52 protein-coding genes and 1 rRNA gene (2 of these 53 running past the window's edge) are annotated in these 57,671 nt (G+C 57.4%); 30 read left to right on the top strand and 23 right to left on the bottom strand.

What is annotated here, in order from left to right; all coding sequences use genetic code 11:
• From lpdA to ACZ500_RS14940, 9 genes are all read right to left on the bottom strand, one after another.
• Positions 1-382, bottom strand: the 5' portion of a protein-coding gene (gene lpdA / locus ACZ500_RS14980) for a dihydrolipoyl dehydrogenase (protein WP_464228155.1). It extends 1,022 nt beyond the left edge of the window; 382 of the gene's 1,404 nt are visible here — the first part of the coding sequence; it begins with the start codon at positions 380-382; the stop codon falls past the left edge of the window.
• Between the two features lie 1,096 nt (positions 383-1,478).
• The gene (locus ACZ500_RS14975; RefSeq protein WP_464228154.1) at positions 1,479-2,594 is read right to left on the bottom strand and encodes a response regulator transcription factor; all 1,116 of its coding nucleotides are present in this window, start codon (positions 2,592-2,594) and stop codon (positions 1,479-1,481) included.
• A gap of 332 nt (positions 2,595-2,926) precedes the next feature.
• Positions 2,927-3,844 (bottom strand): beta-keto acid cleavage family enzyme, encoded by a 918-nt coding sequence (locus ACZ500_RS14970; RefSeq protein WP_464228153.1) that lies wholly within the window; start codon positions 3,842-3,844, stop codon positions 2,927-2,929.
• A gap of 257 nt (positions 3,845-4,101) precedes the next feature.
• Positions 4,102-6,093, bottom strand: a complete 1,992-nt coding sequence (locus ACZ500_RS14965; RefSeq protein ID WP_464228152.1) for an acetoacetate--CoA ligase — start codon at positions 6,091-6,093, stop codon at positions 4,102-4,104.
• Between the two features lie 190 nt (positions 6,094-6,283).
• Positions 6,284-7,528, bottom strand: coding sequence for a dihydrolipoamide acetyltransferase family protein (locus ACZ500_RS14960; protein ID WP_464228151.1), 1,245 nt, complete (start codon positions 7,526-7,528; stop codon positions 6,284-6,286).
• Between the two features lie 91 nt (positions 7,529-7,619).
• Positions 7,620-8,672 carry an alpha-ketoacid dehydrogenase subunit beta gene (locus tag ACZ500_RS14955; protein ID WP_464228150.1) on the bottom strand — a complete coding sequence of 351 codons (1,053 nt, stop codon included), beginning with the start codon at positions 8,670-8,672 and terminating at the stop codon, positions 7,620-7,622.
• A gap of 18 nt (positions 8,673-8,690) precedes the next feature.
• A complete protein-coding gene (locus ACZ500_RS14950; protein ID WP_464228149.1) occupies positions 8,691-9,674 on the bottom strand; it encodes a thiamine pyrophosphate-dependent dehydrogenase E1 component subunit alpha in 984 nt (327 codons plus the stop codon).
• A 155-nt stretch (positions 9,675-9,829) separates the two neighbouring features.
• Positions 9,830-10,597 (bottom strand): glucose 1-dehydrogenase, encoded by a 768-nt coding sequence (locus ACZ500_RS14945; protein WP_464228148.1) that lies wholly within the window; start codon positions 10,595-10,597, stop codon positions 9,830-9,832.
• A 338-nt stretch (positions 10,598-10,935) separates the two neighbouring features.
• Positions 10,936-11,913: a phosphotriesterase family protein gene (locus ACZ500_RS14940; protein WP_464228147.1), complete on the bottom strand. Its 978-nt coding sequence runs from the start codon at positions 11,911-11,913 to the stop codon at positions 10,936-10,938.
• Between the two features lie 98 nt (positions 11,914-12,011).
• Here ACZ500_RS14940 and ACZ500_RS14935 point away from each other — a divergent pair, with 98 nt between their 5' ends.
• Positions 12,012-12,188 carry a hypothetical protein gene (locus tag ACZ500_RS14935; RefSeq protein ID WP_464228146.1) on the top strand — a complete coding sequence of 59 codons (177 nt, stop codon included), beginning with the start codon at positions 12,012-12,014 and terminating at the stop codon, positions 12,186-12,188.
• A gap of 53 nt (positions 12,189-12,241) precedes the next feature.
• Here the strand turns inward: ACZ500_RS14935 and ACZ500_RS14930 are convergent, their stop codons facing one another.
• Both ACZ500_RS14930 and ACZ500_RS14925 read right to left on the bottom strand, forming a co-directional pair.
• Entirely contained in the window at positions 12,242-12,445 is a 204-nt protein-coding gene (locus tag ACZ500_RS14930) for a hypothetical protein (protein ID WP_464228145.1), read from the bottom strand.
• A gap of 331 nt (positions 12,446-12,776) precedes the next feature.
• The gene (locus tag ACZ500_RS14925) at positions 12,777-14,624 is read right to left on the bottom strand and encodes a SpoIIE family protein phosphatase (RefSeq protein WP_464228144.1); all 1,848 of its coding nucleotides are present in this window, start codon (positions 14,622-14,624) and stop codon (positions 12,777-12,779) included.
• A 156-nt stretch (positions 14,625-14,780) separates the two neighbouring features.
• Here ACZ500_RS14925 and ACZ500_RS14920 point away from each other — a divergent pair, with 156 nt between their 5' ends.
• The 5 genes from ACZ500_RS14920 to ACZ500_RS14900 all read left to right on the top strand — a co-directional run bounded on the left by ACZ500_RS14920 (position 14,781) and on the right by ACZ500_RS14900 (position 23,135).
• A complete protein-coding gene (locus ACZ500_RS14920; RefSeq protein ID WP_464228143.1) occupies positions 14,781-15,143 on the top strand; it encodes a hypothetical protein in 363 nt (120 codons plus the stop codon).
• Positions 15,144-15,494: 351 nt separating this feature from the next.
• Positions 15,495-17,261, top strand: coding sequence for a UvrD-helicase domain-containing protein (locus ACZ500_RS14915; protein WP_464228142.1), 1,767 nt, complete (start codon positions 15,495-15,497; stop codon positions 17,259-17,261).
• Between the two features lie 787 nt (positions 17,262-18,048).
• Positions 18,049-18,813: an enoyl-CoA hydratase/isomerase family protein gene (locus ACZ500_RS14910; RefSeq protein WP_464228141.1), complete on the top strand. Its 765-nt coding sequence runs from the start codon at positions 18,049-18,051 to the stop codon at positions 18,811-18,813.
• Between the two features lie 134 nt (positions 18,814-18,947).
• Complete coding sequence (locus ACZ500_RS14905) at positions 18,948-21,101, top strand: acetate--CoA ligase family protein (protein ID WP_464228139.1); 2,154 nt, start codon at positions 18,948-18,950, stop codon at positions 21,099-21,101.
• A gap of 234 nt (positions 21,102-21,335) precedes the next feature.
• The gene (locus ACZ500_RS14900) at positions 21,336-23,135 is read left to right on the top strand and encodes a KamA family radical SAM protein (RefSeq protein ID WP_464228138.1); all 1,800 of its coding nucleotides are present in this window, start codon (positions 21,336-21,338) and stop codon (positions 23,133-23,135) included.
• Between the two features lie 4 nt (positions 23,136-23,139).
• Here ACZ500_RS14900 and ACZ500_RS14895 read toward each other — a convergent pair whose 3' ends face one another.
• From ACZ500_RS14895 to ACZ500_RS14865, 7 genes are all read right to left on the bottom strand, one after another.
• Complete coding sequence (locus tag ACZ500_RS14895; RefSeq protein ID WP_464228136.1) at positions 23,140-23,334, bottom strand: hypothetical protein; 195 nt, start codon at positions 23,332-23,334, stop codon at positions 23,140-23,142.
• Positions 23,335-23,363: 29 nt separating this feature from the next.
• Positions 23,364-24,077, bottom strand: a complete 714-nt coding sequence (locus ACZ500_RS14890; RefSeq protein WP_464228135.1) for a GNA1162 family protein — start codon at positions 24,075-24,077, stop codon at positions 23,364-23,366.
• The gene (locus ACZ500_RS14885; RefSeq protein WP_464228134.1) at positions 24,064-24,513 is read right to left on the bottom strand and encodes a DUF4810 domain-containing protein; all 450 of its coding nucleotides are present in this window, start codon (positions 24,511-24,513) and stop codon (positions 24,064-24,066) included. The genes ACZ500_RS14890 and ACZ500_RS14885 overlap by 14 nt, the downstream gene beginning before the upstream one ends.
• A complete protein-coding gene (locus ACZ500_RS14880) occupies positions 24,510-24,854 on the bottom strand; it encodes a hypothetical protein (RefSeq protein ID WP_464228133.1) in 345 nt (114 codons plus the stop codon). The genes ACZ500_RS14885 and ACZ500_RS14880 overlap by 4 nt, the downstream gene beginning before the upstream one ends.
• A gap of 6 nt (positions 24,855-24,860) precedes the next feature.
• Positions 24,861-25,838 (bottom strand): CsgG/HfaB family protein, encoded by a 978-nt coding sequence (locus tag ACZ500_RS14875; RefSeq protein WP_464228132.1) that lies wholly within the window; start codon positions 25,836-25,838, stop codon positions 24,861-24,863.
• A 43-nt stretch (positions 25,839-25,881) separates the two neighbouring features.
• Positions 25,882-27,357, bottom strand: coding sequence for a nicotinate phosphoribosyltransferase (locus ACZ500_RS14870; RefSeq protein ID WP_464233060.1), 1,476 nt, complete (start codon positions 27,355-27,357; stop codon positions 25,882-25,884).
• 119 nt (positions 27,358-27,476) lie between these two features.
• Positions 27,477-27,710 (bottom strand): hypothetical protein, encoded by a 234-nt coding sequence (locus tag ACZ500_RS14865; protein ID WP_464228130.1) that lies wholly within the window; start codon positions 27,708-27,710, stop codon positions 27,477-27,479.
• A gap of 26 nt (positions 27,711-27,736) precedes the next feature.
• Here ACZ500_RS14865 and lexA point away from each other — a divergent pair, with 26 nt between their 5' ends.
• Positions 27,737-28,342 carry a transcriptional repressor LexA gene (gene lexA, locus ACZ500_RS14860; RefSeq protein WP_464228129.1) on the top strand — a complete coding sequence of 202 codons (606 nt, stop codon included), beginning with the start codon at positions 27,737-27,739 and terminating at the stop codon, positions 28,340-28,342.
• A 365-nt stretch (positions 28,343-28,707) separates the two neighbouring features.
• On the opposite strand, the gene ACZ500_RS14855 is transcribed toward lexA, so the two are convergent.
• Positions 28,708-28,857 (bottom strand): hypothetical protein, encoded by a 150-nt coding sequence (locus ACZ500_RS14855; protein ID WP_464228128.1) that lies wholly within the window; start codon positions 28,855-28,857, stop codon positions 28,708-28,710.
• A gap of 6 nt (positions 28,858-28,863) precedes the next feature.
• Here ACZ500_RS14855 and ACZ500_RS14850 point away from each other — a divergent pair, with 6 nt between their 5' ends.
• From ACZ500_RS14850 to ACZ500_RS14840, 3 genes are all read left to right on the top strand, one after another.
• Positions 28,864-30,123, top strand: a complete 1,260-nt coding sequence (locus ACZ500_RS14850) for a DNA polymerase Y family protein (protein ID WP_464228127.1) — start codon at positions 28,864-28,866, stop codon at positions 30,121-30,123.
• Between the two features lie 3 nt (positions 30,124-30,126).
• Positions 30,127-33,219 (top strand): DNA polymerase III subunit alpha, encoded by a 3,093-nt coding sequence (locus tag ACZ500_RS14845; protein WP_464228126.1) that lies wholly within the window; start codon positions 30,127-30,129, stop codon positions 33,217-33,219.
• Positions 33,220-33,361: 142 nt separating this feature from the next.
• Complete coding sequence (locus ACZ500_RS14840; RefSeq protein ID WP_464228125.1) at positions 33,362-33,799, top strand: DMT family transporter; 438 nt, start codon at positions 33,362-33,364, stop codon at positions 33,797-33,799.
• 280 nt (positions 33,800-34,079) lie between these two features.
• Here the strand turns inward: ACZ500_RS14840 and ACZ500_RS14835 are convergent, their stop codons facing one another.
• From ACZ500_RS14835 to ACZ500_RS14825, 3 genes are read right to left on the bottom strand one after another with little or no spacing between them, the layout of a single operon-like run.
• A complete protein-coding gene (locus tag ACZ500_RS14835) occupies positions 34,080-34,745 on the bottom strand; it encodes a GNAT family N-acetyltransferase (RefSeq protein WP_464228123.1) in 666 nt (221 codons plus the stop codon).
• A gap of 4 nt (positions 34,746-34,749) precedes the next feature.
• Positions 34,750-35,340 carry an N-acetyltransferase family protein gene (locus ACZ500_RS14830; protein WP_464228122.1) on the bottom strand — a complete coding sequence of 197 codons (591 nt, stop codon included), beginning with the start codon at positions 35,338-35,340 and terminating at the stop codon, positions 34,750-34,752.
• A gap of 15 nt (positions 35,341-35,355) precedes the next feature.
• Positions 35,356-36,111, bottom strand: a complete 756-nt coding sequence (locus ACZ500_RS14825) for a hypothetical protein (protein ID WP_464228121.1) — start codon at positions 36,109-36,111, stop codon at positions 35,356-35,358.
• 366 nt (positions 36,112-36,477) lie between these two features.
• Between ACZ500_RS14825 and ACZ500_RS14820 the strand changes: the two genes are divergently transcribed.
• The 18 genes from ACZ500_RS14820 to ACZ500_RS14735 all read left to right on the top strand — a co-directional run bounded on the left by ACZ500_RS14820 (position 36,478) and on the right by ACZ500_RS14735 (position 55,481).
• On the top strand, positions 36,478-37,713 hold the full coding sequence (locus ACZ500_RS14820; RefSeq protein ID WP_464228120.1) for a molybdopterin molybdotransferase MoeA: 1,236 nt from the start codon (positions 36,478-36,480) through the stop codon (positions 37,711-37,713).
• A gap of 17 nt (positions 37,714-37,730) precedes the next feature.
• On the top strand, positions 37,731-39,665 hold the full coding sequence (locus ACZ500_RS14815) for a molybdopterin biosynthesis protein (RefSeq protein ID WP_464228119.1): 1,935 nt from the start codon (positions 37,731-37,733) through the stop codon (positions 39,663-39,665).
• Between the two features lies 1 nt (position 39,666).
• A complete protein-coding gene (locus ACZ500_RS14810) occupies positions 39,667-40,047 on the top strand; it encodes a winged helix-turn-helix domain-containing protein (protein WP_464228117.1) in 381 nt (126 codons plus the stop codon).
• Between the two features lie 66 nt (positions 40,048-40,113).
• Positions 40,114-40,548, top strand: coding sequence for a VOC family protein (locus ACZ500_RS14805; protein WP_464228116.1), 435 nt, complete (start codon positions 40,114-40,116; stop codon positions 40,546-40,548).
• Between the two features lie 14 nt (positions 40,549-40,562).
• Positions 40,563-41,558, top strand: coding sequence for a GTP 3',8-cyclase MoaA (gene moaA, locus ACZ500_RS14800; protein ID WP_464228115.1), 996 nt, complete (start codon positions 40,563-40,565; stop codon positions 41,556-41,558).
• Positions 41,555-42,157, top strand: a complete 603-nt coding sequence (gene mobB / locus ACZ500_RS14795) for a molybdopterin-guanine dinucleotide biosynthesis protein B (RefSeq protein WP_464228113.1) — start codon at positions 41,555-41,557, stop codon at positions 42,155-42,157. Before moaA ends, mobB begins: the two co-directional genes overlap by 4 nt.
• Before the next feature lie 319 nt (positions 42,158-42,476).
• Entirely contained in the window at positions 42,477-43,271 is a 795-nt protein-coding gene (tolQ, locus tag ACZ500_RS14790) for a protein TolQ (RefSeq protein WP_464228112.1), read from the top strand.
• An 8-nt stretch (positions 43,272-43,279) separates the two neighbouring features.
• Complete coding sequence (gene tolR / locus ACZ500_RS14785) at positions 43,280-43,684, top strand: protein TolR (RefSeq protein ID WP_464228111.1); 405 nt, start codon at positions 43,280-43,282, stop codon at positions 43,682-43,684.
• 65 nt (positions 43,685-43,749) lie between these two features.
• Positions 43,750-44,676, top strand: coding sequence for a TonB family protein (locus ACZ500_RS14780; RefSeq protein ID WP_464228110.1), 927 nt, complete (start codon positions 43,750-43,752; stop codon positions 44,674-44,676).
• A gap of 28 nt (positions 44,677-44,704) precedes the next feature.
• Positions 44,705-46,039, top strand: a complete 1,335-nt coding sequence (gene tolB, locus ACZ500_RS14775; protein WP_464228109.1) for a Tol-Pal system beta propeller repeat protein TolB — start codon at positions 44,705-44,707, stop codon at positions 46,037-46,039.
• A gap of 563 nt (positions 46,040-46,602) precedes the next feature.
• Positions 46,603-47,154 carry a peptidoglycan-associated lipoprotein Pal gene (pal, locus tag ACZ500_RS14770; protein ID WP_464228108.1) on the top strand — a complete coding sequence of 184 codons (552 nt, stop codon included), beginning with the start codon at positions 46,603-46,605 and terminating at the stop codon, positions 47,152-47,154.
• Between the two features lie 403 nt (positions 47,155-47,557).
• Positions 47,558-48,391, top strand: a complete 834-nt coding sequence (gene ybgF / locus ACZ500_RS14765; protein WP_464228107.1) for a tol-pal system protein YbgF — start codon at positions 47,558-47,560, stop codon at positions 48,389-48,391.
• Positions 48,392-48,578: 187 nt separating this feature from the next.
• The gene (locus ACZ500_RS14760) at positions 48,579-49,904 is read left to right on the top strand and encodes a TolC family protein (protein ID WP_464228106.1); all 1,326 of its coding nucleotides are present in this window, start codon (positions 48,579-48,581) and stop codon (positions 49,902-49,904) included.
• 38 nt (positions 49,905-49,942) lie between these two features.
• On the top strand, positions 49,943-50,599 hold the full coding sequence (gene ftsE / locus ACZ500_RS14755; RefSeq protein ID WP_464228105.1) for a cell division ATP-binding protein FtsE: 657 nt from the start codon (positions 49,943-49,945) through the stop codon (positions 50,597-50,599).
• The gene (locus ACZ500_RS14750) at positions 50,596-51,492 is read left to right on the top strand and encodes a cell division protein FtsX (protein ID WP_464228104.1); all 897 of its coding nucleotides are present in this window, start codon (positions 50,596-50,598) and stop codon (positions 51,490-51,492) included. Before ftsE ends, ACZ500_RS14750 begins: the two co-directional genes overlap by 4 nt.
• Positions 51,489-52,634 (top strand): murein hydrolase activator EnvC family protein, encoded by a 1,146-nt coding sequence (locus tag ACZ500_RS14745; RefSeq protein WP_464228103.1) that lies wholly within the window; start codon positions 51,489-51,491, stop codon positions 52,632-52,634. The genes ACZ500_RS14750 and ACZ500_RS14745 overlap by 4 nt, the downstream gene beginning before the upstream one ends.
• 206 nt (positions 52,635-52,840) lie before the next feature.
• A complete protein-coding gene (locus ACZ500_RS14740) occupies positions 52,841-54,175 on the top strand; it encodes a S41 family peptidase (protein ID WP_464228102.1) in 1,335 nt (444 codons plus the stop codon).
• A 145-nt stretch (positions 54,176-54,320) separates the two neighbouring features.
• Positions 54,321-55,481: a divergent polysaccharide deacetylase family protein gene (locus tag ACZ500_RS14735; protein ID WP_464228101.1), complete on the top strand. Its 1,161-nt coding sequence runs from the start codon at positions 54,321-54,323 to the stop codon at positions 55,479-55,481.
• A gap of 65 nt (positions 55,482-55,546) precedes the next feature.
• On the opposite strand, the gene ACZ500_RS14730 is transcribed toward ACZ500_RS14735, so the two are convergent.
• The gene (locus tag ACZ500_RS14730) at positions 55,547-55,732 is read right to left on the bottom strand and encodes a hypothetical protein (protein ID WP_464228100.1); all 186 of its coding nucleotides are present in this window, start codon (positions 55,730-55,732) and stop codon (positions 55,547-55,549) included.
• A 96-nt stretch (positions 55,733-55,828) separates the two neighbouring features.
• On the opposite strand from ACZ500_RS14730, the gene ACZ500_RS14725 reads away from it, so the two are divergent.
• Positions 55,829-56,998, top strand: a complete 1,170-nt coding sequence (locus ACZ500_RS14725; protein WP_464228099.1) for a DegT/DnrJ/EryC1/StrS family aminotransferase — start codon at positions 55,829-55,831, stop codon at positions 56,996-56,998.
• 208 nt (positions 56,999-57,206) lie between these two features.
• Positions 57,207-57,671 (top strand): 16S ribosomal RNA (locus ACZ500_RS14720) (it continues 1,100 nt past the right edge of the window).

The raw sequence follows: 57,671 nt of genomic DNA, 5'->3' as shown, positions 1-57,671 counted from the left end.
TATTTTTTAGGGATACCTCTAGTTGCATGGGCGAAATGAATTGGCCCAGTCCCTCTATTAGCTCTACTTTGTTTGCATTGAGAAGGGAATTCACACCAGCTGTAAGATTTTTGACCACAGTCTCCTTTCGTGTCTGCATCTTTGCAAAATCGACCGATATGTCACTGTAGGTAATTCCATAGTCATTTGCATTCTTGGCCATATCAAACAGCTCTGCCCCGCGGGCCAGCGACCTGGTAGGGATACATCCACTGTTCAGGCAGGTACCACCCAGGGTATCGTTTTCAACAAGGGTAGCTTTGCCGCCAAGTTGAGATACTCGGATTGCTGCCGCATAACCAGCCGGGCCGCCCCCAATGATTACCACATCTCTTTCTTCCATGGAACTATCCTCTCTCTGATTCCAGAATGAATGCCAAACAAGACTCGGTGTCTTCAGGTGTCTTTGCAACTTGCACAGAAACTGTACGACTCCAAAAGTATGGTTCGCCCTGTGATCGAAGGTAAGACTCAAGGGATAGAAAACGGTGGCAATTTGCTCATTTTGCACAACCGGCCGGTGTGTAATCTATGCGATCGGTTATATTGGTAATTGCAGTCGATTAATGATGGTTTTTTATAAGTGAGACAGGAATTATCTCCTCGACTAGTAAATAAGATAATTTCCATCGAAACATCATCAGTCATGATATTTGCATATTTAGCGATATGCGATTGCAATTAGACAGGTCATCATATCGATATAAAAATTGTATTAAAAGCATATTTTGCTATGGAAAGGGAACCAGTTCGTTGGTTAAGTTAAAACAAAATTGTTTATTATGTTTGTACTATATCTGTAACTAATAGCGGATAGACTTGCGATATATGTCTTGTTTAAACCTAAGTGCATTTACCACCATACATGCCGATAAATCAATATGGTAGATTTTAAGTAGTTTTATAATTTGTTGGCACGGTAAGTATTTTCGTAAGAGACTGACATCTCAAGGACGAGCAGCCAAACTTTTTTCTTTTGGGATTGATGAAATTATGGGAGGCATTTAAATAAATAACAATAGCGGGAAGTCGTCAATTTTCATAATATCGATTCGGGATTTAAGCTGATTTCCATCCGGGAAAGCTCTATTTCTTGCCAAGCTGGGCGTGTTTGCTTGTGCGGAGGCGACCTACAGGTCGCCTCCGCACAAGCGCTTGATTTCCTTGATATTGGCAAAACATCCGCATTTCCGGATTGGAAATGGGGCCGCGCGGGATGACCATTTGCGGATGGAGTAGATATTGGCCGAAGCGGGACTCGGCCCGAAGGGGTAAAGCTGAGAGGCCAAAGGGTGAGGAGAAAAGGCTCATTTACCAATTGGAGACTGGGTCGTGCTGGATAAAACATTTTGGGATAGACACAAGGTAAGATGTGAGGTTTAGATTCACGATTTCAAATAAGTGCTGAGCGGTTTTTAAGTGAAATAATATAAATGCTTCTATTTGTGTCCGGATAAGCATAGTATTTTGTGCGCCATGCTTGTACGGTTTTTTACTCCTAGCTTTTCATAAATTGACCTTAAGTGATTTTCAACCGTATACTCACTGATAAACAACTTTTTGGCTATCTGTCGGTTTTTGAACCCTTCGCGGACAAGACCGGCAACCTCGAATTCCCTGCGACTAAGCCCGGATTTCTGCAGCTGTTCAAACAAAGGCGTTGTTGATTCGCTTTCCCCGAGATAAATCAAACATAGATTTGTGTTTTGTGAACAATTTATGACGCGGAAACTTGACGGAACTGACTGCCCGGTGCCATTGCTTTTCAGCTCGAGTTTAACAACAGGCGCAGCACCTGATTGCGCTGCGGCGCTTTCGAGAAGATTCTGGCTCGTAACATACAGCTGGCTTGGAAGAGGCGGTTTTCCCTCGCTCGCGCCCTGTTCGTCTTCCTGTAAACAAGAAATCGCTTTCAAGGCTTCCTCATTCATGTATAGCGGCTCCAACGATTCATCCAAGACCATCACTCCCTTATAGGGGAGGTCTGGACATATGGAATTTATGATTTCGCTCGATTTCGTGAGCTTACGCATGAAGATCGCTTTCTGGAGGGCTCCTGCGAGGTGTGATTCCAATAGCTGAGCCTTTTTTAAATCTTTCGAAGAAAAATTTTTCTCGCCTTTAGCTCGGCAAAGGCCCAATGTGCCTAACAATTGTCCACCTGATCGCAGATATATAACCAGCTGATAATGGATAGACTGGGGTCTTAGAAAATCGTTATAGTATTCAGTTCTGCATAAATCACAATCAGATATGACATGTCTCTCAGTGGCCACTTGGGCCGAACTGGAGAGAATTTTAAGAAATGGATCCATTTGATTGTAATGTTGCCGGTATAGATCCAGATATTCTTGGTCAATCCCCTGGACGATGATATGGTCTAGATCTAGTCTTGGGGATGGGTAGGAACGAATCAAAAAAAAGTTGGCACGTTCTACGGCAAATGAGCGGGCTGCGAGCTTGACCACTGTCTTACGAAGCTCATCGACTTGATCACAGCCTATAGCAGTTCTGCCAATCTCTATGATGTCTAACAGTTCTCCGGAATTCAACATTGTCTGACACCTGAATCCTCGAGGGCTGTTAAGTCACGCCTCTTGACTGATTTGCGGAAATTATTTTGGATTGGTCTATGATAAGCCGCTTCACATTTGGCTCTTCAACGAAAGGCTTTCTTAGTCAAAACGCTAGCATATTTAATGCATAAAGGCAAGCGATTATATTGATGCCGAGGTTAATGGTAGATATAAGCCGCACACGGAATTACATAATATAAATTCTAAATCATAGATCATAGAAAATGAATTGAAAAAAAGCATGAAACGGATGTTAAGTTGCTGTTGAAATATATTGTCAGGGAATTTTCTTGGGAAGTTCTGCGTCAATATTACGAATATTCATTGAGGTTAAGTATTCGACGAGCTTCGTTAGGACTCGCTACCTCCCTCCCTAGCTCGCGGGCCAATCGCACTACCTTTTCTACCAGTGCCGCATTAGATTTTGCCGCAACGCCCGGATAGAGATAAATGTTGTCCTCAAAGCCCACTCTGACGTGCCCTCCCATAATGAGGCCCATAGTCACCATGGGAAACTCGGATAAGCCCACAGCGCATACGGACCATGGGTATTGACTGGGGATTTGACGGACCATGTGGAGCAGATTATCGGGAGTTGCGGGAATGCAACCCATAACGCCCATGACGCACTGAAAGTACAGCGGCCCATCAATATATCCTAGGTTTTTGAGGGTAATAGCATTGTTGGTCATTCCTACGTCATAACACTCAAATTCGGGTTTTACGCCGTATTGCTGCATAACGCTGGCAACATAGGCCATGTCATTGAATGTATGAACCATCACGAATTTCAGAAGCCAGTCTTTCCGGGTATTACTGTAAAGATCGATGACCGGTGACCCAGGATTGAGTGATGCCATATCAGGTCTCGTGTCATTGCACCTGCACAGATCCGGTATAACCGAAATCCTGCCTTTTACGCTTTCTTTTGGATTCTCGTTGTATAGATGGTCACCATCGCACCGTTTTCCTGATCCGCCGGTAGTAACATTGATCACTATCCCGGGGCACTTTTCCTTGATTGGCGCAATAGCGTCGGCAAGATACCTTGCATCGTGTTCCGGCATGCCTGTTTTGGGATTTCTGCCATGTATGTGAATGACGGATGCTCCTGCGTCGAACGCCTCCACGGCAGATACAATCTGCTCTTTCGGTGTTTTTGGGAGGTTGGGATTTCCTTCAGGGGATGCACCTCCACTTATAGCACATGTGATAATAACCTTTTCCATGGGCGTGCCTCTCGAATGGTGTAAATCTGACGATCATCAAGCCATCCTTTCCCGCTTCCTATAGGTTACGCCATTACCTCACCGCCATCCGTCTTCTTATATAAGCAGACGTGTTGACATTTGTAGCCTGTACAGCGGCGAAGGGACAGGCAGGGCAATAACCCTTGCGTTCTTCCAGGATAGGATGATGTAGATTAGGGATGATTGTGAGAAAGCCACATAATTATGCCGGTGCGTAAAGGGGCGATGGCTGTTTGTTATTTGCCTGTGTAAGTAGGCGTGGGGTTTATCCTCTGCTCATCTCCCAGATGTGGCATTATCTGTTCAAAGTAGGCCAGGGACTGGGGGTTGATCAGCGCATCCCGGTTGGTAACCTGCCCGCCGTTGAGGATGTTGGTGATGGCGCTTTCCACCTTCTTCATGTTAAAGGTGTAAGGGATATCGGGTACCTCCACGATCATGGCCGGCACGTGCCGGGGGGACGCCTTGTCCCTCAAGGCTTTCTTGATCCGTTTCTTCAGGTCGTCATTGAGACTCACACCCGGTGCGAGCTTGACAAATAGAAGGAGCCGCTGATCGCTATCCCAGTTTTGGCCAATCGCCAAACTATCCGCCACCTCAGGAAAGCGGTCCACCACGTTGTAGATCTCGGCGGTCCCAATCCGCACTCCCGAGGGTTTGAGGATGGCGTCCGACCGGCCCAAAAAGGTGACGCCCTTCGTGTCACTGTAGAACTCCACGTAGTCACCGTGACGCCACACATTGGGGTAGGTAAAGAAGTAGGCCCTCCTATAGCGGGACATCCCCGGATCGTTCCAGAAATAGAGCGGCATCGAAGGAGCGGGCGCTTCACAGACCAACTCCCCTTGTGTATCGAAGACGGGGCTTCCCTTCTCGTTGTAGGCCTTGACCTTCATGCCCAGGGCTGGTGCCTGCAGTTCTCCCGCATAGACGGGCATGATGGGGCAACCCATGACGAAGCAGCCGTTGATGTCGGTGCCCCCGGAGAGGGAGTTGAAGTGGAGATCACCCTTAATCGAACGGTACACATACTCGAAGCCGTCCGCGGAGAGGGGGGAGCCAGTCTGCCCCATGGACTTGAGGGAAGAGAGATCGAAGTGGTTTTTGGGGACGTAGTTCTGACTCTTCAGCATGTTCAGGTAGGTAGCACTTGTGCCGAAGAAGGTAATCTTCTCCTCTTCCACCATTCTCCACATGGCACCCCAGTCGGGGTATCCGGGATTGCCGTCGAAGAGGACAACGGTGGCACCCACAGAGAGGGACGCCATGAGCCAGTTCCACATCATCCAGGAGGGAGCTGTCATGTAGATGATGGTATCTTCACGGGTGAGATCTGCGTGGAGGATAAGTTCCTTCATCTGGTTGATCAGAATCCCCCCCACACTCTGCACCATGCACTTCGGTTTGCCCGTCGTTCCCGAAGAGAACATGATGTAGACAGGGTGATCGAAGGGGACCTGCTCGAAGACCAGTTCCGCCTCCTCTCTCAGAAACTCCCCGTAGGGGACCGCCTTCGGTATACTCGTGATGTCGGGTGTGTCACTCACGGAAGGAACGATAACTACCTTCTCGAGGGATGGGACTGCCTCTGCCACGGCCTGCACGTCAGGGAGGATGTTAAAGGGCTTGTTCTTGTAAAGGTAGCCGTCCACGGCGAAGAGGACCTTAGGTTCGATCTGACTGAACCGGTCGATGACTACCTGGGTGCCCAGTTCCGTACCACAGGAGGCGAAGGTGGCGCCGATGGACGTGGTGGCGAGCATCGCGATGGCCGTCTCCGTCATGTTGGGCATATAGGCCACAACCCGATCCTTCCTGGTGACCCCCAGACGTTTCAGGGAATTGGCGAGGCGCCCTACAATCCGAAATAATTCTTTATAGGTTATCCGAACCGGGGGTTTTGCCTCACGCCTGAACACGAGAGCGTCCCGGTCATCGCGGTACCGCAGGAGGTTCTCAGCAAAGTTAAGCTGTGCTCCGGGGAACCATTTCGTACCGGGGAAGTGTTTCAGATTTTCCACCGTTTGGTCAGGGGCGCTTGACGCTTTTATGTCGACAAAGTTCCATAGGGTTGCCCAGAAATCCGGGATAGCCGAGACGGACCATTTGTAGAGATCGAAGTAGGTGGAGAAGGCTTTTCCGAACCTCCGATTGACCTCCTTCATGAACCGGGTAATGTTGGCCTTTTCTATTCTCGCTGCAGGTGGCGTCCAGAGCGGGTGCTTCATAGCTGTTGGTCCTCGTTATGGCTGTTGGTGCAGGTGAATGGCATTTTACCCCCGTCCGAGTCAGGAGAGGGTGGGCCCCCGCTCCCGTGAACGTAGCTCGGATGTGTGTGGTAAAGGGGATGGCCCTTAACCCATCCTTTGCTGCCTCCTATGCGTTACACCATTACCTGATTGCTGCCCATCATGTTTTCTAAACAAGAAGAAGTGCCGGCGTCTGGGATAATGCCTGTATCTTACTGATAAATTTTTCTGCACCGAATCCATTGATCGCCCTGTGGTCGAAAGTAAGACTATACGGCATCATCGGGACTATCATAATCTGATTGTTTCTAACCACCGGCTTATCGGTAATGGGCCCTGTCCCAAGTATCGCTGATTCCTGTTGATTCAGTATAGGTGTCTGAAAAACGCTTATCCCGCCCTTGCCAAGAGTCGTTAACGTAAATGTACCACCGGTTACATCATCGGGAGAAAGATCTCCAGTTTGTGCTTTATTGACGAGTGTTCTTATGCATTGCGATAACTCGCCAAGCCTTTTTTTGTCAGCATCTCTTACTACCGGCACAATCAACCCTTCACTACCCACAGCTACGGCTACACCGATGTTAATGTCTTCCCATATCTTGATCTCATTGCCAATCACACTGCAATTGACATCTCTATGATCAATGAGTGCACGCGATATCAGCATCACAAGCAGATCAATGTAGGTGACTCGCAGATCATCATTATTTTCACTTGATTGAAAGGATCGCTTCAACTTCACGATCTCCGTCATATCCATTTCGCCCATGATTGTCATTTGGGCTGAGGTTGAGAGGCTCCGATACATGTTATCTGAAATTCGCTTGCGCATTCCGGTGAGAGGGATAGCGGATCTTTCCTTCTTGCTATGGTAATCCGCATCAGCCGGCAACTTGCCTGCTTTCAGATCGTGTTTTTTCTCAATCGCCTTTTCGATATCCTCTTTGGTAATTCTTCCGCCTGGTCCGGTTCCAACCACCTGCCCCACATCGATCATGTGCTCTTCAGCCATCTTCCGGGCAACAGGGGATATCGGCGCACGTTCACGCGGAAAGACGGGTTGCGGATGCGCCTTTTCCGCCGTTGCGGTTTCTTTCTGATGGCCTTCTTCCGCGTCACCGCTGTCAATAAATATCTCATTCTCAGGGTCTTTTTGAATTTGCTGCAGTTCTTCGATGCTCTCGGCGAGGAGGCCTACTACTCTGCCTGGAGGTACTTCGGTTCCTTCTCCTACCAAAATATGAAGATAACCGGTCAAATCGGCCTTAACCTGCCAGGATGTCTTCTCGGTCTCGATAACCAGCACAACACTGTCTTTTTCAACGTGTTCCCCTTCTTCAGCTTTCCATTCAACTATCGTGGCTCTCGCCATGGCTATAGAAAGCTTGGGTATTGCTATATAACCTGCCACTCTACACCTCCAAGATACCGAAAGTAGGTTCTCAAATGCTTTAGAACATAACCCATGTTCAAGAACGTCATGTATTGTGTCATGGAAGGAATTACACCTTCTTCGATACCCCCACCGTGCCTGTGAGTGTCCTGAAGTCCAAGGCAGTTTCAGCCTGCATCGGTTCCCCAAGGTCCTTCCCAGTCGCTTCCCGGATAGCGTTAACGATATCGTTAGGCTGCGGCATTACGAAGCTTTCGAGGAATTTACTGGCGGGGATGGGGTAATTTGCTGCGGCAATTCTCTGGATTGGTGCATCGAGACTATCGAAGGCCTGTTCTATAATCTGCATCGCGATCTCACCGGTGACGCCGCACCGTTTGGTATCCTCATCCACGATTATCACCCGCCCGGTCTTTTTTACGGAGGCAACGATAGTGTCGATATCGAGAGGTTCGAGCGTTCTCGGATCGATGACTTCGACGCTGACCCCCCTCGCCTGCACGTGCTCTGCTGCCTTCAACGCCATCGAGACCATATAGCCGGTGGCAATCACAGTAACGTCTGTGCCTTCTCTCTTGATATCCGCCTTGCCGAAAGGAATCGTATACTCCTTTTCGGGTATGTTTCCTTTGGTCCCTAGCAACTGCTTGTGATACAGGAAAACAACCGGGTTGTTGTCCCTGATAGCTGTTTTCAGAAGTCCCTTAGCATCATAAGGGGTGGACGGGATGACGAGCTTCAGGCCTGGAGTATGCATAATAAGTGACTCATTGCACTGTGAATGTTCAGCATCACTTCCGATATATCCACCCGTTGACGCCATGTATACAATTGGAAGTTTTGTCTTCCCGGCGTGGCAAAAACGCCATTTCGCAGCTTTATTGCATATCTCATCGGCACTGATAAGAAAGAAATCGCTGAACATCAAATCGGCAATAGGGCGATAGCCAGCTATTGCCGCTCCAACTGGAGCGCCTGCAATAGCACACTCGCTTATCGGAGTATCGAGGACTCTTTCCGGTCCGAATTTATCTACCAATCCCTTCGATGTTCCAAAGAGTGAACCCCTCATACATTCGCCCATAAGGAATACCGTTTCATCCCTGTCCATCTCTTCCGTTAATGCCTCGTTTATGGCTTGCCAAAATGCAACATTTCTCATGCTTGCGCCCCTTTCTCTTTATTCGGCATAAAGAGCACGTTGCAGTATCTCCGGGTCTGGTGGAAGGCTTTCGCTTGCAAACATTTCTGCCTCATCCATTTCATTTTTCGTATCGCTCTCAATTCGTTCGATATCGGCCGCAGTCAATATCCCTTCCTTAAGAAGCCTCTTCTGAAACAACTTGATCGGATCCCTTTTCTTCCAGACATCAATTTCTTCCTTTGGCCGTGGTGTTGCTCCTCTAAGATCGGCCATCCCAAAGACGTGGGGCTCGATACGATAGGTCTTGCACTCAATCAGGCTCGGGCCTTCCCCTGCCCTTGCCCTTTCAAAGGCGGAGGCATATGCCTCGGCTACCGCCACAACATCCTGTCCGTCTACTACAATGCTGGGCATACCGTAACCAAATGCGAGGTCTGCGAGATTTTCCTTCGGGTAAAGCTCGCTGACGTGCGAATAGATCATGTACTGATTATTCTCAATCCCCCAGACAATAGGGAGTTTCCAGTTCGCAGCCATCAAGGCACTCTCGTGAAAGGTGCCCCGGCTATAAGTCCCATCGCCTTCAATGCAAACCACGATCTGACCTTTCCCTCTCTTCTTGGCGCCGATTCCCAATCCTGCAGCTACAACGAAGTTCCCTCCAAGCGTTCCACTCAGACCGACGATCCCCAGATGGGCCTCAAATTCGCGGAAAAATGCCATCCCTTGGCAGCTGCCCATCGCCCTGCCATAGTGCTCGGCGATGAAAGCCTTCGGTGGCAGACCTTTTGGTATGAGAGTGGTAATCCCGTGGCCTCTGTGACCGTATAGGATATAATCGTCATTTCGAAGAAAACTGGATGCTCCTACACCCATCGCTTCCTGTCCAACCTGGCTCGTCCAGTGACCACCGACTTTTCCTGCAAGCAGTCCTCCGACCATGACTTCATCAAGTGTCCGAGTACGCACAAGATTAATGTACAGCTTTATCATTTCATCTTTGCTAAACCTACATTCCATTGCCGTTTTGCCTCCCTGGCTACTTACCCTTTGAAAAATTGGACTATCGCCTGCTATTTTTAAACTCATCAAGTTCTTGATGATCACCGGGTTTCGACAAATTCATGAGCATTTTTTCTAGGGGCGAAGCGCTGACAATTTGGATAGGTACATACCTATTGTCTCAAGAAACCTGCCGTCTTACCACCATCCACAGGTACGATCGCGCCATTGACGAAAGATGCCGCGTCGGAACAGAGGAATAAGGCTGTTGCCGCAACTTCTTCTGGGGTTCCCGCTCTATGCATGGGCACGTTCTTTGTGATATGCTCCTTTATCCTTGGATCGTTTAGAAGCGGCTCGAGCATCGGGGTGCGGATCGGGCCTGGGGACACTGCGTTTACTCGTATGCCTTTTTCCCCACTCTCGAGCGCTGCTACCTTTGTCAACTGAATGAGTCCAGCTTTTGCGCCGCTATAGGGCGAATGCCCCTGCTGTGCCACGACGCCAGCGGCCGAGGCTGTGTTCACAATCGCGCCACCGCCCTGTTTTTCCATCTGCAAAATCTCATATTTCATACATAGCCAACCGCCCTTAAGGTTAACCCGGACGGCAAGATCAAAGGCTTCCTCTGTACAATCAGTCGTTGATGTGAGGACGCCTGCGCCTGCGTTGTTGAAGGCGCAGTCAAGGCGTCCATAGGTTTCAACCGTTCTCTTTACCATCGCTTCGACATCGTGGCGGCTGGAAACGTCACACCGCGCAAAAATCGCCTGTCCGCCCCCTTCTTCGATGAGCTTTACCGTTTCCATGCCCCCTACTTCCGCTATATCCACCACAACGACCCTTGCTCCCTCTCGGGCGAACGCGAGAGCTGCCGCTCTTCCGATACCTGAACCGGCACCGGTCACTAAGGCAACTTTGTTTTCAAACTGTCTTGTCATGGAAAATCCTCCTGTAGGATTGTATAGGCCCATCCCTATACTTCTTTCGTAAATTGAATTTGGACTTATTAATAGAAACTACCGCCACGCAAAGCTTATTGAGAACATATATCTGTTCTAGGCGCTCTTCAAAGATAGTATCCATCCGGAAATGATTTCCCTATAGAACCCAGTTTCCAATCCGGAAATGAGGATTTTTTGCCAATATGAAGGAAATCAAACGTTTACGCGGAAGCGACCTGTGGGTCGCCGCACAAGCAAACGTGCAGATTGGCGCCGAGATTTGCAAAAAAGACCATTCCCGGATGGAAACTAGATAGCTACCAGCCGACATATTGCTATTCACCTTCAAACAGTTTCCTGGGATTATCGACTGTCATTTCTTCAATCTGGCGATGACTCACGCCCCTTGTCTTCAAGGCCGGCAGGATGTTTTTGAATACATGCGTGGGATACCAATTTGGGAGATGGGCCAGTAGTTGTGGAACCTGCCTTCCCAGTAAATTGATTGTGTAGTCATGGGAAACTACGAGCTTCTGCACGTAACCACGTTGGATGAGCTTCAGGATACAAGAAATATTCTCTGAATCCGGTTTCTCCGGCGGCATGTCAGCTCCAAACCTGTCGAAACCGATATAAACACCCATGCCAAGAACAGCGATATGGTAATCGATATCGGAGACACCACCCATGTGACCTATTACTATTTGCGATGGATTTGCGCCTTGAGAGATAAGAAGATCGGCTTGTGCCAGAGCCAGTTTTCCACCGTGCGTATGCGTAATGATGGGAACACTGGTCTCCTTTGAGACCCTTGCTGCTGCTTTCAAGACCATTTCTTCATAAGAAGATATAGTGCCATCGCCTGTAGCTACCTTAATGAAACCAGCCTTGATGGAAGTATTCTCGATCCCTTCTGTGATCTCTTTTAAAAACAACTCCTGGATCTCCTCCACGGCATTGGCAAAGGGCAGTGCGTTGCGGAATTTGAAATAGGCTGAACCCCCTTGCGCTTCGTTGTAGAGCCCGGTTGCACAAATGATGTTTATTTTGGATGCGCCGGAAACCTGTTTCAGGAATCTGACATCCCTTCCCGAATCATTCGGCGTAGCGTCAAGGTATGTTCTTACGCCGGATTCCCTTACGGCAGTGAGTGTCTCCACGGCCCTATCAAAGGAAGCCTTTTTATCAAACGGGGCCACGGTGCGATCAGCGTACCAACCTGCAAAACCAAAATTGACATGCTCATGGATGAGCGTTGGTCCCATGGCGTCCGTGGGCATTCTGCCGAGGACGGTATTCACGTAGTTGGCCATCTCTAACTCCTCCATTATTCATCGCTTCGCTTTGTTCGTTACCCGCCTGCAGAGAGATAGAAAACCTTTAAACATTGCTTTCTGATCAGGGGGGGCGATTGCATCATCATGCCGAGCGGATGCTTCGGTTCGCCGTCCTGTTCCGGAGGTGCTGCGAAGACAGGGTCAGAGAGAAGGGCAACCGCCGGGTGGTGCGCATTCTCTTCCTCTGGCAGACTTGCCGGCTGCGGTGGAAACCGACTTGCCCCGTGTTGATCGATGCTCCGCGCGCATAACTTCCAGGGCTAGGAACCGGACCTGCCGTGGATCGCTCAGCTTGCCGTTTGATCTAGAGCCTCTGATCGGTTAGCATTCTGCTGGGTGTACTTGTTGATTGAATCGATAAGATTTGACCTTTGTGTAGTCTTGTTTCCATCCGGAAATGGTCTTTTTTGCCAATCTCGGCGTCAATCTGCATGTTTGCTTGTGCGGCGACCCACAGGTTACCTCCCCGCAAACGCTTGATTTCCTTGATATTGGCGAAAAACCTCATTTCCGGATTGGAAACTGGGTTGTACCGGGAAATCATTTCCGAATGGAGACTAGTCTTAGAGAAAACCGTAGGAATGTCTATGACGGGAATCTGTCATTTTGTATCCAACCACAGGCGGTGCATCCTTCTCTTAGGTCAAGGACTGAGCTTTGGTGGGGTGTTTTTCAGAAGAGAACAACGACTTGGCAGGAAGCTTGTACGATGTCCGCGGCCGTGAGATCAGAGAGAAAGACCTCGCATGTGTCCGGCCAACCATCTCGTATGGTTGTGAACGCGTCCGGACTCGATCCGCTGTGTTCTGGTGTCCGAATGGTGGGCGATAACCAGTTCATTACCCCTTGTCGATGGTCAGCGCCAGCATGGTCACATCATCCGATGCAGGCGCATCCTGGACGAACCGCCCGACCGCTTCCCGCATGCCTTTGACCAGCAATCGCACGTCGAGCCCCTTCAATCCGTTGACCGCCTCGATCATCCGGGCATCGGAGAAGAGTTCTCCCTTCTCGTTCATGGCCTCCGTGACGCCGTCGGTATAGAGGAACAGCAGATCGCCTGGCTCGAGGATCGTTCTCGAGGACCGGAACGTATAATCCTCCATGCCGCCGAGCACCAGGTTGACCGGCGCATCCAGGGTGGAAAAGTCTCCGCTCTGGCGGGAGACGACCGGCGGGTTGTGACCGGCGCTGACAAACTCCACCTCCCCGGTCCGGATGTCCAGCAGGCCGGTGAAGACCGTCACGAACATGTTCTCCACGTTTTCGGAGCAGAGCATGCTGTTGGTCTGGTGGAACACCTGTTCGAGGGAACCGCCTTGGACCATCTGGTTTCTGAGGATGGTCATGGTGATGACCATGAAGAGGGCCGCCGGGACTCCCTTGCCGGAAACATCCCCGATACTGAAGTACAGCCGCTGATCGTCCAGCAGAAAGAAGTCGTAGAAGTCGCCGCCGACCTCCCTGGCCGGCTCCATGACGGCGTACAGATCGAGCCGTTCGACATCCGGGAAAGGAGGGAAGACGCGCGGCAGCATGCTGGTCTGGATCTTGTTGGCCACCCGAAGCTCCCCTTCCACGCGCTCCTTGTCCGCCGTGACCTGCTGCAGGTTCCGGATATACTCCTTCAGGTCGCCGGTCATTTGATTGAAGGCGCCGGACAGGGCCTCGATTTCGTCTCCGGTGTGGATATCGAGGACATGGTCGAGGTTCCCCGAGGCCACGACCTCGACGCCTTTCTTCAGATCGAGCACGGGTTTTGCGATCCGGCCGGAGATGAAAACGACCATCAGCAGAACGGCCAGAAGAATTCCCACCATCAGCAGGATGATGTTCCGCATGAGGCGGTAGGCCTTGCCCATCAGCTCCGTCTCGTAGAGAGAGACCCCGATCGCCCAGCCCGGGGTGTTGGGGATCGGGTTGAAGATCGTCACCACCTGCGACCCGTCGGGCCGCTCGAAGGCGCGCAGACCTGACCGGCCCTCCGTCACCATCCGTCCGATCTCTTCCACCCCTTTGAACCCGCGTTCCGAGGCTCGGAGCAGATTCAAGTGCATGCGCATCTTCGGGTCCGGGTGTGCAATGACGAGCGCATTGTGGTCCGCCACCCATCCGAAGCCGTTCCCGCCGATGGTGATCGAGCCCGCGATATCCGAAAGCGTGTTGAGGAGGACCGTCGCGCCGATCAGGCCGATCGGCTTCCCGTCATCATTTTTCACGGCGGCGGCCACCACGAAGACGTACTCGCCCGAAGCGCGCGAGATGACCGGCTCGCTGATGAACTCGCGCCGGCCCTCCTCCATGATGGCCTTCACGTAACGCCGGTCCGACACGTCCCCCATGGCGCCCGTCGTGGTGATGAAACGCCCCTGGGCGTCGGCGAAAAAAAGCATTTCATAGTCGGGGTTGATGCCCTTGGCCCTCCTCTGCAGATCCATGCCGATCTCTACGAAATCTCCCCTCCGGATCAGGTTGCGGCTCGAGAACGTCTTGACATCGCTCAGGTAACCCTGCATCAGCCGGCCCAACTCGGCCGATCGGGCCGCGAGCACCTCCTGGCTCAGTTCCCGCGTCAGAGCAATCACGGTGTCTTTGGTTTGCCAATAGGTGGTGGCCGCGAGCAGCGACAGCAGCACGGTCAACGTCAGGCCGAACCACAGCAGCATCTTCGCTTTGATGGATTGCATCAATCGAACTCCATTGGAAAACCAGTAAGTCAGACGGATTTCCGTCGCCGTTTCGGCTGCTATTCATACAGGTCTTCGGCGTCATTCTCCAAATCAATAAGCATTTCAACCCGCCGCGATTTCTTTTCCAGATTTTTAGTTCGTTTCCATCCGGAAATGGTCTTTTTTGCCAATCTCGGCGTCAATCTGCGCATTTGCTTGTGCGGCGACCCACAGGTCGCCTCCGCGCAAACGATTGATTTCCTTGATATTGGCAAAAAATCCTTATTTCCGGATTGGAAACGGGTCGTACTGGGAAATCATTTCCGGATTGGAAACTGGGTTGTACCGGGAAATCATTTCCGGATGGAGACGACACTAGTTCCGAAAGTGCAATTATTTCCTCCAAGCCGCATTTGGATGTATGCCGGATCTGGCGCGCCCGTAGACACCCCGCTCTTGGATGATCAGATAATCCTTTGGTGGTTTTTCTTATCCATCGGAATTTCTCGTTTCAACGCAAAATTTAAACTGAAATAATCAATATAAGGGAAATATATATCGTTCGATGGGGTTTTTTGTCAACCACATTTAGATGTGTCAAGAGGCATTCGTTTGAATCAGTTCGAGTTTTGCGAGTCCTCTTTCGGCTGTTTCTGCCTCGAGAGAGGGATTGACAGAGGACTTCAAAACCGATATGCGAGGGATGGACCGCTGGCAGGGGCCGAAGCAGTGCGCCAGGCAATTCTCGCCTAAAGGGAGACTGGCCGAGGACCATAAAAGGCAAAGAAAAGGAGCAGGATTGAGGATCGCCGCTTTGGGATTGACGGACAGGGTGAGGCGCTATAGCCTCTCGCCTGATCGAACATGACGGGAGGGCTGGTACGGGTCGTGAAGCCGACTGAAGAACAGCAGGCCATACTGGGTTCAACAGGGAGGGTTCTTCTGATCAATGCACGGGCGGGGACGGGAAAGACTACCACGCTTCAGATGATCGCCTCTGCACATCATGATCTGAGGATCCTTTACCTCGTCTACAACCGGAAGGCCAGAGAAGAGGCGCAGGGGAGGTTCCCGGGAAATGTGGAGATCAGGACGGTCCATTCCCTGGCCTTTTCGGCGGATGTCGGCCGATGGAAAGACCAGGTGGGGACTTTCACGGTGGCCGATGTGCTCCCCGCGTTTCGGGGAGGGAGAAACGCCCAGCAGTTCGCCGCTGTGGGGTACGACTTCATGGAGTTCTTTTTGAACTCGCCGTTTCCAAAGGTCGAAGCGGCTATGGAAGTCTTTCAACAGGGGCACCTGGGTCATGTCACCGGTGTGGTGAGAGAGGCCGTCGAAGAGGCTCAGGACCTCATCGTTCAGACCAGCAGGGAGATTCTGGGCCAATGGTACCGGCAGGAAAAACCCTGCCCGCATGACTTCTATTTGAAGCTTTTTCACAGGGAAGGGGGCTTCTACAGGAGCCTCGACCGCTACGATATGGTCCTGGTGGACGAGGGTCAGGATCTGTCACCGGTCATGCTCGACGCCCTGGCGCACTGCCGCAAACGGGTCGTCATCGTCGGGGATTCCCACCAGCAGATTTACAGCTTTCGATACGCCATCGATGCCATGAAGCGGCTGCCCTTTGACGCTGAGCGGGATCTCACCCTGAGTTTCCGGTTCGGGAAGGAGATTGCGGACCTCGCCTCGCTGTTCATCCGGGAGGCGAAGGGGGAGGCGGGTTTCATGATACAGGGGAACACCGAAAAGACGTCGAGGGTGCGCTTCTACACCGGTCTCCCGCGTCCGAAGGCCGGGGAGCGATGCGCCATCCTGAGCCGGACCAATCTGGCCCTCTTTGAAAAGGCCCTGGAACTCCGATCCCGGCGGGTCTCCTTTTCCCTGGAGGGGAGCGTCGGCGCCGTGCTGGGGAGGATCCTCGATGTCTATCGGCTTTCGGAAGATGAGCACGGCCAGATCCGCGACCCGTTCATCCGGTCTTTCAAGGGCCTCGATGCCCTTGAAGAGTACGCCAGGGATCTGGATGACTTCCAGTTGGCCGGCATGGCCAGGCTGGTCAGGGAAAAGAGCCCCATTTTCCCGGACGCCCTCTATGACATGATGAGGATCTCCAAGCGGTCGGGGCAGGGCGGCGAGGGTCCGCGAATCATCCTCTCGACGGTCCACGGGGCCAAGGGGCGGGAATTCGAGCGGGTGACCATCGATGCGGATCTTTCAGCCTCGCTGTCAAAGAGCGGCGGGCCTCCGGTCAAGGAACTCGGCGACGAGGCCAACGTCGCTTACGTGGGCTTCACCCGGGCGATCCGGGAGCTGAGCCTCCCCCAGGAGTTCAAGAATGTCCTCACCCCTGAATGGCAGTCGGCGGTGAAGCGTTATGAAGAGCCTCGAATACCCGAGGTCGCCGCCGCTTGTCAGGATGGAGGCGCGGTGAGGGGATCCCGGCCGTTTTCAAAGCCTGCATTGCGCCTATCGACGACCGGGGCCCCTCAGCCGAAGGCGCCGCGAAAAAAATCCTTTCAGGTGGGCGACGCCGTTCGGACCATCCACGGCGAAGGAACCGTCGTCGAGGTGGATGGGGATGCCTATCTCGTTCGCCTGGAAGATCGGGGAGTACGGCTCTGGGAAAAGGCATGGGCGCTCAAGAAAGGGTGAAGACGGCATGCCGGTAGAGATCTTGGAAACTACCTCCTTTGAATCTTCAAAAAATGCTCTCGGGCATCGGGTCCACCTCGAGAGCGGGCGGGATTCCGCCGGCCGTGTTCGGCAGATGGGTTGACAAAAAACCCGTTCTATGCGAAAATATTTGTGCTCATGTGTTCTGAGCTGTGATCTCTCGTGATCGCAGACATCCTCGGATGCTTGTTCTTCGGTTTATCTGGCGAAGATCTCTTCTTCGCGGTTTTTCTGCCCGTCCTGCCGATTTCGTTGAAGCGTTTCCATACGGAAAGGGTCTTTTCGACCGATCCGGGTATCGACCTGTGCGTTGACCCGATGACCTGCGGGCTGTCCCTCCGCAAACCGATCACTGAATCAGCACAGCGGGAATTCCCCGGTCCCGGCAATGAATGGGTCCGGCAGCCCAGAGGGACTTCCGAGGCCCGTCCGGCAGAAGAACCCGAAGGGAGGCACAGGCAGGGCCTTTCAGGGAGTTCCCCTGCGCCCTGTCGATGTGCTCCGCCGCCCAGGGAGAGGCGATGGTGCGACCGCTGGTGACATCGACCGTTCCAGGTGCGGCAGGGGTGCCCGTGTTGACCGTCTATCATCCGGGAGGCCGTTGCCGGATACGGGGGAGAGGTCCTGCTTTTCATGAAGAATGATGTTCGAGAGACCGGCTTGTTCCTGGGTGCGGCTCGCCCGGCGGCCTTCGGGGCAAGGATGCTTCTTGGGGAAACCGGCCTGGAAGAGAGCATGCAACGACTGACCGGACAGGGGAGTGAGCATGGAGTTCGAGTGTATCTTGTACGAAAAGCGCGGCAGGACGGCGACCATCACCTTGAACCGCCCCCGGGTTCTCAATGCGATGAACCGGCGGCTCTGGCTGGATGTGCAGGAGGCGCTCCGGGATGCGGAGAGCGACGACGGCGTCAAGGTCCTCGTCATCACCGGCAGCGGCCGGGCCTTTTCGACCGGGGCGGATCTCAAGGAGTCGAAGGACCGCAGCCTCGAGGACTACCGCGCCTATTTGGAGGAACTTCAGGAGGCCTCCCGCAGAATCATGCGCTTCGCGAAGCCCACCATCGCGGCTGTCAACGGCTTTGCGCTCGGGTCTGGATACGAACTGGCGCTCGCCTGCGACATCCGCATAGCGGCGGAGAACGCCCAGATCGGCTCCCCGGAGGCGCGGGTGACCTCCTCGGTGACCGGGGGAGCGATGCGCCTCATCCAGGACCTGATCGGCCCGGGGCGGGCGAAGGAACTGCTCTTTACGGCCCGCAACATCGACGGCTTGGAGGCCGAGCGGATCGGCCTCGTCAATCAAGCCGTGCCGGCTGACCAATTGATGGAGGCCGCCTACGCGATGGCGGGGGCGATCGCGGAGAACTCCTCGTTTTCCATGCGGATGATCAAGCGGGGGCTTCACATGGCCTCCGAGGTGAGCCTCGAAGCCCTGATGGACTATGAGATCGAGGCCTGTCTGGCCTGCGTGTCCACCAAGGAGCGGCAGGAGTCGCTCGTCCGGTTCGAGGAGCGCAAGCGGCCGTAATGAGACGGCCTTTTCGAGCGGCGGGGGCGGGATGCCCTGCGGGATGGAGGGAAAAGGGCAGGCGAAAGTGAGCGAAGGGACGGGCGGGTTTCAGCCAGAGCGCCTTAGGAAATTCCAGACACGAAGGAGGGTTGATGCCACTGAAGAGGATATTGAATGCACAGTCGGTTGCCGTCGTAGGGGCCTCGAGGAGTGAAACGAAGCGCGGGTTTCAGGCCGTGCGGACCCTGATCGACGAGAAGTATGAAGGAAAGATCTTTCCGGTCAACCCGAAGGAGAAAAGCGTCCTGGGTTTCCGGTGCTACGAAAAGGTCTCGGACATCGAGGAGCCGGTCGACCTGGCGCTCATCACCACGCCGGCCGGGACGATCCCGGCGGTCCTGGATGACTGTGGCAAGAAGGGTGTTTCGGGGGCCGTCATCATCGCCGGCGGGTTCCGCGAGTCCGGCGCGGAGGGGCGGAGGCTCGAGGAGGAGGTGGTCGAGGCCGCGAACCGGAACAACGTGCGCATCATCGGCCCCAACACCTCCGGCATGATGAACCTGAAGACCGGCATGAACCTGGTCGGGCTGCCGGATGCGCCCAAGGGCGATATCGCGCTCGTCTCGCAGAGCGGGAACATGGCCCTTACGCTCATGACCGAGGCCCGCCTCAAGAGCCGCAAGGGGTTTTCCTACTATGTGGGCGTGGGAAACGAATCCGACATCCGTTTCCATGAATATCTGAGTTTCTTCAAGGAGGAGCCCGACACACGGGCCGTCCTGATGTATGTCGAAGGGATGCGCGACGGTCGGCGCTTCCTCCAGGAGGCCTACAAGACGACGCTCCACAAGCCCATCATCCTCCTGAAGAGCGGGCGGTCCAAGACCGGCCGGCGGTCGGCCGGCTCCCACACCGGTGCGCTCGCGGGCATCTCCGAGGTGGCCCGCAGCGCGTTCAAGCGGGCCGGGATCATTGTCGTCGAAAAATCCGATGCGCTCTTCCCGATTGCCGAGACCCTCTCGAGCCTCCCCTCCATTCGGAACAACCGGGTGGCCATCTTGGCCGACGGCGGCGGCCACGCCACCATCGCGGCCGATATCCTGACGGACCTCGGCGTGGAAATCCCGGAAATGGAGCATAAGACGCAGGAGCGCCTGAAGAAGATCCTGCCCTTCACCGCCTCGGTGAGGAATCCGGTCGACGTGGCCGGGGGAACCGATGCGGACCCGTCCATCTTTGCAGAGTGCGCCCGGATCATCCTGAAGGACCCCCATGTGGGCGGGCTGCTCCTGGTCGGCCTCTTCGGCGGCTACGGGATCCGGTTCGCCGAAAGCCTCAAGTGGAAGGAGGAGGACGCTGCGCACCAGATGGGAAAGCTCGTCCGCAAGCGGGATAAACCGATCGTCGTCCACAGCCTCTACAGCTCCGCCAGACCGCATTCCCTCGAACTCCTGCGGTACTACAACATCTCTGTCTACGACTCCCTCGACACGGCCTGCGAATGCATCGGGGCCCTGGCGGAGCGGGGTCGCTACCTGAGGGAATACCACGCCAAGGTCAACTTCGTCTTCAACTGGGGCGCCAAGGCGCGGCCGGAAGGGCGGGCCATCATCGAGACGGTCCGAAAGGAAGGCAGGACGTTCCTGCTCGAGCCGGAGGCCAAGCGGCTCTTTCAGATCCACGGGGCGCCGGTCAGCGAGGACCGGCTGACCCGGACGGCCGACGAGGCGGCGGCCATGGCGGCGGATTGCGGTGGCGAAGCGGCCCTCAAGATCGTCTCTCCGGACATCCTCCACAAGACGGATGCGGGCGGCGTGCGCCTGAACGTCACCGGGGAGGGCGCGGTGCGGCAGGCCTTCGAGGAGATCGTCGGCAACGCCCGAAGATACCGGCCCGACGCGGATATCCGCGGCGTGATGGTCTCGCCGATGGCGCCGCCGGGCCTCGAGCTGATCATCGGGACCAAGATCGACGACCAGTTCGGTCCGGTGATCATGTTCGGACTCGGCGGGGTGATGGTGGAGGTCCTCCGGGACGTGGCCTTCCGCGTTCTGCCCATCTCCCCGCGCTCGGCCCGCAAGATGATGGAGGACGTGCGCTCGATCGCCATTCTGAACGGCGTGCGCGGAAACCCCCCGTACGACAAGACCGCGATTGCGCGGGTGCTGCTGCAGTGTTCGGAAATGATCGAGTCCTACCCCGAGATCGCCGAAATGGACCTGAACCCCGTGATCGCCTATGAAAAGGGTGTGCGCATCGTGGATGCCCGGGTGATCCTGAAGGAGGGTCAGGTGGGGGGCGCGTAATGGGCGGCTCTCCAGGAACGATGGAGAATGGTGCCCCCCCTGTTCGCCCGGCCCGTTGAAAAAGGCTGTTTCCGGTGAAAGGCGGCTGAGCGCTGAGGGTATTCCGTTCGGCCGCAGAAGGATCTCTTGCTCGCCCTGCATCAGTTGGACAGGGGGGCTTTGCTCCTGCCGTCATGGGGTTCCAGGCCCGGCGGATATCACGCAGTTTACAGATTTACTGAGAGAGGATAGACGATGGAACGAGAGAAGATCAGATCACGGCTGCTCAAGATATTGGATCTGGCACCTCCGATCAAGGAGATCCTGTTGTCGGAGGCCCCGCTCGACGACAAACGCCAAAGCATCCGGCATTTTCTGGAGGACATGCTGCGCAGGACGCTCGAGGACGATCCCGTGGTGCCCCCGCTCGAGTGCATCCAGGTCCGTGACGCGATCCGGGTCTTCGAGAGCATCTTGTCGAGGCGCAGCGAGCGCCTTGCGGGATACAGCCTCCTCAGGTACCTGAACGACCTGCTCCATCGGTCCGACTACCACGGCCTCGAGAGGCCCTCGCCCGGTTTCCTGGCTGAGATGGAGCATCTCATGCGCGGGGTGATGGGCAAGACCGGCATCTATCAGGAGAAGATGCCGGCGTTTCCGAAGTATGAAGGACGCCGGGCGGCGAAGCTCCGCTCGGCGGACCTCTCGCGCATGATGCGTGCGGCGGAGAAGTTCATGGCGCTTTACGCCTGCGGCCTCGACGAAGACGTGATCCGGCGCCGCAGCCGCAACAAGGTCCGGATCCTCGACTACTTCAAGGCGACGGAGCTCGAATGGGACGACTGGCGCTGGCAGACGAAGCACATTATCCGCAACGCCGACACCCTCGCGGCCATGGTCGAGCTGACCGAGGACGAGTACCGGGCGATCAAGCTGGCGCGGGAAAACCGGATCCCCTTCGGCATCACGCCGTACTACCTGTCCCTCTTCGATCGAAAGCCCGGCGGGGGACGGGATACCGCCGTCCGGGCGCAGGTCCTGCCGAGCATGCACTATGTCACAAAGATGATGGCCCTGCGGGAGGGCTCGGAGCATTCGATGGACTTCATGCTCGAGCGCGACACCTCCCCGATCGAGGGCATCACGCGGCGCTACCCCTCCATCGTGATCCTGAAGCCGATCCTGACCTGCCCCCAGATCTGCGTCTACTGCCAGCGGAACTGGGAGATCGAAGACGTCTATTCGGCCAACGCCGCCCTCGGGCAGGAGAAGCTCGACCGGGCCCTGAATTGGATCGAAGAGACCCCGGAGATCCATGAGGTGCTCGTAACCGGCGGGGATCCGCTGCTGCTCTCGGACGACCGGATCGAAAACCTCCTCTACCGCCTCTCGAAGATCCCGCATGTGGAGAGGATCCGGATCGGCACCCGCACGCCCGTCACCCTGCCGCAGCGGATCACGGACACGCTGGTGAGGGACATCAACCACTTTCATCACCCCGGCAAGCGGGAGGTGATCATCATCACCCACTTCGAGCACCCTTACGAGATCACGCCCCAGGCCCTCGAGGCGGTGCAGAAATTCAGACGCTACGGGATGGAGGTCTACAACCAACTGGTCTACACCTTCTACAACTCACGGAAGTTCGAGGCCGCCTTCCTGCGCCACAAGCTGCGCCTCATCGGGGTCACGCCCTACTACACCTTCAACACCAAAGGGAAGGAAGAGACGGACGAATACCGGGTGCCCATCAGCCGTCTGCTGCAGGAGCAGCACGAGGAGGCGCGGCTCCTGCCCGGGACCGTGCGGACCGACGAGATCGTTTTCAATGTCCCGCGCCTCGGGAAGAATTACCTGCGCGCGAGGCAGCACCACGACGTCATCTCCATCCTACCCGACGGATGCCGCGTCTTCGAATTCCACCCCTGGGAGAAGAAGCTGGAGCTGGTCGACACCTACGTCTACACGGACGTGTCGGTCTACGACTATGTGAGGCGCCTCAGGAGCGTGGGAGAAGACCCCGCGGACTACCGGACGATCTGGTATTACTATTGATCGGCTACTTCCCGGCGGCTTCGCGTGCGGCGCGGATCAGATCGGTCCGCAGGTCGTGGAGCCGCATCTCGATGCCGGCCGGGTATTCATGGGAGTTCAGGAGCCTCCGGATGGCCGGGTGCAGGCGCTCCAACCGGTCCAGGCCCCGCGAGCCCATTGAAGGCATGAAAACAGTCTTTACCAGCCAGGTTTCTGCCATCGTCTGGACTAGCTCGACAAAAATCGCCTTTACAAATCCGTCTTTGCAGGCGTCAAGTCCGGAAAAGACATGCTTTGATCAGTCATGTGGTCGGGATGGTATTTCCCAAAGGGAAGAGTTGACAGGGCGCGATAATTGGCCTGTTTAGCGTAAGGAACATAATCTGCAACAGCAGAATTGACAGCAGTTATTATTAACTGTGCTATGATCCCTGCCAATCCACCGCCCACCTGTTGACCACCGGAAAGATCGACTACAACTGTTCCTCTGTAACTCCATAAAGTTTGTTCAGTTGTTGTAGATTTCAACTCAGCCTCGATAGCAACAGTTAGTGTAGAAGCGATTACGATATAACTAAGATCCCATTTTTTTATCGTTGTAAATAGAACCGCATCTGCGCCAAAGTATTCACGGAATTTACTAATGGGCATATTGACTAGTAATTCAGTATCATACAGACCTTCCATTTTTAGAATGTCAGTTGTGATTTCATATGGGAAGGTATAAAAGCCCCAATAAGAAATAGCCTCTTGCACCGTTGTAGCGTAGTATTGTTTAGCATCTGCAGCTGTCGACTCGTTTATAGGAGGCAAGACAAGTATGGCAACCGGCGATTCTTCATACATATTTGGAAACTCTTCGCCTTTAGTCGTCATTTGAACTGTGGCACATCCAGACACCATTGCGCCAAGGAAAAGCAAAGATAACAAAAGAGGACAGAAGATCCTACTAGTTTTTTTCACTTTCCAAATCTCCCATTTCTTTTTCTTTCTGGATTGAAGTTTCTGGTGGGATATTTCCCTGTTTATTTCCGTGTGCAGCGCGTTTTTCGGTTTGTTGAATCAGTCGCGCCATAAGAACGCCGGATTCAGGGTATGTATTCTGTTCAAGTTGAAATAATTCAATCGCCTTTTGAGTATTGTTCTCCATAGAGTATATATACCCAAGCTCAGCGTAAACGCCTGGAGGAACCCTTAAATTGCGAGTTTTGGACTCATCTATGATGGCTTCGAGGCCGGCTTTATGCTCAGATAAGGACTCCGGACAAGGATTTTTTTTCGCATTATATAAGGTGCCGGAGTAATTTCCCCAATAATACATTTGGCTTCTCGTGGTGCACCCAACAATAAGGGCGCTCAAAGCCAGCATGAGAATAAATAAAAAAAACTTATATTTCATGGAATATGTACCTCCACGGTCGATCCTTTATTGACCATTAAGAGACGCTTAACGACAACGGTCCCATTCCTTTTTACTAGGATTTCGTGTTTTCCGGGGATAATTTCATATAGTACGCGGCCTTCTTTATGAATTTTCTGGCCCGTCTGTGAATCTGTGTAATAATTACCCTCTATCAAAATTCCATTACCACCATCAATATGAAAAATAGCGGTTTCAGTGTTGCCAGTGAAGTACAGGTAGGATTGGCGATCTGGTTCAATGACACCTTCTTGATATCCGCATCCGCATATTGCTAAAGATAACAAGCCAAATATAACAAATATTGCCTTTATTTTCATATCGAATCACCTGTCGCCTTCACTGATGTATAATTGTGAGAAATCATTCTTTTCAATAAATGGAGATAATGAACCATGGACTAGATTGCATAATGATACTTCGTTTTCAACGGTATCTCCAACACACTGAATGACTTCCAGTTCCGCGACTTTATGACCGGGAAGCGTCAGAAACATATTGGTTTGCGGGTTCTTAACTTTTTTCCCCTCCTGGATCACTTCGAATGATGTGCCAGGTTTTATGTTCTGGGATCGACCTCCTGAAATGATGAAGTATCCATCTTCATATCCTAAGATGTATGCCTTCCAAGACTTATCCAGTAGGTTCTCAATGATATTCGATGACAGATTATTAATGGCTGTTTCTAATGCTTTATCGTTAAGCGCGGAATCATATCCTGCTTTTTGACCGACACCAAAAACAGTGCCTGCCTCGGAGAATGCTTCCCCTTCACCTTCTTCAGAGTATATGATTTGTCCAGTATAGACATCGATCAATCTAATATGGACCTTAGCATAGGCGATTTGCTTCTTGACTCTGCTGAAGATTCCAACCTCGCTTTGGTCTTTTCTTCCGAAAGCGCTGACTGATCCAACAATCAGATAGTCTGCCATGTTGCGAAGGTTCCCTGCATTTCCGAGCGCAAGCTCCTTTTCGATTTTATCCAAATCCGCCCTTTCAAGCAGGATGAATTTGTCTGTTGCCATCAATTTGGCGGAAAGAATATCCAATGCCTGTTTTCCGATTCTGTCATTGCTTGCATCGATGAAAAAGCTTTGGCCATATCTGGTCTCATTGGAGAAACGGGCGACTGCCACTTTGCGCTTCAGGCTTTTTGGTGCTTCCTGCTGCGGCTGCTGCAGCGTTTTGCTGATTACAGGCTGTTGGGGCGTTTGCACCACGGTATCTTCATCGAGGGTGGCGCAGCCTGCAGCCAGCAGTGCAAATGAGGCGATGATGAGTAAAGGGTTCTTCTTTCGCATTCGATTTCTTCTCCTATTCTATCTGGCTGGTTTATGAGAGCTGCTACTTCCCGGCGGCTTCGCGGGCGGCGCGGATCAGATCGGTCCGCAGGTCGTGGAGTCGCATCTCGATGCCGGCCGGGTATTCATGGGGGTTCAGGAGCCTCCGGATGGCCGGGTGCAATCGCCCGATCTGTTCCAGGCAACGCTGCCGGGCCTCGTGGGAGGTGGGGACGTCGTAGATCAGGCGGCCTCCCTCGAAGATCGGGACGAGGAGATCCTCGTGGGGGGTGCCGGCCGGGATGTGCATCAGACGGGTGGGATTGAGCGGGTCCACGATGGTACAGGGTTCTTCGACGCCGAGCTGGACATCGTAAATGGCATCGGCCTTGAAATCGCGGTTGCGCCGGTACCGGCGCACCTGCAGGACCCCGGGGGTCGTGACCTTGATCAGCTGCTCGGAGAGCTTGACCTTGTACTCCCAGCGGCTGTCCTTGTTTCGCACCGCCGTGAGCTTGTAGACTCCGCCGAGGGCGGGATCGTCGTAGGCGGTGGCCAGGCGCGTTCCGACACCCCAGCTGCTGATGGGGGCGTCCTGCACCTTGATGCTGTGGATGACGTGTTCATCGAGATCGCTGCTTCCGACGATGCTCTTGTCCCCGAATCCCGCCTCTTCGAGGATCTTCTGGGCCTCGCTGCTGAGGTAGGCCAGATCCCCCGAGTCGATCCGGATCCCCACCATTTCATGACCGGCCTCGCGGAGTTCCTTCGCCACGGTGACGGCGTGGCGGACCCCCTGGAGCGTGTCGTAGGTGTCCACCAGAAAGATGCAGTTGTTGGGCATGGCCTTGGCGTAGTCCCGGAAGGCCTGCAGTTCGTCATCGAAGACCATCACCCAGCTGTGGGCGTGCGTGCCCTTGACCGGGATGTCGTAGAGCTTCCCGGCCAGGACGTTGGACGTCCCGGAGCAGCCCCCAACGAAAGCGGCGCGGCTGGCGGAGACTCCGCCGTCGATCCCCTGGGCGCGCCGGAGTCCGAACTCCATGACGGGATCGCCTTCGGCAGCCAGACAGATGCGCGCCGCCTTGGTGGCGACCAGGGTCTGGAAGTTGATCATGTTCAGCAGGGCCGACTCGAGGATCTGGCACTGCAGCAAAGGGCCGGTAACGCGCACCAGGGGTTCCTGCGGAAAGACGACGGTCCCCTCGGGCAGGGCGTCCAGGTTGAAGGTCAGGGTGAGGCCCTTGAGGTATTGCAGGAAGGCGTTATCGAAGATGGGGCGGCCGTCGTTGCCGGGGATGGTGCCGAGGTAGGCGATGTCTTCGTCGTCGAAGCGGAAGTTCTGCAGGTAGTCGATGACCTGGCTGAGGCCGCATGCCACCGCGTAGCCGCCCTTGAAGGGGTTTTGCCGGAAGGTCAGGTGGAAGGCCACCTCCTTGTCCGCCATACCGAGTTTCCAGTAGCCGTAGGCCATCGTCAGCTCGTAGAGATCGGTCAGAAGGGTGAGCGAGTGGCGGTAGAGTTTGTTCAGGATCTCCATGGGCTGCATCTCCTCGTTGGACGGGATCCATCGGCGCATGCACGGTTTGCCTTCGCCGAAAGGACCGGGGCTGCAGGGGGGCATTTGAACGAACGGTGAGGGCGGCGCCTTCTGAGACATCACAGCGCGCATATTCCCTTGGAAAACGCACTATAGGCATGTTTGCCCCTTTTGATCAACGGGATTTTTGATTTTTCACGAAGGGATCGTGAGAAGCCGATGTGCTTTCGGGGTTCAGGGGGAGGCGCCGAAGCAGGCGCGCGGACGGCGGTGCCCCTCTTGCGGGTGGAAGCCGGCGTTTTTTGCCCTTGACTTACAGTGATATTTACAGTAATATGCTGTTCCATAGCCATCCAATACCACCATAAAAGGGCGCAGGATGAAGTTGACGGATAAACAGAAGGCCTTCCTGGACTATCTGGTCCGGTACCGGTCGGAGTGGGGGCAGGCGCCGAGCTTCGATGAAATCTGCCGGCACTTCGGGTTCCGTTCTTACAACGCGGTCACGACCTATTTCGATATCCTGGAGCGGAAGGGGTATATCCGACGTCCGCGGGAGAAGAACCGCAAGCGGGCCGTCGAGGTGCTCCGGCCGCTGGAGGCCCGGCGATTCGAGTTCCCGCTCCTCGGAAAGGTCGCCGCCGGCAAGCCGATCGAAGCGGTGGAGGACCGCCGGGCGATCGAGGTGCCGCCCTCCATGGCGGCTTCGGGAGACCATTTCGTGCTGCAGGTCACGGGGGATTCCATGATCGAGGACGGCATCCTGGACGGGGATTTCGTTGTGGTCAGGAAGCAGGCCGTGGCCGAAAACGGTGATACGGTGGTGGCCCTCATCGACAACGAGGCGACGGTGAAGCGCTACTACCACTGGCCGGATCATGTCGAACTCCGGCCGGCCCACACCGGCATGGCTTCCATCCGGGTGGCAGAGGGGGACCTGCGCATCGACGGCAGGGTGGTCGGGGTGATCCGTTATTACAAGTAAAGCTTCGCCCGGATATGGCCTTTTTGCCCGATCTCGGCGTTTATCTGCACGCTTGCTTGTGCGGCGATCTTGCCGGGGCGCCTCCGCGCAGACGCTCGATTTCCTTTGTCGTGACCAAACCCGGGCTTCATCCTCCAGGGCGGGTCCGGGCAGGCGGAGCCTGTAAAGAAAAGTCTTTATTCTCTGATGGAAAGGGGCTTGTGACGGGTCGCCGTTTCCGGCTCGAAAATTGGGCGTGTTTTGCTGCGCCTGCTGCAAGCCAGCGAAGCCGCCGAGAAGACCAGCGCCTATTTCCTAGAAAGTATCCATCCGGAAATGATTTCCCGGTAGAACCCGGTTTCCAATCCGGAAATGAGGATTTTTCTTTACACGCTGCGCGTGCTCAGTCCCACCCCTGCGGGGCGGGTCCCGGTTTGGCCAATATCAAGAAAATCAAGCGGTTGCGTGGAGGCGACCTGCAGGTCGCCGCACAAGCAAACGTGCAGATTGACGCCGAGATTGGCCAAAAAGACCATTTCCGGATGGAAACTGGGAACTTGAATGTGCTTGCGCTGCGCCTGCTGCAAGGGTGGGTATGTGCCATGGAGCGTCAGATCATCCATCTTCATATTCCGGCCTTCGCCGTCGCGGTGGAGGAGGTCTGCCGGCCCGAGCTGAGAGGGCGGCCGGTGGCGGTGGCGGTGCCCCGCTCGGACCGGGCCCCCCTGCTCTGTGTGTCGCGGGAGGCCCGGAGGCAGGGGATTTTCAAGGGCATGCCCTTCATGGCGGCCCGTAAACAGTGCCCGGACCTGCTGCGCCTGCCCCCCAATCCCGATCTGGTCGACCGCGCGTGGCGGGCCCTGACGGGGATCACTGGCCGGTACACCCCGCTTTGGGAGCCGTTCCGACCCGGGCATGTCTACCTGGATATGACGGGCACCGGGCGGCTCTGGGGGCGGGCTAGGGACGCCGGGCAGCGGCTCGAGCGGGAGGTTCGGACACGGATCCGGCTGGTGGGCAGTGTGGGCCTGGCAGGGAACAAAATGGTCTCGAACATCGCCTCGCGGGTGCATGGGCGCCCGGGCCTGCTGGACGTCCATCACGGGCTGGAGGCCGTGTTCATGGCCCCCCTGCCGGTGGACATGGTCCCCGGCATCGGGCCCGTCCGGCGGAAGATCCTCCTCGAAGAGCTGCACATCCGGCGGGCGGGCGAACTGGCCTCCCTGGACGAAGGGGCGCTCCGGCTGATCTTCGGCGGCCGGGCCCACGTCATCCGGCAGCGGGTCCTCGGGATCGATCCGACGCCCGTCCGCCCGGAGTCCGCCCGTCCGGTGGTGTCCGCCGGCGTGAGCCTGCCCGGGGACGATAACGACGACAGCCGCCTCCTGGGGGTGCTTGCCCGGCTGGTCGAGGCGTGCGCCGCCCGGCTGCGGGAGAAGGCCCTCCGGCCCCGCCGGGCGGGCCTGATGATCCGCTACGGGGACCTGGAGGAGGTCCACCGTCAGATGAAGCTCCCCGTCCAGAGCTGGTGGGAGTTTGAATTGAATCCCTGGATGGAGCGGCTTTTCAGGAAGGCCGCATCCCGGCGGGTCGGGATACGGGCCATGGGGGTCTGGTTTCGGGACTTCGCCCCGGAAAGCGGCCAGCTCAGCCTGTTTCCGGAGGCTGCGCCGCAGAAGGAAAAGGCGTGCGACCTCGTCCGGGCGCTCGACCGGATCCGGGGGCGCTACGGTGCGGATGCGGTCCGGCGTGCGCGTCTGCCCCTGCAGGGCGACCTGGGCGGTGTGAGGGAGGGCGCATGAGCCATGGAGGATTTTGTCCATCTGCACGTCCACTCCCACTTCTCGAAGGGCTGGGGGATCGGCGGGGTCGAACGGCTCTGCAGCGCCGCGGCGGCCCTGGGCATGCGGCGGCTGGCCCTGACCGACACCAACGGCCTCTACGGTCTGGTCCCCTTCCTCCAGGCCGCGCGGGAGCATGGGATCGCGCCCATTGTCGGGAGTGAACTCGTGCACGGGGGGCGCCGAGCGGTGCTGCTGGTCAAAGACGAGGCGGGTTACGCCAACCTTTCCGCGGTGATCTCGGCCCGGCACTGCGATTCGGACTTCGACCTCACCGGGGTCCTGCGGGACAGGCGCCGCGGCCTGACGGTCCTCTCGGACGACATCCGCCTCCTGAAGGCGCTGCGGAGGGATAGCCGGGACGATTTGTTCGTCGAGATGTCGCCCGGGTACGGGATGGCCCGGGCCTATGCCTTCGCCCGCCGGAGCGGCCTGCCGCCCGTGGCGACGAGCCGGGTCTTTCTCGTGGAGCGCGGGGATTTCCCCCTGCACCGCATCCTCCGGGCCATCGCCGAAAACAGCACCCTCTCGCGCCTGACGCCGGCGGACGTCTGCAAGGAGGCGGATTTTCTCCAGCCCCCACCGGCCATGATCGACCAGTTCCCACACGCCCCGGCGGCCGTCGCCAACACCCTGCGCATTGCGGACGACTGTCTTTCGGCGTGGGAGTTCAACCGGATCGTCTTTCCCCGCTTTGCGGGGATGGGCGACCGGGAGGCCTTCGACCGCCTCTACCAGGCGGCCCTGGAGGGTTGCCGGCGGCGCTGCGGTCCGCTCACCGAGGCCGTCCGCAGGCGCCTCGACCACGAGATGGAGATCATCCGCGCCAAGAACTTTGCCCATTATTTCCTGGTGGTGGCGGAGATGACCCGCAAGGTCCGCTATTCCTGCGGGCGCGGCAGCGCTGCGGCCTCCCTTGTGGCCTACGCCCTGGGGATTACGCATGTGGATCCCGTGCGGCACGACCTCCTCTTCGAGCGGTTTTTGAACCCGGAGCGCCTGGACCCGCCTGACATCGACGTGGATTTCGCCTGGGACGAGCGGGAGCAGGTGATGGACGAGGCCTTTGCGCGCTACGGCCACCGCCGGGCGGCCATGGTGGCCAACCAGAATACCTTCGGGGCGCGGGCGGCGGTGCGCGAGGTGGCCAAGGTGTTCGGCCTGACGGAGGGCGAGATCGCCCGCGTGACCGGCAGGATCGGCTACGGGTGGCGGCTCGGCAAGATGGGGGCGGAGTTCAGGACGCATCCCCGGATGCGCGGCTTCGACTTCAAGGAGCCGTGGGGGGAGATCCTGGATGCCGCCGTCAAACTGGAGGGGCATTTCAACCATCTGTCCACCCATTGCGGCGGGATGGTGGTGGTGCCGGACGACATCCGCCGCTATTGTCCGGTGGAGATATCGGCCAAGGGGGTGCCGGTCCTCCAGTGGGAAAAGGACGCGGTGGAGGATGCAGGGCTGGTGAAGATCGACATCCTCGGCAACCGGAGCCTGGCGGTGATCCGGGACGCCCTCGCCATGGCATCGGAGAATCACCCGGGCCGGGTGCCGACTTACGGCGAACTCGATCCGCTCGACGACCCCGCGGCCGTCCGCATCTTCCATCAGGCCGACACCTTCGGGGTCTTCTATTTCGAGAGCCCGGCGACCCGGCGGGTCTTGACCCAGGTCCGCCGGGGGATCGATTTCGAGGCGTACCGGCGGATGGACCATTTTCATCTGAACGTGGTGGTCACCTCCATCATCCGACCGGCCTCCAACCAGAGCATCCACACCTGGGTGGAGCGTTTGCACGGCGCGCCGTGGGAGCCGCCTCATCCGCTGCTGCGCCCCGTTCTGGAGGAGACCCTCGGGGTGATGGTCTTCCAGGAGCAGCTGAGCCTGGCGGCGATCCACCTGGCCGGGTTCGAGGCCGGGGAGGCGGATACCCTCCGAAAGGTCGTGAGCAAGAAGCACCGCGAAAAGAAGCTCCGGGATTTCTACGCACGGTTTTGCGCCGGCGCCGCCCGGCGGGGCGTGGGGCGGGAAACCGTCGAGGAGGTCTGGCGCATGATGATGGGCTTCGACGGCTACAGCTTCTGCAAGCCCCACTCGGCGAGCTACACGCTCGTGGCCTACAAGTCGGCCTGGCTGCGGGCCCGTTACCCGGCCGAGTTCATGGCCGCGGTGATCTCGAACGGCGGGGGCTACTACAACACCTTCGGGTACATCTCCGAGGCGCGGCGCATGGGGCTGCGGGTCCTGCCGCCGGACATCGACGCGAGCGCGTCGGCCTACACCGGCGGCGGGCGGGATGTGCGGGTGGGGCTGATGCAGTTGAAGGCCCTTTCCGCGGAGGGCGCCGCGGCCGCCCTGGAGGAGCGGGGCAAGAACGGGCCTTTCGGGTCATTCGAGTCCTTCCTGGGGCGTATGCGGGGGCGGATCACGCTTCAGGACGCGCGCATCCTGATCAAGGCGGGCTGCTTCGACCGCCTGGAGGGGGAGGCCGCCCGACCGGCCCTCGTCTGGCAGGCCCTGGGCTTTTTCGCCAGGGATCGAAGCCGGAGGTGCCCGGGCCTCTTCGACCGCCTCGATCCGGCTCCGATGCGCCCGCCCGGCCGTGAGGAGCCGCTTTGCCGCGCCGACCGGCTGCGGCAGGAGGCCGAGACCCTCGGTTTTTACCTCTCGGTCCATCCCATCGCGTGCCACCGGGATGCCCTCGTGCGGCTGCGGCCGGTCTGGGCCCGGGACCTGCGGTGCTGTGTGGGGCGCGAGGTCACGGCCGTCGGGTGGTGGGTGACGGGCAAGACCGTGCACACGCGGGGCGGGGAGCCCATGAAGTTCGTGAGCTTCGAGGACCCCACCGGGATCTACGAGGCGGTCTTTTTCCCGCGGGTCTACGACCGGTATTGCCACTTGCTGGAGGCAGCGCGGCCCTATGTCCTCAAGGGCCGGGTGGAGGACGACGGAGGGGCCTTGAGCCTGAACGTGCGCTGGATCGGCTTCCTGGACGCGCACACGGGGCGTGGACGTCCGCAGGAGGCGGGGGCGGTGCAAAAATCGGCCGGTACGGCCTGAGGCCTGCCGGTGGATTTTTCCTGGAAAAACATTCGATAATGGCTATCATGGGATTTCGACACCGGTCCGGACGGCCATCCGCCGCCTGCGGGGTCCGGTGGACAAACACGGATACGCCGACAAGAGGAGAGGAGACGATCCCATGTCCCATTTCGTTCTGTTCGCACTGATGTTCGCCGGCGGCATGGCTGTTGCCCTCCAGCCCTCCATCAACGCACGTCTCGCCCAGAAGGTGGGGTTCCTCGAAAGCTCTTGTATATCTTTCGCCGTGGGGACCCTGGCCCTCCTGGCCGTGGTGCTCGTGACGGGGCGCGGGAGTCTGAAGGGGATTTACGACGCCGTGTGGTGGGAGTTGACGGGCGGGTTTCTGGGGGCCATGTTCGTGACCCTGACGATCGTCGCCGTTCCCCGGATCGGGACGGCCGCCGCCATGGGGGCGACGATTGCGGCGCAGTTGACCACGGGGTTGATCCTGGACCATTACGGCTGGTTCGGGTTCAAAGGGATCCCCTTTGACCTCCGGCGCATGGCGGGGGTGCTGCTCCTCATGCTGGGCGCGATGCTGCTCTTCAAGCGGTAGGCGGATGTCCTTCCCGTTGCGGCTCGGAGGGAGAACAGGCCTTCGGGTCCCCCCCCCGCGTGTTTCAAAGCCCTCTTTCCGAACGCAGGTTCGGGCCGGCTGGGCTTCGACAGGCAGACAGCCGCTCGGCAGCGTGTCGAAAAACCCCATGTCTACAGGGTGCTGAAAGATTTCCAGATGCAAGGCTTGCGAAATCCCGTGGGATGAGGCGCACATATCAGTGCGCCGCAGTGGCACGGGATGAGCGCGAAGCAGCAGATGGGCGTTTTTCAACGGCCTGTCAGGCGTTTTTCCAGCCGGTGTCCTCCATGTAGCGATCCATATCGAAGCGGACCCATTTGAAGCGTTTCTGCACCGCTTCAGGGATTCGTTCGCCGATGCGGGCCATGAAGAGATTCTCGGGCCGGAGCAGGATGTTGGGCTCGTTGGTCTGGTAGGTCCTGAAACCGAAGGTCGAGAACAGTCCGATCAGCACCTCGCGGTAGCGGATGGGGGTGAGCCTCGTGCCTTCGAGGTCCCAGGTCCAGGAGTATCCGACCATATAAAAGATGCGGTTTTCCTTCAGGGGATGATCGACGAGGGCCCGCAGCATCTCCCGGGCGATGCCGGCGGAGCGCCAGGCGGCGCCCACCTCGATCACGGCGACCTCCATCGTGATCCGCTCGCCGACCCGGGCCCAGCGCTCCTCCTCCGATGGATATTCCAGCAGGGCCACACCCACGATGGCGCCTTCTTCCGTGCAGGCGAGCGTGACGTTCTGCTCCGCCTGCGAGGCGGCTGTAAGCAGGGTCTCCTTGTCCGAGAGGAGCGGCTTGTACGCTGTGTAGCGTTTGAGGGAGGGGTCGAAATCGAACGCCGCGATCGTTTCGGGCCTGCAGAACGAATGAATGTCGACGGGGCCTCTGGGGGTCTGCAGGTGCACGAACTGTGATGGGAAGCGGCTCATCGGCTCAAAAATCGCTCCAGTTCGGATAGAGCGTTCTCGTCATCACCACCGTGATATAGCACAGCCCGTCCGGGCACCTGAAGCCGTCCTCGACAACATACCGTTCGACAAAGGCGCACTTGCCGAGCGCCTCGATCACGTCGTTTTCGAGCCCCATCACGAGGTCCGCGCGGAGGGTCTCGATGTCGAACTCCATGGCCCGGCGAATCAGGTCGAGGGTCATCCACATGCACAGGCCGAGTTTTCGAAACGGGGGCAGGAGCGCGAGCTGCAGGGTACTCGTGTGGCGGCGGCCGCCGTAGCCGGGGCGCAAAATGGTGCCGAATCCCACCACTTTGTCTTCATAAAGGGCTAGGATGCCGAATGTGCGGCCCTCCAGATGCCGATCGATCCAGCCTTCTATAATGCCCCGTTCGCATGGATTCTCATCGAAGCGCCAGCGCTCGATGAGCGGCAGTTTCTGAAAGAGTCCGAGCAGCCCGTCGGCGTCCGCCTTCCCGGGGGGGCGGATGAGCACCTCACGACCGTCCGGCAGGAGGATCTCCTTGGGGTATTTTCTGTCGATCGATGTGTGAAATCCGCTCAACGCTCCCATTGCCGCGGCGTCCTTTCAATCGTTCCCCGCCACGGCCCCGGACCGCACCAGGAGATAGCGGTCGGGCTCGAGGCGGGCGAAAAGGGCGGCGCCGGGGCAGGGCGCCACCCGTTTGACCGGGTAGGCATCCCCCAGGATCTGGTAGATCTCGAGGCAACAGGAGCACAAGTGGGCCGTGCGGTCGATGGAATAAGGGACGATCCGCCCTGCTTCCTCGATGAAGAAGCGCGGACGGATGAAGTTGGCGTGGTTGGCCGTGTGGGTGAGGAAGAGCGCATTGAAATGGGATTCCTCGGAACCCATGCGGTGCGCCCAGCGGAGATAGATCGCTTCCTCGCGCGGCAGGACGTTGAGCCAGGCCGGAGGCATCCGTGCCTTCAGCATGGGGTCTTCGAGAAGGGCGCGCTTGTCCTCCTTGTCGGCCAGGCGGGGCGGAGTGAAGTCCGATTCGGTGACGACCGAAGCGAGACGGTCTTCATAGCCGGGCAGGGCTGCAGCACTCACGACCGCGTGCAGGCCGTCCTTGTCGGAGGTATGGTACCACGCGCCGGCGCGTTTGCAGGTATCGTCCCAGACCTCGGGTGCCACGGTGCTGATCCGGTTGAACGAGTCGAACGGCGTGCAGACGACGCCTTTGGCAGCCTTCACCTTGATGCCTTCGGCGGTGAGGTCCTCCCTCAAACGGGCCGCATCCTCCGGCGTGAGCCAGTAAATGAACTTTCTGTAGGGGCCGGTGCGTTTGCCTTTGAGATCCGGCTTTGCGGGCTGCATATCTTTACCTCACCCCATTATTTTGGCGTTCGGTCAAGCGCCTTGAGTTCACTGTAAGGATGCTCATGCACACGGCATCGTGTCTTCGATGAGTCGTGAAGGCCTTGTAAAGGCATTCCGAAAAGTTCCCAAACGGATCATGCCACAGGGGCGTCTGAATGGCAACCTTGCAGGGATGGGCCTTTTCCGTGTGGATCCCGCAGGGGGATCGCGGGGTTTTTCTGTTTGAATCGCTATGTTTTTTGTGACATAATCGATACAAATCAGGATGGGTCCGCTTTTTCCAAGGGGAGAATATTTATCCACCGGAGCCGGTCAGCCCTCGCTGTTCGAACGGCAGGCGGATTCGATCTGGAGCTTTCGAGCATGGAATCTTTTTTCAAACTGAGAACGACCGCCGACGTCCTGGCGCTGATCGATGGGTTCGATCCGCTGGAGGAAGAAAGCCTGCCGATCGACAAGGCCCTCGGCCGCATCCTGAGCCGCGATTTCGAAGCACCGGAGGACCTGCCGACCTTTTTCAGATCCGCGATGGACGGGTATGCCGTCCGGGCCAGGGACACCTTCGGCGCCTCCGAGGGGCTTCCGGCCCTCCTCAATCTGGCGGGCGAGGTCCGGATGGGCGCCGCTCCGGAGGTGAATGTCGGAGAGCAGGAGGCCGTGCGGATCGCGACCGGCGGCATGCTCCCCGAAGGTGCCGACGGGGTGCTTATGGTCGAGTACGCGGAGATGCTGGACGAAACCACGCTCGAGGTCTCGCGGCCGATCGCTCCCCTTGAAAACGTCATCCAGCCTGGAGACGATTTCAGGAAGGGCGCGCTGGTGATCCCCAAAGGCGCGCCTTTGCGCGTCCAGGAGATCGGGGCGCTCGGCGGACTCGGATGCAGCCGGGTTTCTGTTCACCGGCGCCCGCTGGTGGGGATCGTTTCGACCGGGGACGAACTTGTCCCTTGTGATTCCATACCGGCCCCCGGACAGGTGAGGGACATCAACCGGCACACCCTCGAGGCGTTCTGCCGCCGCCGCGGTGCCGAGCCCCGGTACTTCGGGATCTGCCCGGACCGGTTCGAGACCCTCGAGGGCATGATGAGGGAGGCCCTGGGGTTTTGCGACACCGTCTGGATATCGGGGGGGAGTTCGGTCGGCATGCGCGACCTGACCCTCTCTGTCCTCGAGGCGTTGCCGAGTTTCGAACTGCTCGTGCATGGCATCTCCATCAGCCCCGGCAAGCCGACCATTCTAGGCCGGTGCGGCGGCAAGCCCGTCGTTGGGTTACCCGGGCATGTCGCCTCGGCCCTGGTGGTGGCGGAGGTCTTTCTACGCCCGCTGCTCGGGAGGCTTTCCGGGGTGGCCGCGGGGGCTCAGGAGTGGCCGAAAGAGGTCTCGGCCCGCCTGTCGCGCAATATCGAATCCGTCACAGGGCGTGAGGATTACGTCCGCGTCAGGCTTTTCGACGACGTCGGCACCCGTGCGGCTGAACCCGTTTTCGGGAAATCCGGCCTCATATCCACGCTGATCCGCGCCGACGGCCTTGTGAAGATCGGTCTGCACACCGAGGGGCTCTATCAGGGGGAGACCGTGCGCGTCCTGTTGTTCGAATGACGGAAGGAGGGCGGGAGTTGAAGAGAAACGTCTATCTGGACATGAAGACTATCGAGGAGGCGCAGGGCCTTTTCCTTGAGCGTTTCGGCCGCGGCCGGCGAACGGAGTCCGAGCGCGTCGAGGTCCGGGAGGCCTTGGGGCGGATCACGGCCGAGCCGGTTTTCGCCCGCTGGTCTGTGCCGACCTACCACTCGGCGGCCATGGACGGGGCGGCGGTCCGTGCCGCGGATACCTACGGGGTGACCGAGACGCGGCCGCGCCGGCTCGAGATCGGAAAGGACGCCGTCTGGATCAACACGGGCCAGCCCATGCCGGCCGGGTTCAACGCCGTTGTCATGATCGAGAAGATCCACACCGTGGACGCGGAGCGGATCGAGATCAGGGCGTCCGCTTACCCCTGGCAGAACGTGCGTAAGGTGGGCGAGGATGTCGTCGCGAGCCAGCTGCTCTTTACGCAGGATCACCGGATCCGGCCCTATGACATCGGGGCGCTGATCAGCGCGGGGGTCTTCGAACTGCCGGTTCGGCGTCGTCCGCTGGTCGCGATTATCCCGACAGGCACCGAGATCATTCCTTTCGAGGAGGCCCGGAAGATCGATGCGCCCGAGGGCACGCAGATCGTGGAGTCCAATGCGCACCTCCTCTCGGCCCTGGTCGAGGAGTGCGGCGGCGAGGCCGTGATCTGTCCGGTGGCGCCGGATCAGGAGGACCGCATCCGTCAGGCGCTTCAAGATGCCCTTGATCTCAACCCCCATCTGGTGATAGTCAATGCAGGATCATCCGCCGGCAGCAAGGACTTCTCCGCGCATGTCATCGGTTCGATGGGCGAGATCCTGGTCCACGGCGTGGCGATGATGCCGGGAAAGCCGACCATCCTCGCCGATGTCGGCGGCAGACCCGTTGTGGGCAACCCCGGGTACGCCGTCTCGTCGGTTCTCTCCTTCGAGCATTTTGTGAAGCCTCTCCTTTACCGCCTGCAGGGGCGGCGCTTGCCGGCGAGGGAGACGGTAGCGGTCATGCCGGTGAGGGACATCCCTTCGAAACCGGGCGTCGAGGAGTTTCTGCGCGTCAATATCGGCAAGGTAGGCGATCGCTACGTCGCCGTGCCGCTGCCGAGGGCGGCGGGCTCCATCACGAGCCTGACCCGGGCCGAAGGCCTGATCCGGGTTCCTTTGCTGACGGAGGGGATCTCCCGGAAGGAGACGGTGGAGGCGACGCTCCTCGTGGATCGTGAGGAGTTGAGCCAGACCGTGGTGATGATCGGAAGCCACGACATGACCATCGACATCCTGGCCGATGAGTTGCGGCGGCTGGGGTTGCCGGCCCGGATCGTCTCTGGGAACGTGGGAAGCCTGGGCGGGTTGCTGGCGCTCAAGAAGGGGTCGTGCCACATGGCCGGATCCCATCTCTTGGACGTGGAGTCGGGCCGATACAATCTGCCCTACATCGAGCGGTACCTGAAAGGGGTGCCGGTGAGTGTCTTCCACTTTGCCTTGAGGGATCAGGGGCTGATGGTGGCCAAGGGCAACCCCAAGGGGATCGGGGGCCTTCAGGATTTGACGCGGCCGGACGTTTTGTTCGTCAACCGGCAGGCCGGTTCGGGGACGCGCGTCCTCCTGGATTACAGCCTCCGGTCGGCCGGCATCGATCTTGCCGCCGTGCGGGGGTACGATCAGGAGGAGTTTACGCACACGGCGGTGGCGGTGGATGTCCTGAGCGGGGTGGCGGATTGCGGGATGGGGATCTTCGCCGCCGCCAGGGCGCTCGACCTCGATTTCATCCCCGTCGTGCGGGAGCAGTATGACGTGGTGGTGATGCGGGAGGCGCTCGAATCGCAAGCGGTCCGGGTGACGATCGAAACGATGCGGTCCGATGATTTTCGGCGGCGCGTCACGGCGATGGGGGGTTATGACCCGTCTCGAAGCGGTGAACTCTGGCAGGAGGTGGGCTGACGTGGAGGAGCGCAAAGGACAGCCGGACAGGGAGAGTGCCGAGGTCCTGCGGTTGAAGACGCGGCTCTGGATTGTAGACGAGAACGATCGCATCATCATGGGCGAGGGCCGGAGAGAGATCCTCGAAACGATCGACCGGACGGGCTCCATCAACCAGACGGCGAAGCTCATGAAGATGTCCTACAAAGCGGTCTGGGGCAAGATCAAGGCGACCGAAAAGACGCTCGGCCGGCGCATCGTGCACACCGACCGCAAAGAAGGGACCCATTTGACCGATGCCGGACGGGAACTTCTGGAAAAGTACCGGGTCCTGAAGGAGCAGTGCATCGCCGAAGAAAACCGGATGTTCTCGAAGCTATTCAAGGGGCAGGCGCCGAGTTGAGCGGGAGCTTCGGATCGAACGCAGACCGGGCGCTCGGTTGCGGGCGCTCCCGATGAGGAGGAAATCATGAAGGTCAACAAGCTGGATCACATCTGCATCGCTGTCAGGGATCTGGATGCGGCCAAAAAGGTGTGGGAGCCGGTTCTCGGCAAGGGCGGCCCGGACGATGCCTATGTCGACGAGCCCGAGAAGATCCGTGTGGCGCGCTACTGGGTCGGGGAGGCGGGCTTCGAACTGATGGAGTCGACCACTCCGGACGGACCGGTGGCCAAGTGGATCGACAAGCACGGTGAGGGTGTGATGCTCGTGAGCCTGAACGTCGACGATACCCGCAAGGCCGTCGATGAGCTTCAATCGCGGGATTATCCCTTCATCCCCGCCCCGAGCGGAGAGGTGGCAAGGCCCTTTCGGGATTGCGAGTTCGCGTTCATTCATCCCAAAAAGGTAAACAACGTGCTGCTCGAAGTGATCGACTACAAATGGGATGAATTGAAGAAATAGACCGAGGATTTACGATGTCCAGCCAAATGGTTTCTGTTCCGGCCTCCCGTACAATCAATTATCTGCGCGTCTCGATAACGGACCGATGCAATCTGCGCTGCTGCTATTGCATGCCGGAGGACGGCGTGCCGGTGATGCCGCACAAAGAGATCCTCTCCTACGAAGAAATGCTTCGCCTGATCGGGGTGTTCGTAACGGCCGGGATCCGGAAGGTCCGCATCACCGGCGGCGAGCCGCTCGTTCGGAAGGAGGTCGTGGACCTGCTTGCCCGGCTGCACCGGATGCCGGGATTGGAAGAGGTCACGCTGACGACCAACGGGGTGCTCCTGAACGAGTTCGCTGCCGACCTCAAGAAGAGCGGTGTCAGCCGCCTCAACATCAGCCTCGATTCCCTCAAACGGGAGCGTTTTGCGCAGATCACACGGCGAGACCGGTTCGAGGAGGTTGTTGCCGGGATTCAGCTTGCCGAACGCCTCGGGTTCGATCCGATCAAGATCAACGTGGTGATGATGCGGGGCGTGAACGATGACGAGATCGGGGATTTTTTTCGGGTGGCCAAGGAGCGTCCGTATCAGGTCCGTTTCATCGAGTATATGCCTGTCGGCGCCGACAACAGTTGGGATCCGGCCCAATTCATCTCGTCGAAAGAGATCTACGAGGAAATCTCCCAGTTCGGCCGGCTGGAGCCGCTGACGCCAGGGTTGCTCGACGGCCCCGCACGGTGTTACCGGGTCGTCGACGGGGCCGGTCAGATCGGTTTCATCAGCGCATTGAGCGATCACTTCTGTGAGCGCTGCAACCGCCTGCGCCTTACGGCGGACGGACAGCTGAGGACTTGTCTTTTCTCCGACGCCGAGGTGTCTCTCAAGACCCCGTTGCGACAGGGTCGCTCGGATGAAGAACTCCTTGCCCTCATCAGAGAGGCGATCAGGAACAAGCCGGAGGGACACGGGCTGCAGCGGGTGCGTCCAGAGGCCTGCATGCGGCAGATGTCCCGCATCGGTGGATGATTTTCTTCGAGGCCCTGTGCCGCGGCACTTGCCCCGCCATCCCGAGGGCCTTTGCCATCTTCGAAAGGAGTGTCGATACGACGATGCCCGAAACGATCGCCGCGCCGCCGGTGGTTGCATTTGTCGGCTGGTCGGATGCGGGGAAGACGACCTTCATCGAGAAGCTGATCCCAGCCCTGGTGAAATCCGGCCTCCGTGTCGGGACCATCAAACACGACCGGCACGGCTTCGAGATGGATCGGCCCGGAAAAGACAGCTGGCGCCACAAGCAGGCGGGCGCCGTCACGACGCTCATCTCCTCCCCGGTCCGGATCGGGATGGTGCAGGATGTGGATCACGACTACACCCTGGACGAGCTGCTCCCCTTTTTTCGGAACGTGGACCTCGTTCTGGCCGAAGGTTACAAGCATGAGGCGAAGAACAAGATCGAAGTGTTTCGGCCCCCTTCCCCGGATTCCAAACCCCTCTGCGTGAACGACTCCCGCCTGATCGCCCTGGTGAGCGACCTGCCGATGGACCTCGGCGTGCCGCGCTTCGGTCTGGAGGATGCGGGCGCCATGGCGCAGTTCCTGGCAGCCTTTTTCGACCTTTCCCCGTAGAAATAGAACTCACCCGTTCTTGGGCAATGCGAGAGATTTTTCTTGTATCTTTATATTTGAAAAATTACAATAAACGGTTATGGATTTAGAGCCTCCTCCAGTGTGAACATGGAAAAGTTCATCTACGGGAGGCTTTCGTGTATCCTGAAGATGTCGCACCCGGGAGTGATCCCGCAGCTCGGCTCGCCTTTGCGGTGCCGAGGGAGGCGATGAACCCGCCCCTCGGGAAAAGAACGGCTGGTTGCGCGGCGGGCTTGGGTAAGATGAGAGTACACCGCTTTGGGGGAGAGGTTGGCCGGAGTTCGGCCGGGGAGAGAAAATGATTCAGGTTCCATTGATCGTCCAATGGCCCGTCGGCATCTTCGAGGTGGGCGCCGCTGGAGGAGATATCCTCCACATGGTGGTCAACGCCGGGCTCATGGTCAAACTGGTGCTGCTTATATTGCTGATTTTTTCGATTATTTCGTGGGCCATCATCCTGATAAAGGCGCGTCTTCTCCGCAAGGCCCGCAAGGAGACGGAGAGCTTTCTGGATCTGTTCAAGGAGGGTCTCGAACTCAAAAAGATATTTACGGCGGCCGAAAACTACGCCTACAGCCCGGTGGCGCGCCTATTCAGATCCGGTTATGCGGAATTCAATCGGTTGAAGAAGATAGAAATCTCTCTGGCAGGGGATGAGGAGCATGCCCCCGATTCCGGGGCCCTGGTCTGGTCCAAGCAGACCATGATGGACAATCTGAAGCGCGCCCTGGAAAAGGAAGTGATCGAGCAGGTGAACCGGTTCGAGGATTCCCTCGGCTTTCTGGCGACCACCGGGAACACGGCGCCTTTTGTGGGGCTTTTCGGGACTGTCTGGGGTATCATGGAGTCATTCCGCTCCATCGGTCTCAAGGGGGCGGCGAATCTCGCAGTGGTTGCACCGGGGATCTCCGAGGCCCTGGTGGCGACGGCGACAGGCTTGGCAGCCGCCATCCCGGCGGTCGTGGCCTTCAATGCCTTCAACCAGCGGGTTACCGCATTGAAGGTGGATATGGATATTTTTACGGCCGATTTCCTGAGCATGGTAGAACGGCAGTTGCTCAAACGCCAGGGCATCGGTCGGCCGGTGCGCTAGAGGATGCCATGGGTCACGTCGGCGATCAAAAGAAGTTCATGTCGGAGATCAACGTCACCCCCTTGGTGGATGTGATGCTGGTGCTTCTGATCATCTTCATGGTGACAACACCCATGCTCATGCAGGGGGTCGATGTCAATCTGCCCAAGACCGATTCCCGCCCCATCAAGACGAAAGAGGATCCGCTTATCATCACGATACAGAAAGACCGGAAAATCTTGCTGGAAGACCATGAGATGCAGATGGAGGGACTGGAAACGAAAATCAGCAAGATCTTCGAGAACAGGCGGGACAAAGAGGTGCTCCTTCGCGCAGACCGTGACGTGTCTTACGGCTTTGTCATGCAGGTCATCGCGCGGGTCAAGGCGGGGGGGATCGATAAACTCGGCATGGTAACCGAACCACTCGATTGAGGCCTGGAATGTCCTGGGAAATGCACGGGCGGGCCGCGGGGGCGATACAGCCGAAGTGGCCGGCGATGCTGCTGATTTCGGCCTTGCTCCATGTGTGTACGTTCGGGGTGATCCTGCTCGTTCCGGGAGCGGTGCCGACGCGCGACATCAAGGGGTCGATCTATGAGGTGAATCTGGTGGATTTGCCGAACAGGCTCGGTTCCCCCGAGAAGTCGGCGAAGGCGGAGAAGGGAGACTCGGCCGCGCCGAAGCCCGCTGCGGCGAAGGTTGCCGCACCCAAACCGGCTGCGCCGAAACCGGCGGTCGTGCCTAAGCCTCTGCCGCCGCAACCGCCGGCCGTCAAGAAAATCGCCCCAATTGAAAAAACACCGGAAAAGGTCATTCCGATCGCCAAACGGACGATCGAAAAACCCGTCAAGGCTGACAAGCCCCCGGAGAAGACGCCTGCCGAGCGGATCGACCAGGCGCTTTCCAAAATCGAAAAGCAGGCGGCGGAGAAAAAGAGAAGGGAAGATGCAGAGCGTGCGAGGCGCGAGGCAGCGGAGCGTGCAAAGCAGGAGGCGAAGAAGGCGGCGGCCAGGGATGACAACTTGATCGACAACGCCGTGGCGCGCCTTGAAGAGCGGATGCGGACGACCGGCGGCAGCGGGGAGGGGGGGGCTTCCGGCGGCGGGTCGGTGCAGGGGATTTCCTTGGCCATCTACGAGATGGAGGTAACGAACTGGATCAAGAGTAACTGGTCTTACCCGGTCGCGCTGACGGAGCCCGAGCAGCGGAAGGACCTGGTGGCGGTTGTCCTTGTGAAGGTCAAGAGCGATGGGTCGATTCTGGATGTCATGCTGAGGGAGCCTTCGAAAAGCTCCGTGTTCGATCAGTCAGTGCTGAAGGCGGTCGAGCGGTCCGATCCGCTGCCGCCGTTTCCGGAAGGATTCAAACGGCTCGTTGAGGAGTTCGAAATTAAGTTTAATCTGAGCGAATTCGAAGGGATGTAACCTTTTGCTCGGTAAGGGGTTGGATAGGATGTCTTCTGTTTTTTCGCTGAGCCGGTTGGCCGGGGCGGTTGCAGCCAGGGTGCTGTTCATTCTCGGAGTGGTGTTTTTTCTTTTTCCTCTGGATGTCTCAGCCCGTTTCTATATCGATATCAATGCGCCATCGACGCCTCGATTCAAGATCGCCATCCCAGATTTTCTCAATCTGGGGAGTGAGGCTCCAAAGAGCGCCTTCACGGATCCGCTGGACCGGATCCTGTCCAATGATCTTGATCTGAGCGGGTTTTTCGAGCCCATGGACAAAGGCGCGTTCCTCGAAACGCCGGGGGCGGGCGGGGGCCTGGATGTGACGGAATTCAAAAATTGGTCGGTTATCGGGGCCGAGCTTCTCCTGAAAGGCGGGTACCGTCTGGATGGGGACGACCTGCAGATCGACGTGAAGCTCTACGATGTGTTCTCCGGCCGCCAGATCCTGGGGAAACGGGTGGCCGGCCGCACTGCGGGCCATCGGTATCTGGTTCACCAGCTGGCGAGCGAGATCATCAAACTGCTTACCGGGAATGGAGGGATGTTTCAGAGCAAGCTGGCCTTTGTCGGAACGGCGACCGGGAACAAAGAGATCTATGTATGCGACTTCGATGGCTATAACCCTGTCGAGATCACCCGTGACAGGAGCATCGCGCTGCTTCCGCGATGGTCTCCCGAGGGCGGGACCATTCTCTTCAACTCTTACAAAGACGGCGGCGGGCCCAAGCTCTACCTCAAGCAGTGGCCTGGCGGAGGCGTCAGGCGGATCTCCGGTGATACCGGTCTGAACATCGGCGCCGCATGGGCCCCTGACGGGAAAAGCATTGCCTTGACCCGCAGCAGCAAAGGGAACCCGGATATTTTCCTGATCGATCCGGCGGGAAAGAAGATCAAACAACTGACCAACCATTGGGGCATCGATGTTTCGCCGACTTTCTCGCCCGACGGGAGCCGCATCGCCTTCGTTTCGAACCGGTCGGGGTCCCCTCAGATCTATGTAAAGGACCTCCGTTCCGGCTCCGAAGAACGGATTACGTTCGATGGCAATTACAACACGTCGCCCTCGTGGTCTGGCCTGAACCGCATTGCTTATGTGTCTATGCAGGACGGGAATTTCGATATCCACGCCGTCGACCCCGACGGGAGGCGGATGATGCGTCTGACGGACGGCCAGGGAAACAACGAGGATCCCTGCTGGTCTCCCGATGGGCGTTATCTGGCGTTTAGTTCGAACCGTACCGGGCGCTATCACATATATATGATGAGTGCAAATGGTCAGAATCAGAAGAGGCTTACCTCCAGCGCAGGTGAGCAGACCGCACCGTCGTGGGCCCCTTAGCCGCGGCGGCTGTGTTTGGCAGGTTGTTTATGGGGCTGATTTATCCTGAAAGCGGAAAAAGACCGCGGCCGGTTCTTCCGGCGCCCATTCGAAAACAGGACTCACCGCAAAGATGATTTTGGATCCGGAAAAGAGGATTCTCGCCGATGTTCAGAAAATCGATCCATGCGTTGGAGATGTTCTTCCCAGTTGCTTCACAGGCAAACGCACCGGTTGATTCACGTCTGGACAAGGCCGAAAAACCAGTTCCCGGATGAGAGCGGCTTCGTATGAGGACATGTTTTTTGTCTGGGCACTATCGTGGTACCCATCCAGAACCTTTCGGACTTTTTTGAGGCTTTGGGGCACGATGCAATGGGAGGGGCCGACTTGTGAAAGGAGGGATGTGGAGACCCTTGAAATGCAGGGGTCAACATGCTAGAAGTGAGCTGTTGGAAACAGCGGATGCCCTGGAACGGCGTCGCAAGCCGTTTCGAGGCTGGTAGAGAAGAGTGGATTGGAAGGCCGGCCGGATAGGTGGCCGGAACTGTCTCGGACAGAAATTCTTAGGAGGTGGAGTTGAAATGTTTGCAAAACGGTTATTCAATGCGGTGTTTTGTCTGATCCTGGGTGTGGCTCTTTTGTCAACCGTGTCATGCGCCAAGAAGCAGGTCGCGGTGTCCGATGCCACAGGAGAAGCTGTAAAGTCCGGAATGACGGATGACAGTGCAGCCAGAGAGGCCGAACGCGCCCGTATGATGGAACTCGAAAAGGCCCAAAGGATGGCGCAGCAGGTCGAGGCTTTTCAGAACGAGCGGATCTACTTCGATTTTGACCGGTCCGATCTCAGGTCTGAAGCCAAAGTCATTCTGCAGAAAAAGGCCGAGTGGCTGAGGGCGAACACGGAATACCGCCTGGTTGTCGAGGGGCATTGTGACGAGCGTGGCACCAGCGAGTACAACCTTGCACTGGGCGATCGGCGCGCCAATACGACGAAGGATTATCTCATGGCGCTCGGCGTGGATGACATGCGCATTTCCACCATCAGCTACGGGGAAGAGAAACCCTTGGATCCGGGGCACAGTGAAGAAGCGTGGAGCATGAACCGGCGCGCTGAATTCCGCCTGAACAAGTAGTGTCCATCCTGAAAGGATTTTCGGGCACGAATGGGTTTCCAGTCCAGAAGCAGGGAGGTTAAGGGCTCCGTATCCGCTGTTTCGTATCAGGTTCGCAGAGGCGGCCCGGGCGATGCTGGATGCGCAACCCGCCGGATCGTTGGTTGGGTTCGGACCCTGGCCGTTTCTGGATGGAAACCGGATAAGGCGGCAGGTTGATTGTCCCGAAGCGGGAGTTTGTTTATCGAGAACGAGGGGTGGCGCCGGACCGTGGTTTGTGCTCCACCCCTCGTTCGCGTCGGAGAGGAAAGAGGTTTTTACCTCGATCCGTTATGTTGAAGGTCGTCTGTCGGATGGGGGGTAGGAAGGCATGCTGATATCTGGCCGGATCGGAAGCGGTGGAGTGTTATGCGTTTGTGTGCTTATGACGGTGTTCTTTTTCGGCTGTGCTAGCAGCCAGGACGTTCTCTATCTGAATGACCGGCTTGCGGCACTGGATCAACGGTTGACCCAGATGCAGGAAAAGGTCGAGAAGGAGCAGCCCGGTGAATTGAGCGCTGTCCGTGCCACGCAGACGGACATGATGACCGATCTCGGGCGGGTCAAGAGCGAAGTTCAGGAATTGCGAGGCATGACCGAGGAGAATCAGTACCTGCTCAAGCATGGTTCGCTTAAACCAGGTGTGGGGGAAGACCGGTCGACCACTGGCATCGAGGATCTCAGCCGGCGCGTGGCGGTGCTCGAAAAGGGATTGCGCCAGGTTCAGGGCTACCTGAATCTCGAGGAGACTTCGGAGGCCCCGGCTGCGGCTCCGGCCGAAAAGCCGGCGGATCCGGCCGCGGGTGAAAGGCCGCCGGCCGTTGTCGAGCCGGTGAAGCCGCTGCCATCTGATCAAGTCCTGTACGATCAGGTCCTGGGGGAGTTTCGTGCGGGGCAGTATGAAAAGGCGATCCAGGGGTTCAACGCCTTTCTGGCCGAATACCCGAAGTCTTCGCTTGCGGATAATGCGCAGTTCTGGATAGGCGAATCCAACATGGCTCAGAAACAGTATGAACAGGCCATCCTCGCCTATCAGAAGGTCATCAAGAATTACCCGAACGGTAACAAGGTTCCGAGCGCTATGTTGCGTCAGGCTTTGGCCTTTTACGAAATCAACGACAAGACCAGTTCGCATCTGCTGCTCCGTCAGATCATGAAGAAGTATCCCAATTCGCCGGAGGCCAAGATCGCTAAATCCAAACTCGAAACACTGAAGTGAAAGGATGCGGGGGAGTCCGTTTGGGAACCTTGCGCGAGCCGGGCCTTGGAAAGAATGTTTTTCTGAAGACTGGATAGAGCGCCGAATGGGGCAGGGGAGGGTTTCAGGGCGGTTGAGGTCGTTAAGGACCGAAAAGGGCACTTACGGCGGGGAGAGATGTGCCGAATCAAGGACCTGGAGGCTGAAGATGACGGTTGATCGGTCGATCTTGCTGACGCTGATGTTGATAGGCGCCGTGATGTGGGGCGGCGTTGCTGCATGGGCGGAGGATCAAAACGTTTACACCCTGGACCGCAGCATTGCCGAGGCGATGGCACACAATCCCGATCTTTTGGCGACGATGGAGACGAAAACCCAGGCCGAGATGGTGAAAAAACAGAGCAGGACGGAGTTTTTGCCTAAGGCTGGCACCACTTACGGCTATACCCGTTTTGACGAGGCTCCTCAATTCCGCTCCGATCTTCTGCCGGGCGTCCAGGTCAAGGTGGGCACGGCCGACAATTATCAATGGAAAGCAACGGTGACCCAGCCCCTCTTTACAGGCTTCGCTCTGACAAGCGCCTACGAATTGGCCAAGTTAGGGGTCGATCAGTCCGAGCTGAACATCGCCAGGTCGAGGTTGGACCTGGTATTGAGCGTCAAGGAAGCGTATTTCAACGTGCTGATTGCGGACAAGGCGGTGCTGGTGGCCGAGCAGGCCGTGCAGTCCCTCGAATCCAACCGGAATGTCGCTGACAACTTTTACCAAGTGGGGATTATCCCTGTCAACGACTTGCTGAAGGCGGAGGTCGAACTGGCCAATGCACGACAAAAGCTCGTGGCAGCTCGGAATGCGGCCGTTCTGGCGCGGGCGGCCTTCAACAACGTTTTGGGCAGGCCGATTGCTCTTCCGGTGCAGGTGCGGGATATCCTGGCCTATTCGCCCGAAGAAGGCGATTTTGAGGCGTATGTTTCGAAGGCGCTGAAGACCCGCCCCGAGATGAAGCTGCTCGAAACCAGCATCCTCCAGGTCGAACAGGAAAAGCGCCTTGCCGCAAGCGACTATTATCCCGATGTCGTTCTCAGTTACGATTATATCAAAGAAGGGGATTCCCCCGATGTGTCCGGCAGCCCCTATCACGAGGCCAACAGCTGGCAGATTACGGCCGGTTTGACCTGGACCTTCTGGGAGTGGGGCAAGACGCGCTATGCCGTCCACGAAAAGGAGAGTGCACAGAGAGAGCTGCTTCACACAAAGCGGTCTCTGGAGGAGGGCATCGGTCTGGAAGTGAGAAACGCCATGCTGGATATCAGCACCGCGGCGGAGAATATCCCCACGACGGAGAGGGCACTGCACCAGGCCGAGGAGAACCTGCGTGTCAACGAGGAGCGCTACAAGGCGGAGGTCACCACGATCACGGAGGTTCTCGATGCGCAAACCCTCCTGACCGAGGCGCGGGTCAACCGTTACAGGGCCTTGTACAACCACAACCTCGCCAAGGCCAGACTCCAGCGTGCTGTGGGGCTTGAGTGACATGACGATCTTTCCCGGAGGCTGTTGAGGGTTTTGCGATGATCCAGCTTTTCCGGTTGACCAAGAGTTTTGGGACGTGCATCGCCCTCAGGGATGTGGATCTGACGCTGAACAGCGGGGAGTTCGTCTTTTTGACCGGGCCGAGCGGCGCCGGCAAGACGACCCTGCTACGGCTGATTTTCGGCTCCGAGATGCCCACGAGCGGTGGGATTCTCATCAACGGTATCAACCTGAGCCGGATCAGCCGGTCGAATCTCGATCTGCTGCGCCGTAAGATCGGCTTCGTGTTTCAGGATTTCAAGCTGCTCCCTCGCAAAACCGTTTTCGATAATGTGGCTCTGGCGCTGGAGGTATGTGGTGAGCGGTCCGGGATGATCCGCAAAAAGACCCACCAGACGCTTCGAGCCTTGGGTCTGGCGGATAAGGAGTCGATGTTCCCGTTGGAGCTGTCGGGGGGGGAGCAGCAGCGGGTGGCGATAGCACGGGCGATCGTCAAGGATCCGCTCATCCTGCTGGCCGATGAGCCTACCGGCAATCTGGACTGGGATCTGACGCTGGAGATTATGCATGTCTTGCGCAAAATCCACGCGAAAGGGACCACTGTGATCCTTGCCACCCACAACCGTGAACTTCTGGAAGAGATGGGACATCGACGGATCAGACTCGAGCGGGGTGTCGTTCTGGATGACCTATGAAAATCTATCTGATCGTTTATCTATTTCGTCAAGCGATGGCCGGGCTGCGAGCCAACCGGATGGTGCAGGTGATCGGGATAGGCACGATGACGGTATCGCTCCTGATCTTCGGATTTTTTCTTCTCCTGTTCGCCAACCTCAATACCTGGGTCCGCGGTTGGGGCGACAGCCTTTTTGCCTCGGTCTACATTCGGAATGATGCAGGAGAGGCAGCAAAGAGGCAGGTCGAGGCTCTCATCGCGTCTTTCGAAGGGGCTGAATGCGTGCGCAGCGTGTCGAGCGATGAGGGGATGCAGCTTTTGAGGAGGGCGCTCGGGGATCAGAAAGAGATTCTCGACCGTTTGCCGAATCCGAATCCATTGCCCACCGGCCTGGACGTGGTTTTCAGGGCGGCTGATGTAGATGGGACGGACCTCCTGGAATTCAAGCGAAGCGTCGAAGCCCTCCCCGGTGTCGACGAGGTCGTGTTGAGCGAAGATTGGCGTGGGCGAGCGCACGGCGTTCTGGATGTACTGAGGATCGGGGGCGGCGTGCTGGGGGGGCTCCTGGGAGTGGGGGTGCTTTTTATCGTCGTCAATACCATCAAGTTGACGATTTATTCGCGCCGGGAGGAGATCGAGATCTTGAAGCTGGTCGGAGCTACCGACTGGTTCGTGAAGATGCCGTTCCTTCTCGAGGGGTTGACGCAGGGGATTTTGAGCGGAGCGGCGGCTCTGGGGATCCTGTATCTGAGCTATCTGGCCTTTTCCGTGAGGGATATCCGGTGGATGGATATTCCCGTTCTGGAGGTCGTGTTTATTCCGCCGCAGATGTTGATGGCCGTTTTCGCAGGCAGCGTGCTCCTGGGAGTTTTTGGAAGTCTGATTGCTGTAAGCCGTTTCTTTGACGTATGAAGGGCTTCGATACCGTTGGCTGGATTTTCAGGGTGGGGATGGCCCTGAGCGCCTTCTGGGTTTCGGCTCCGGCCGGGATGTCCGGAGCGGCGGACAGGGAGGTGCGCCGGCTCGAACATATCGAGGCCCAGCTTTCTGAGGAGACGCAGAAGCTCGAGACTGTCCAACTGCGGGAAAAGGATCTGCTGGCTGAATTGTCCGCTCTGCAGGAGGAGGTTAGATCCGGCGAAGCGGCCTTGGGTCGCCTGAGGAAGGAACAGCAGGCATCGCAGCAGGAAATCGAATCGCGGAAGGAAACCCTGGCAAGGATGGAGGAGGCGGCCGCTGACATCGGAGAGCAGCTTGGCCGGAGGTTGACCGTCTTTTACAAGTTTGCTCGGGAAGGGTATCTAAAAACGGTTTTCGCCTCCCAGGACCTGCGTGAACTGTTGCACCTGATCAAGTATCTGAAGACGATTGTTCGTCAGGACGGACAGGAGTTGGAATGGCTGGTTGAAGAGTCATCTGCCTGTATGCAGAGAATAACCGAACTCGATGCCGGGTTGGATGAGGCCCTGGAGGAGTATCGGGCGCTCGAACAGCAGGCCGTTTCAATGGAGCAGGCCCTGGATGGAAAGGTCCTTGTACTCGTGAAAATTCATCAGGAAAAGGATTTTTACGAAACGGCCGTAAGTGAACTCGAGTCGGCCGCCAAGGAAATGAAAGACCGGTTTTCGGCATTGAAGGAGGAAGAATCGCCGTCGAAAGAAGGTTCTTTCTTGGATTTTGAGAGGGCAAGGGGGAGTTTGCAACCCCCTTTGCCGGGCGAGATCGTTTCCGCCCGTGCCTTCTTGGGGAAAAGCGACGTGGATAAGCGCAAAGGCGTCTTCATCCGCGGGGACGAGGACGCGGTGAAAGCGGTTTTCCCCGGCCGGATTGATTTTTCTGGAAGGCTGAAAGGTTACGGTGATATGATTATCATGAATCACGGCCGCCGATTTTACACCGTCATGGGTCAGTTGGCCGAGCGGCGTAGAAAGGCGGGTGAATGGGTGGAGGCGGGGGAGGTCGTCGGTTCGGTAGCGAGCGGAGGTCCGCTCTACTTCGAGATCAGGTCGGGAACCGAGAACCTCGATCCTCGGGAATGGTTCGGTTTGCCATGACAGCATGCCCTTCCGGCGGACCTATACGGAGTGCCGGGTGCCTCAGATACAGGCAGGGCGACCGTCTCATTTCCGGATTGCCATCGTGGTCGTGCCGGATAACCGTTTCCGGATGGAAACTGGGTGCTACCGGGAAATCATTTCCGGATGGACACAAGGAATAAAATGGGCGGCGCCCCTCTTGCGCTGGGGGCGAGGAGAAGCGAATGCATCTGTTTTCTAAAAGATTCGGCAGGTATTTCGGCTTGGCGTGCCTGGTCATCTTGGGGTCTTTCCTTTTGAACGGCCGGCATGATTCGGTACGCGCCGGGACCGACGATGTCTACAAGAACCTCGAGATCTTCGCGGAGGTCCTGCGAGAGGTGGAGAAGAGTTATGTGGAGCCGAAGGATGCTCAGACCCTGATTTACGGGGCTATCAAAGGGATGGTGGGGAGCCTCGATCCGCATTCATCGTTCATGACGCGGGAGGAGCACCAGGAATTGATGCAGGAGACCCAGGGGAGTTTTATGGGGATTGGCGTCGAGATCACGCTGAAAGACGATGTGTTGACCGTCGTTTCTCCCATCGAGGGAACCCCGGCGTATGATGCCGGGTTGCAGGCGGGCGACAAGATCATCAAGGTGGAAGACAAATTCACCAAGGATATGACGCTTACCGAAGCGGTCAAAATGATCCGCGGCCCCAGGGGAACAGAGGTCCATTTGACCATCATCCGGGAGGGGGAAAAGGCGCCCATGGAATTCGCCATCAAAAGGGATATCATCCCCCTGAAAAGCGTCAAGACCTTCAAACTTTCCCCAGACATCGGTTATGCGCGGGTTTCCAATTTCCAGAGCAAGACGGCGGAGGAGCTTTCTCAGGCGCTTGACGGCCTGGAGGAAAAAGGGGAACTGAAAGGGCTCATCCTCGATTTGCGGAACAATCCCGGCGGGCTGTTGTCTCAGGCCATCGATGTCTCGGACCTGTTTCTCGATTCCGGATTCATCGTGACCACGAAAGGGCGCATTTCCGCGCAGAACATCGAGGCGAGCGCCCACCGGGACGGTCAGCCGAGGCTGTATCCCATAGCGGTTCTGGTGAATGGAGGGAGTGCCAGTGCGGCTGAGATCGTGGCGGGGGCTCTGCAGGACAACGGCCGGGCCCTGGTTGTGGGCACCAGGACATTTGGCAAAGGGTCGGTCCAGACCATCCTGCCGCTCTCGGACGGGTCCGGTTTGAGGCTGACCACCTCCTTGTATTATACTCCCAACGGCCGGTCGATCCAGTCGAGCGGGATTGTGCCGGATGTGGAGGTCCCTTTCGTCAGATCCGACGAGGAGCACAACAAAGAAGACCCTTCGCTCACGATGCGTGAGGAGGACTTGGAGGGGCACCTCCCGTCCGAGAAGCCTGACGCGGCGGAAGGACCTGCAAAGGATTCCAAAGACCCGGGTGAGGATGCTGGGCAGGTTCTCCTCGAAAAGGACAATCAGGTTCGGTATGCCTTGGATCTGCTGAAAAGCTGGAATGTTTTTTCGAAGATAAAGACGGCGTCGTGAGTCCGCCTGAGCGGGACCGAAAAGAGGAGATCCGTGGCTGATCCACTGTGTTGGACAGCGGGCGACTGCAGCGGGGCCCGGTATTGGTGGCTGGTTGGGAGCGAAGAGGAGAACGAAAAGAAAGCCCAAAAAGCGCACAAGGCGATTGAACTACCGCCCCTTGACCGTCGGGCTTCTCATCTCGTTCTTTGCCTTGGTGGTGTTCTCGTTATGGGTGTTCCGGGACAAGGGGTTTACCGAGAATGCCGTTGGGAATATCCCGCCTTTCGAGGAGGTCGCAAAGGTACCCGAAGGCTTTCGCGATGCAGTCGGGGCGATCGACAGATCTGTTTATCGCGTGCTTTTCGACTCCGGCATCGAGGAGAGGAGCGTTTCATTCGAGCGGGTCACCCCTCAGCAGCACGATGGGATCGTGTGGGATTTTGCGGAGTTGTCGGTTCGCTGTTCGAATGAGGAGTCGGCCAGGAGGCTGGCGCATGCGCTGGCTCAGAACGCGGATGTCTACGATACCCCCAAGATCCGGGGGAGGATTCTGTCTTCCACCGGCGGGCGCATGCTGGTCGAGATCAGCAAAGACAATCTGCGCACCCATCTGATCTCGCTTGTGTGGGGCATTCCGAAGGATCGGGAAATTCCGCGCCATCCCAAGATCGCAATCGTCATCGACGACATCGGTTATGACCAGCGAATGGCATCTTCCCTGATGTCTTTGGATTTTCCATTGAGCCTTTCCATCCTGCCGTACGCCCCTTTTTCGAGGGAGGCTATCGAGGGGGCCGAAGAGAGAGGGCTGGAGGTGCTCTTGCATCTGCCGATGGAGCCGAAGGGTTACCCGGAGGTGGATCCTGGGGAAGGGGCGGTGCTGCTGAGGATGGATGAGGCACAGATCCGCGGTGCTCTGGATCGGGCCCTTGCACGGGTGCCCGGCGTCAAGGGCGTCAACAATCATATGGGATCCGCCTTCAGTGAGGACAGGGAAAAGATGCGGGTCTTGCTGACGTGTTTGCTGGCGCACGGGCTGTATTATCTGGACAGCCGCACGAGCCCGCGGAGCGTCGCCATCGATCTGGCGGGTGATCTCGGGCTCGCGGCCGTGAGCCGAAACGTTTTTCTCGATGACGACCCGTCTTTGCCGGCTGTCCAGACACAGATGGAGCGTCTGCTGAGTCTTGCCCGGCACAGCGGTTCGGCCGTCGGAATCGGCCATCCGCATGAATCGACCCTGAAGGTTTTGCAGGAATTCGCCCCCCTGATTTGCCGGGAATTTGAGGTGGTGGCTGTTTCGGAACTGGTACACGACCGTTGAGTCGGCCGCAGGGCGGGTCTTCGGCACAGCGAATCGTCGATTGGAAACCGGGTTGTGCCGGGAAATCATTTCCGGATGGATACTAATTGGTTTCCATCCGGAAATGATTTCGCGGTAGAACCCAGTTTCCAATCCGGAAATGAGGATTTTTGGCCAATATCAAGGAAATCAAGCGTTTGTGCGGAGGCGACCTGGTGGTCGCCGCACAAGCAAACGTGCAGATCGACGCCGAGATTGGCCAAAAAGACCATTTCCGGATGGAAACTAATTGGGTCGGGCGAGGCGCGTGCTGATGCTGCCCGGGCGGAAACGGTGATCGGCCCAAAGGCGGAGAAAGGGAGAGACTTTTGAAGGTTCCATTGCTTGATCTGAAGATGCAGTATGCCCAGATTCGTGGTGAAGTGGACCAGGCCTTGAAGGAGGTCTGCGAGTCCCAGCAGTTCATCCTCGGACCGGTGGTCAGTCAGTTGGAGGGCCGGATTGCCAACTATTGCGGGAGTGCGTATGCGGTGGGGGTATCTTCGGGAACGGATGCCCTCATCATGGCTCTGATGGCCTGCGGAATAAACAACGGCGATATGGTGATTACGACGCCTTTCACCTTTTTTGCGACCGTAGGGTCGATTGTTCGGATGGGAGCGACGCCCTTGTTCGTTGACATCGACGAGAAGACCTACAATATAGATGAGAGGTTGTTGGTCGAAACGCTCGATCGGATGCCTTACGACCTGCGCGGCAGGGTCAAAGCGATCGTGCCGGTTCATCTTTTCGGCCAGTGTGCGGCTATGGCCCCCATCCTGGAGGTCGCAGGGAGATGCGGGCTTGCCGTTATCGAGGATGCGGCGCAGGCATTGGGCGCCGAATACCGTTTCCCTTCGGGTGCAAGGCGGAGAGCCGGTGCCATGGGGCAGATGGGGTGCTTTTCCTTCTTTCCATCCAAAAACCTGGGGGCCTTCGGGGATGCGGGAATGGTTACCACCAATGACGAGGAACTCGCCGCGAAGCTCAGCCTGCTGCGCGTTCACGGAGCGAGGACAAAATACCTACATGATGTGCTTGGCGGGAATTTCAGGCTGGATGCGATGCAGGCTGCGGTTCTGCAGGTCAAGTTGCGGTATCTGGACCAATGGACGGCCGGCAGGCAGCGCAATGCGGGCATCTACCGTCGTCTGTTCGAAGAAAAGGGCCTCCAACATATTGTTTTACCGTTTGAAAATACACCCCGGCATATTTATAATCAATTTGTCATAAAGGTTCCCTCTGAGCGGGATTCATTGAAAACCTTCTTAAACGAGCGGGGGATCGGGTGCGAGATATACTACCCGGTTCCGATGCATATGCAGCCCTGTTTTTCGAGCCTTGGGCACGAGCCCGAAGACTTTCCCGTGGCCCTGGAGGCTTCGAACAGAACCCTCGCGCTTCCTATCTACCCGGAGCTGGAGGAGGGTCAGCTCGCCTATGTCGTTGATAAAATAGTTGAATTTTACTCATCCAAAAAAATGGCAAAAATAATCTAGATGGGGTGATTTTTTTTGTTGACAGGATAAAATCGGCGGGGTATAAGCATACTTTCTTTGGCGCACAAAAAAAAGTTCTTGACACGGTCCAAAGAAAAAGCTAATCTTCAAATCACAAATCGAACGGATTCTTTGCTCTTTGAAAACTAAATAGTGATGCCGCTGTAGGCCCTTTCGAAATGATAGGGCCACGAGCCCTAAGATGATTTAAGTGGAGAGTTTGATCCTGGCTCAGAACGAACGCTGGCGGCGTGCCTAACACATGCAAGTCGAACGAGAAATTCCGGCTTCGGCTGGGAAAGTAAAGTGGCGCACGGGTGAGTAACGCGTGGGTAACCTGCCCTTGAATTCGGGATAACTCCGCGAAAGCGGTGCTAATACCGGATATCGTCCCTTTGACTTTGGTCATAGTGATGAAAGGTGACCTCTTCATGAAAGTTGCCGTTTAAGGAGGGGCCCGCGTACCATTAGCTAGTTGGTGAGGTAACGGCTCACCAAGGCTGCGATGGTTAGCTGGTCTGAGAGGATGATCAGCCACACTGGAACTGGAACACGGTCCAGACTCCTACGGGAGGCAGCAGTGAGGAATTTTGCGCAATGGGGGAAACCCTGACGCAGCAACGCCGCGTGAGTGAAGAAGGCCTTCGGGTCGTAAAGCTCTGTCAAGTGGGAA

It is taken from the genome of Desulfatiglans parachlorophenolica, assembly GCF_055394735.1.
The sequence above is the reverse complement of the archived record's forward strand: the minus strand, read 5'-3'. Positions and strand labels throughout refer to the sequence as shown.

Coding starts and splice junctions, on each gene's coding strand:
- ACZ500_RS14975 (WP_464228154.1), bottom strand. CDS start 2,594: ATGTTGAATTCCGGAGAACTGTTAGACATCATAGAGATTGGCAGAACT.
- ACZ500_RS14970 (WP_464228153.1), bottom strand. CDS start 3,844: ATGGAAAAGGTTATTATCACATGTGCTATAAGTGGAGGTGCATCCCCT.
- ACZ500_RS14965 (WP_464228152.1), bottom strand. CDS start 6,093: ATGAAGCACCCGCTCTGGACGCCACCTGCAGCGAGAATAGAAAAGGCC.
- ACZ500_RS14955 (WP_464228150.1), bottom strand. CDS start 8,672: ATGAGAAATGTTGCATTTTGGCAAGCCATAAACGAGGCATTAACGGAA.
- ACZ500_RS14950 (WP_464228149.1), bottom strand. CDS start 9,674: ATGGAATGTAGGTTTAGCAAAGATGAAATGATAAAGCTGTACATTAAT.
- ACZ500_RS14945 (WP_464228148.1), bottom strand. CDS start 10,597: ATGACAAGACAGTTTGAAAACAAAGTTGCCTTAGTGACCGGTGCCGGT.
- ACZ500_RS14940 (WP_464228147.1), bottom strand. CDS start 11,913: ATGGCCAACTACGTGAATACCGTCCTCGGCAGAATGCCCACGGACGCC.
- ACZ500_RS14930 (WP_464228145.1), bottom strand. CDS start 12,445: ATGAGGTTTTTCGCCAATATCAAGGAAATCAAGCGTTTGCGGGGAGGT.
- ACZ500_RS14925 (WP_464228144.1), bottom strand. CDS start 14,624: ATGCAATCCATCAAAGCGAAGATGCTGCTGTGGTTCGGCCTGACGTTG.
- ACZ500_RS14920 (WP_464228143.1), top strand. CDS start 14,781: ATGGTCTTTTTTGCCAATCTCGGCGTCAATCTGCGCATTTGCTTGTGC.
- ACZ500_RS14910 (WP_464228141.1), top strand. CDS start 18,049: ATGGAGTTCGAGTGTATCTTGTACGAAAAGCGCGGCAGGACGGCGACC.
- ACZ500_RS14905 (WP_464228139.1), top strand. CDS start 18,948: ATGCCACTGAAGAGGATATTGAATGCACAGTCGGTTGCCGTCGTAGGG.
- ACZ500_RS14900 (WP_464228138.1), top strand. CDS start 21,336: ATGGAACGAGAGAAGATCAGATCACGGCTGCTCAAGATATTGGATCTG.
- ACZ500_RS14895 (WP_464228136.1), bottom strand. CDS start 23,334: ATGGCAGAAACCTGGCTGGTAAAGACTGTTTTCATGCCTTCAATGGGC.
- ACZ500_RS14885 (WP_464228134.1), bottom strand. CDS start 24,513: ATGAAATATAAGTTTTTTTTATTTATTCTCATGCTGGCTTTGAGCGCC.
- ACZ500_RS14880 (WP_464228133.1), bottom strand. CDS start 24,854: ATGAAAATAAAGGCAATATTTGTTATATTTGGCTTGTTATCTTTAGCA.
- ACZ500_RS14875 (WP_464228132.1), bottom strand. CDS start 25,838: ATGCGAAAGAAGAACCCTTTACTCATCATCGCCTCATTTGCACTGCTG.
- ACZ500_RS14870 (WP_464233060.1), bottom strand. CDS start 27,357: ATGGAGATCCTGAACAAACTCTACCGCCACTCGCTCACCCTTCTGACC.
- ACZ500_RS14865 (WP_464228130.1), bottom strand. CDS start 27,710: ATGGCTATGGAACAGCATATTACTGTAAATATCACTGTAAGTCAAGGG.
- lexA (WP_464228129.1), top strand. CDS start 27,737: ATGAAGTTGACGGATAAACAGAAGGCCTTCCTGGACTATCTGGTCCGG.
- ACZ500_RS14855 (WP_464228128.1), bottom strand. CDS start 28,857: ATGGTCTTTTTGGCCAATCTCGGCGTCAATCTGCACGTTTGCTTGTGC.
- ACZ500_RS14850 (WP_464228127.1), top strand. CDS start 28,864: ATGGAAACTGGGAACTTGAATGTGCTTGCGCTGCGCCTGCTGCAAGGG.
- ACZ500_RS14845 (WP_464228126.1), top strand. CDS start 30,127: ATGGAGGATTTTGTCCATCTGCACGTCCACTCCCACTTCTCGAAGGGC.
- ACZ500_RS14840 (WP_464228125.1), top strand. CDS start 33,362: ATGTCCCATTTCGTTCTGTTCGCACTGATGTTCGCCGGCGGCATGGCT.
- ACZ500_RS14835 (WP_464228123.1), bottom strand. CDS start 34,745: ATGAGCCGCTTCCCATCACAGTTCGTGCACCTGCAGACCCCCAGAGGC.
- ACZ500_RS14830 (WP_464228122.1), bottom strand. CDS start 35,340: ATGGGAGCGTTGAGCGGATTTCACACATCGATCGACAGAAAATACCCC.
- ACZ500_RS14825 (WP_464228121.1), bottom strand. CDS start 36,111: ATGCAGCCCGCAAAGCCGGATCTCAAAGGCAAACGCACCGGCCCCTAC.
- ACZ500_RS14820 (WP_464228120.1), top strand. CDS start 36,478: ATGGAATCTTTTTTCAAACTGAGAACGACCGCCGACGTCCTGGCGCTG.
- ACZ500_RS14805 (WP_464228116.1), top strand. CDS start 40,114: ATGAAGGTCAACAAGCTGGATCACATCTGCATCGCTGTCAGGGATCTG.
- moaA (WP_464228115.1), top strand. CDS start 40,563: ATGTCCAGCCAAATGGTTTCTGTTCCGGCCTCCCGTACAATCAATTAT.
- mobB (WP_464228113.1), top strand. CDS start 41,555: ATGATTTTCTTCGAGGCCCTGTGCCGCGGCACTTGCCCCGCCATCCCG.
- tolQ (WP_464228112.1), top strand. CDS start 42,477: ATGATTCAGGTTCCATTGATCGTCCAATGGCCCGTCGGCATCTTCGAG.
- tolR (WP_464228111.1), top strand. CDS start 43,280: ATGGGTCACGTCGGCGATCAAAAGAAGTTCATGTCGGAGATCAACGTC.
- ACZ500_RS14780 (WP_464228110.1), top strand. CDS start 43,750: ATGCTGCTGATTTCGGCCTTGCTCCATGTGTGTACGTTCGGGGTGATC.
- tolB (WP_464228109.1), top strand. CDS start 44,705: ATGTCTTCTGTTTTTTCGCTGAGCCGGTTGGCCGGGGCGGTTGCAGCC.
- pal (WP_464228108.1), top strand. CDS start 46,603: ATGTTTGCAAAACGGTTATTCAATGCGGTGTTTTGTCTGATCCTGGGT.
- ybgF (WP_464228107.1), top strand. CDS start 47,558: ATGACGGTGTTCTTTTTCGGCTGTGCTAGCAGCCAGGACGTTCTCTAT.
- ACZ500_RS14760 (WP_464228106.1), top strand. CDS start 48,579: ATGACGGTTGATCGGTCGATCTTGCTGACGCTGATGTTGATAGGCGCC.
- ftsE (WP_464228105.1), top strand. CDS start 49,943: ATGATCCAGCTTTTCCGGTTGACCAAGAGTTTTGGGACGTGCATCGCC.
- ACZ500_RS14750 (WP_464228104.1), top strand. CDS start 50,596: ATGAAAATCTATCTGATCGTTTATCTATTTCGTCAAGCGATGGCCGGG.
- ACZ500_RS14745 (WP_464228103.1), top strand. CDS start 51,489: ATGAAGGGCTTCGATACCGTTGGCTGGATTTTCAGGGTGGGGATGGCC.
- ACZ500_RS14740 (WP_464228102.1), top strand. CDS start 52,841: ATGCATCTGTTTTCTAAAAGATTCGGCAGGTATTTCGGCTTGGCGTGC.
- ACZ500_RS14730 (WP_464228100.1), bottom strand. CDS start 55,732: ATGGTCTTTTTGGCCAATCTCGGCGTCGATCTGCACGTTTGCTTGTGC.